The 57,671-nt window shown below is 56.7% G+C and carries 49 protein-coding genes (2 of these 49 only partly in view); 26 read left to right on the plus strand and 23 right to left on the minus strand.

What is annotated here, in order from left to right; genetic code table 11:
• A protein-coding gene (locus tag AOA61_RS25150) for a LysR family transcriptional regulator (protein WP_032887645.1) crosses the window boundary here: on the minus strand, nt 1-824 show its 5' portion. It extends 40 nt beyond the left edge of the window; the window shows 824 of its 864 coding nt (coding positions 1-824); its start codon is at nt 822-824; the stop codon falls past the left edge of the window.
• A 102-nt stretch (nt 825-926) separates the two neighbouring features.
• On the opposite strand from AOA61_RS25150, the gene AOA61_RS25155 reads away from it, so the two are divergent.
• Nucleotides 927-1,859 (plus strand): DMT family transporter, encoded by a 933-nt coding sequence (locus tag AOA61_RS25155; RefSeq protein WP_099602953.1) that lies wholly within the window; start codon nt 927-929, stop codon nt 1,857-1,859.
• A 117-nt stretch (nt 1,860-1,976) separates the two neighbouring features.
• Here AOA61_RS25155 and AOA61_RS25160 read toward each other — a convergent pair whose 3' ends face one another.
• Nucleotides 1,977-2,738 carry an ABC transporter substrate-binding protein gene (locus AOA61_RS25160; RefSeq protein WP_099602954.1) on the minus strand — a complete coding sequence of 254 codons (762 nt, stop codon included), beginning with the start codon at nt 2,736-2,738 and terminating at the stop codon, nt 1,977-1,979.
• Nucleotides 2,739-2,871: 133 nt separating this feature from the next.
• Here AOA61_RS25160 and dnaX point away from each other — a divergent pair, with 133 nt between their 5' ends.
• The 5 genes from dnaX to AOA61_RS25185 all read left to right on the plus strand — a co-directional run bounded on the left by dnaX (nt 2,872) and on the right by AOA61_RS25185 (nt 8,489).
• The gene (gene dnaX / locus AOA61_RS25165) at nt 2,872-4,920 is read left to right on the plus strand and encodes a DNA polymerase III subunit gamma/tau (protein WP_099602955.1); all 2,049 of its coding nucleotides are present in this window, start codon (nt 2,872-2,874) and stop codon (nt 4,918-4,920) included.
• Between the two features lie 43 nt (nt 4,921-4,963).
• The gene (locus tag AOA61_RS25170; protein ID WP_032887653.1) at nt 4,964-5,302 is read left to right on the plus strand and encodes a YbaB/EbfC family nucleoid-associated protein; all 339 of its coding nucleotides are present in this window, start codon (nt 4,964-4,966) and stop codon (nt 5,300-5,302) included.
• A 142-nt stretch (nt 5,303-5,444) separates the two neighbouring features.
• Complete coding sequence (locus AOA61_RS25175; protein WP_032887654.1) at nt 5,445-6,479, plus strand: NADP-dependent oxidoreductase; 1,035 nt, start codon at nt 5,445-5,447, stop codon at nt 6,477-6,479.
• Between the two features lie 66 nt (nt 6,480-6,545).
• Nucleotides 6,546-7,148: a recombination mediator RecR gene (gene recR / locus AOA61_RS25180; RefSeq protein WP_032887656.1), complete on the plus strand. Its 603-nt coding sequence runs from the start codon at nt 6,546-6,548 to the stop codon at nt 7,146-7,148.
• 192 nt (nt 7,149-7,340) lie between these two features.
• On the plus strand, nt 7,341-8,489 hold the full coding sequence (locus tag AOA61_RS25185; RefSeq protein WP_099602956.1) for an acyl-CoA dehydrogenase family protein: 1,149 nt from the start codon (nt 7,341-7,343) through the stop codon (nt 8,487-8,489).
• Nucleotides 8,490-8,596: 107 nt separating this feature from the next.
• On the opposite strand, the gene AOA61_RS25190 is transcribed toward AOA61_RS25185, so the two are convergent.
• Both AOA61_RS25190 and fnr read right to left on the minus strand, forming a co-directional pair.
• Nucleotides 8,597-9,145: an adenine phosphoribosyltransferase gene (locus tag AOA61_RS25190; protein WP_032887660.1), complete on the minus strand. Its 549-nt coding sequence runs from the start codon at nt 9,143-9,145 to the stop codon at nt 8,597-8,599.
• Between the two features lie 79 nt (nt 9,146-9,224).
• Nucleotides 9,225-9,959 (minus strand): fumarate/nitrate reduction transcriptional regulator Fnr, encoded by a 735-nt coding sequence (gene fnr, locus AOA61_RS25195; RefSeq protein WP_032887662.1) that lies wholly within the window; start codon nt 9,957-9,959, stop codon nt 9,225-9,227.
• Nucleotides 9,960-10,112: 153 nt separating this feature from the next.
• Between fnr and AOA61_RS25200 the strand changes: the two genes are divergently transcribed.
• Entirely contained in the window at nt 10,113-10,568 is a 456-nt protein-coding gene (locus AOA61_RS25200) for a hypothetical protein (RefSeq protein ID WP_095185367.1), read from the plus strand.
• 14 nt (nt 10,569-10,582) lie between these two features.
• Here the strand turns inward: AOA61_RS25200 and hemN are convergent, their stop codons facing one another.
• From hemN to ccoN (AOA61_RS25270), 14 genes are all read right to left on the minus strand, one after another.
• A complete protein-coding gene (hemN, locus tag AOA61_RS25205) occupies nt 10,583-11,965 on the minus strand; it encodes an oxygen-independent coproporphyrinogen III oxidase (RefSeq protein ID WP_095185368.1) in 1,383 nt (460 codons plus the stop codon).
• A 102-nt stretch (nt 11,966-12,067) separates the two neighbouring features.
• Nucleotides 12,068-12,751 (minus strand): sulfite exporter TauE/SafE family protein, encoded by a 684-nt coding sequence (locus AOA61_RS25210; protein WP_032887667.1) that lies wholly within the window; start codon nt 12,749-12,751, stop codon nt 12,068-12,070.
• Nucleotides 12,744-12,956, minus strand: coding sequence for a cbb3-type cytochrome oxidase assembly protein CcoS (gene ccoS, locus AOA61_RS25215; protein ID WP_032887669.1), 213 nt, complete (start codon nt 12,954-12,956; stop codon nt 12,744-12,746). Before ccoS ends, AOA61_RS25210 begins: the two co-directional genes overlap by 8 nt.
• A 22-nt stretch (nt 12,957-12,978) precedes the next feature.
• Nucleotides 12,979-15,429 (minus strand): heavy metal translocating P-type ATPase, encoded by a 2,451-nt coding sequence (locus AOA61_RS25220; protein ID WP_099602957.1) that lies wholly within the window; start codon nt 15,427-15,429, stop codon nt 12,979-12,981.
• A 112-nt stretch (nt 15,430-15,541) separates the two neighbouring features.
• Nucleotides 15,542-16,081, minus strand: a complete 540-nt coding sequence (locus AOA61_RS25225; RefSeq protein WP_032887673.1) for a FixH family protein — start codon at nt 16,079-16,081, stop codon at nt 15,542-15,544.
• Nucleotides 16,082-16,096: 15 nt separating this feature from the next.
• A complete protein-coding gene (gene ccoG, locus AOA61_RS25230) occupies nt 16,097-17,512 on the minus strand; it encodes a cytochrome c oxidase accessory protein CcoG (RefSeq protein WP_032887674.1) in 1,416 nt (471 codons plus the stop codon).
• A gap of 351 nt (nt 17,513-17,863) precedes the next feature.
• Nucleotides 17,864-18,841, minus strand: a complete 978-nt coding sequence (gene ccoP / locus AOA61_RS25235) for a cytochrome-c oxidase, cbb3-type subunit III (RefSeq protein WP_095185370.1) — start codon at nt 18,839-18,841, stop codon at nt 17,864-17,866.
• The gene (locus AOA61_RS25240) at nt 18,838-19,023 is read right to left on the minus strand and encodes a CcoQ/FixQ family Cbb3-type cytochrome c oxidase assembly chaperone (protein ID WP_003175465.1); all 186 of its coding nucleotides are present in this window, start codon (nt 19,021-19,023) and stop codon (nt 18,838-18,840) included. Before AOA61_RS25240 ends, ccoP (AOA61_RS25235) begins: the two co-directional genes overlap by 4 nt.
• A gap of 6 nt (nt 19,024-19,029) precedes the next feature.
• Nucleotides 19,030-19,638, minus strand: a complete 609-nt coding sequence (gene ccoO / locus AOA61_RS25245) for a cytochrome-c oxidase, cbb3-type subunit II (RefSeq protein ID WP_099602958.1) — start codon at nt 19,636-19,638, stop codon at nt 19,030-19,032.
• Nucleotides 19,638-21,080 (minus strand): cytochrome-c oxidase, cbb3-type subunit I, encoded by a 1,443-nt coding sequence (ccoN, locus tag AOA61_RS25250; protein ID WP_032887677.1) that lies wholly within the window; start codon nt 21,078-21,080, stop codon nt 19,638-19,640. The genes ccoO (AOA61_RS25245) and ccoN (AOA61_RS25250) overlap by 1 nt, the downstream gene beginning before the upstream one ends.
• Before the next feature lie 350 nt (nt 21,081-21,430).
• Nucleotides 21,431-22,378, minus strand: coding sequence for a cytochrome-c oxidase, cbb3-type subunit III (gene ccoP, locus AOA61_RS25255; RefSeq protein WP_032887679.1), 948 nt, complete (start codon nt 22,376-22,378; stop codon nt 21,431-21,433).
• The gene (locus AOA61_RS25260; RefSeq protein ID WP_032887681.1) at nt 22,375-22,575 is read right to left on the minus strand and encodes a cbb3-type cytochrome c oxidase subunit 3; all 201 of its coding nucleotides are present in this window, start codon (nt 22,573-22,575) and stop codon (nt 22,375-22,377) included. The genes ccoP (AOA61_RS25255) and AOA61_RS25260 overlap by 4 nt, the downstream gene beginning before the upstream one ends.
• 3 nt (nt 22,576-22,578) lie before the next feature.
• A complete protein-coding gene (ccoO, locus tag AOA61_RS25265) occupies nt 22,579-23,187 on the minus strand; it encodes a cytochrome-c oxidase, cbb3-type subunit II (RefSeq protein ID WP_032887682.1) in 609 nt (202 codons plus the stop codon).
• A gap of 10 nt (nt 23,188-23,197) precedes the next feature.
• Nucleotides 23,198-24,622 carry a cytochrome-c oxidase, cbb3-type subunit I gene (gene ccoN / locus AOA61_RS25270; RefSeq protein ID WP_032887684.1) on the minus strand — a complete coding sequence of 475 codons (1,425 nt, stop codon included), beginning with the start codon at nt 24,620-24,622 and terminating at the stop codon, nt 23,198-23,200.
• A gap of 79 nt (nt 24,623-24,701) precedes the next feature.
• On the opposite strand from ccoN (AOA61_RS25270), the gene AOA61_RS25275 reads away from it, so the two are divergent.
• The gene (locus AOA61_RS25275; RefSeq protein ID WP_099602959.1) at nt 24,702-25,394 is read left to right on the plus strand and encodes an alpha/beta family hydrolase; all 693 of its coding nucleotides are present in this window, start codon (nt 24,702-24,704) and stop codon (nt 25,392-25,394) included.
• A 254-nt stretch (nt 25,395-25,648) separates the two neighbouring features.
• Here AOA61_RS25275 and AOA61_RS25280 read toward each other — a convergent pair whose 3' ends face one another.
• Both AOA61_RS25280 and AOA61_RS25285 read right to left on the minus strand, forming a co-directional pair.
• Nucleotides 25,649-27,214, minus strand: a complete 1,566-nt coding sequence (locus tag AOA61_RS25280) for a PAS domain-containing methyl-accepting chemotaxis protein (protein WP_032887688.1) — start codon at nt 27,212-27,214, stop codon at nt 25,649-25,651.
• Nucleotides 27,215-27,357: 143 nt separating this feature from the next.
• Nucleotides 27,358-27,576 carry a hypothetical protein gene (locus AOA61_RS25285; protein ID WP_099602960.1) on the minus strand — a complete coding sequence of 73 codons (219 nt, stop codon included), beginning with the start codon at nt 27,574-27,576 and terminating at the stop codon, nt 27,358-27,360.
• Nucleotides 27,577-29,114: 1,538 nt separating this feature from the next.
• Here AOA61_RS25285 and AOA61_RS25290 point away from each other — a divergent pair.
• The 17 genes from AOA61_RS25290 (at nt 29,115) to AOA61_RS31315 (ending at nt 52,418) form a co-directional block, all read left to right on the plus strand.
• Nucleotides 29,115-30,089 carry a glycosyltransferase family 2 protein gene (locus AOA61_RS25290; RefSeq protein WP_241150110.1) on the plus strand — a complete coding sequence of 325 codons (975 nt, stop codon included), beginning with the start codon at nt 29,115-29,117 and terminating at the stop codon, nt 30,087-30,089.
• A gap of 4 nt (nt 30,090-30,093) precedes the next feature.
• Nucleotides 30,094-31,164 (plus strand): dTDP-glucose 4,6-dehydratase, encoded by a 1,071-nt coding sequence (gene rfbB, locus AOA61_RS25295; protein WP_099602962.1) that lies wholly within the window; start codon nt 30,094-30,096, stop codon nt 31,162-31,164.
• Nucleotides 31,161-32,057: a dTDP-4-dehydrorhamnose reductase gene (gene rfbD, locus AOA61_RS25300; RefSeq protein ID WP_099602963.1), complete on the plus strand. Its 897-nt coding sequence runs from the start codon at nt 31,161-31,163 to the stop codon at nt 32,055-32,057. The genes rfbB and rfbD overlap by 4 nt, the downstream gene beginning before the upstream one ends.
• Nucleotides 32,058-32,059: 2 nt before the next feature.
• A complete protein-coding gene (rfbA, locus tag AOA61_RS25305; protein WP_099602964.1) occupies nt 32,060-32,944 on the plus strand; it encodes a glucose-1-phosphate thymidylyltransferase RfbA in 885 nt (294 codons plus the stop codon).
• 104 nt (nt 32,945-33,048) lie between these two features.
• The gene (gene rfbC, locus AOA61_RS25310) at nt 33,049-33,594 is read left to right on the plus strand and encodes a dTDP-4-dehydrorhamnose 3,5-epimerase (RefSeq protein WP_099602965.1); all 546 of its coding nucleotides are present in this window, start codon (nt 33,049-33,051) and stop codon (nt 33,592-33,594) included.
• On the plus strand, nt 33,594-34,421 hold the full coding sequence (locus AOA61_RS25315; protein ID WP_099602966.1) for an ABC transporter permease: 828 nt from the start codon (nt 33,594-33,596) through the stop codon (nt 34,419-34,421). Before rfbC ends, AOA61_RS25315 begins: the two co-directional genes overlap by 1 nt.
• Nucleotides 34,411-35,778 (plus strand): ABC transporter ATP-binding protein, encoded by a 1,368-nt coding sequence (locus tag AOA61_RS25320; protein ID WP_099602967.1) that lies wholly within the window; start codon nt 34,411-34,413, stop codon nt 35,776-35,778. Before AOA61_RS25315 ends, AOA61_RS25320 begins: the two co-directional genes overlap by 11 nt.
• A complete protein-coding gene (locus tag AOA61_RS25325) occupies nt 35,771-40,468 on the plus strand; it encodes a glycosyltransferase (RefSeq protein ID WP_099602968.1) in 4,698 nt (1,565 codons plus the stop codon). The genes AOA61_RS25320 and AOA61_RS25325 overlap by 8 nt, the downstream gene beginning before the upstream one ends.
• A 497-nt stretch (nt 40,469-40,965) precedes the next feature.
• Nucleotides 40,966-42,336 carry a UbiA family prenyltransferase gene (locus tag AOA61_RS25330; RefSeq protein ID WP_241089483.1) on the plus strand — a complete coding sequence of 457 codons (1,371 nt, stop codon included), beginning with the start codon at nt 40,966-40,968 and terminating at the stop codon, nt 42,334-42,336.
• Complete coding sequence (locus tag AOA61_RS25335; protein WP_099602969.1) at nt 42,333-43,646, plus strand: FAD-binding oxidoreductase; 1,314 nt, start codon at nt 42,333-42,335, stop codon at nt 43,644-43,646. Before AOA61_RS25330 ends, AOA61_RS25335 begins: the two co-directional genes overlap by 4 nt.
• Entirely contained in the window at nt 43,643-44,383 is a 741-nt protein-coding gene (locus AOA61_RS25340) for an SDR family oxidoreductase (protein ID WP_099602970.1), read from the plus strand. Before AOA61_RS25335 ends, AOA61_RS25340 begins: the two co-directional genes overlap by 4 nt.
• A gap of 40 nt (nt 44,384-44,423) precedes the next feature.
• Nucleotides 44,424-46,526, plus strand: coding sequence for a hypothetical protein (locus tag AOA61_RS25345; protein ID WP_122754469.1), 2,103 nt, complete (start codon nt 44,424-44,426; stop codon nt 46,524-46,526).
• A 28-nt stretch (nt 46,527-46,554) separates the two neighbouring features.
• Complete coding sequence (locus AOA61_RS25350) at nt 46,555-47,502, plus strand: NAD(P)-dependent oxidoreductase (RefSeq protein WP_099602972.1); 948 nt, start codon at nt 46,555-46,557, stop codon at nt 47,500-47,502.
• A gap of 2 nt (nt 47,503-47,504) precedes the next feature.
• Nucleotides 47,505-48,791 carry an NAD(P)/FAD-dependent oxidoreductase gene (locus AOA61_RS25355; RefSeq protein WP_099602973.1) on the plus strand — a complete coding sequence of 429 codons (1,287 nt, stop codon included), beginning with the start codon at nt 47,505-47,507 and terminating at the stop codon, nt 48,789-48,791.
• Nucleotides 48,788-49,189, plus strand: coding sequence for a GtrA family protein (locus AOA61_RS25360; protein ID WP_099602974.1), 402 nt, complete (start codon nt 48,788-48,790; stop codon nt 49,187-49,189). Before AOA61_RS25355 ends, AOA61_RS25360 begins: the two co-directional genes overlap by 4 nt.
• Nucleotides 49,190-49,513: 324 nt before the next feature.
• Nucleotides 49,514-51,688 carry a hypothetical protein gene (locus AOA61_RS25365; protein WP_099602975.1) on the plus strand — a complete coding sequence of 725 codons (2,175 nt, stop codon included), beginning with the start codon at nt 49,514-49,516 and terminating at the stop codon, nt 51,686-51,688.
• 580 nt (nt 51,689-52,268) lie between these two features.
• Nucleotides 52,269-52,418 carry a hypothetical protein gene (locus tag AOA61_RS31315; RefSeq protein WP_158234824.1) on the plus strand — a complete coding sequence of 50 codons (150 nt, stop codon included), beginning with the start codon at nt 52,269-52,271 and terminating at the stop codon, nt 52,416-52,418.
• On the opposite strand, the gene AOA61_RS25375 is transcribed toward AOA61_RS31315, so the two are convergent.
• From AOA61_RS25375 to AOA61_RS25385, 3 genes are all read right to left on the minus strand, one after another.
• Nucleotides 52,415-53,881, minus strand: a complete 1,467-nt coding sequence (locus AOA61_RS25375) for a hypothetical protein (RefSeq protein ID WP_099602976.1) — start codon at nt 53,879-53,881, stop codon at nt 52,415-52,417. The genes AOA61_RS31315 and AOA61_RS25375 overlap by 4 nt on opposite strands.
• Nucleotides 53,882-54,126: 245 nt before the next feature.
• Entirely contained in the window at nt 54,127-55,023 is an 897-nt protein-coding gene (locus tag AOA61_RS25380; RefSeq protein WP_099602977.1) for a DMT family transporter, read from the minus strand.
• 64 nt (nt 55,024-55,087) lie between these two features.
• Nucleotides 55,088-56,713 carry a methyl-accepting chemotaxis protein gene (locus AOA61_RS25385; RefSeq protein WP_095185387.1) on the minus strand — a complete coding sequence of 542 codons (1,626 nt, stop codon included), beginning with the start codon at nt 56,711-56,713 and terminating at the stop codon, nt 55,088-55,090.
• A 387-nt stretch (nt 56,714-57,100) separates the two neighbouring features.
• Between AOA61_RS25385 and aceK the strand changes: the two genes are divergently transcribed.
• Nucleotides 57,101-57,671, plus strand: the start of a protein-coding gene (aceK, locus tag AOA61_RS25390; RefSeq protein ID WP_099602978.1) for a bifunctional isocitrate dehydrogenase kinase/phosphatase. The gene runs 1,151 nt beyond the window's last position; only the first 571 of its 1,722 coding nucleotides appear in the window; the start codon lies at nt 57,101-57,103; its stop codon lies off the right edge, out of view.

Below are 57,671 nucleotides of genomic sequence, written 5' to 3' on the forward strand. Positions count from 1 at the left end.
CGTGCCAGGTGGCGTTGGGTGTCCTTGTGCCAGAACAGCAGGTTATCCACGGCCGCCAGCTCTTCAAATCGATAAGACGCCAGCTGATTGGCCTGCTCATAGCGCGCCAGGATGCCTTCCGGCGCCAATGCCACGCCAATCCCGGCGCTGACGCAACCGATGATCGTGCCCCAACTGGCATAGCTGGCAATGGTCGGTTTGAAGTTGTGCGGCTTGACCCAGTTTTCCAGTGCTGCGCGATACGGGCAGCCAGGCGGCCAGACCAGCAGGGTGCGGCCGGCGAGGTCCTCGGCGCCATTGATGGGTGCACTGGATGCGCTGGCGATCAGCACCAGGCGCTCGCTGTACACCACGCTGTGTTCGAGCTTGGAGCGTTTGTTGCCGGCGGCCACGAGCGCCACGTCCAGGCGATGGTGTTGCAGGTCGTCGAGCAACGGGCCCCAGGCGCCTGTCACCAGTTCCAGGCTGACATCCGGGTAGCGCCTGTGATACTCCGCCAGCAGCGGTGGCAAACGTCCGCTGGCGCTGGATTCCACCGCGCCGATACGCAAAGTGCCACGGGGAATGGCGCTGGCGTCCACGGCGCGTTTGGACTCATCCACCAGCGCCAGAATGCGCTCGCAGTACTCCAGGAAAATCTCACCGGCGGCACTGATCGCCAGCCCACGCCCGGCGCGGATGAACAGTGGTGTGCCCAGCTCGCCTTCCAGCTGCTTGATGCGCGTGGTGATGTTGGACGGCACGCAATGCAGCAGCACGGCCGCTTGGGCCACGCTGCCGGTTTGTGCCACGGCTCGCACCATTTTCAGTTGGGCCAGTTCCATTGCTCAGTTCCAGTGATTGCAGAAGTCAGAAACGGTTAATTGTCCTGCGCCTTACGGGGGCCAAGACTGACGGCACACCTTCTCAGTTTCTGGACGCCGTCGATGAATAACCCTTCACCCGCAAAGCTTACGCTAGTCATCGCCAGCGTCATCCTGTGTTGGGCCTATTCGCCGATTGGCGTGCACATGGGGCTGCACAGCTACAGCCCCGGACAATTGGCGTTGTTAAGGTTTTTGATTGCGTCGGTGTTCATGGGCGGTGTGGCACTGGTGATGGGCATCGGTCGGCCGCGCTTGCGGGATTTTCCGTGGTTGCTAGTGCTGGGGTTCTTCGGCGTGTTCCTGCACCACACCAGCCTCAACTACGGGCAGCAATGGGTCACGGCAGCGGCCTCCAGCGTACTGGCGCAGTCGGCGCCGCTGTTCAGTGTGCTGATCGCGTTTTTCTGCCTGAAGGAGCGGGTCAGCGCTTGGCGCTGGGCCTGCGTATTGCTGGTGCTGCTCGGCGTGATGGTGGTGATCTGGGGGGGTCAGGGGCTGGGTGAGATCGACCCGCGTGGCTTGTTGATCCTGCTGGCGGCGGTGTCGTGGAGTGTGTATTTCGCCCTGCAGAAACACTATGCACACCGCTACAGTCCGCTGACTATGGCGTGCTACATGGTGTGGGCGGGCACCCTGATGCTGTGCGTGAACCTGCCGGGCCTGCCTGCTGCGGTGGTGCAGGCGCCGTTGGCGGAGAACGTCGCGGTGCTGGTACTCGGTATTTTTCCCAGCGCCTTGGCGTATCTGGCTTGGGGTTATGTGTTGAAGCATGTGGAAGTCAGTCGCGCGTCGGTGGCGATGTACCTGATCCCGCCGGTGGCGATGGTGATGGCCGCGACGTTGCTGGGTGAACACATTGCCTTGCAGGTAATGATGGGCGGTGTGATCGTGCTGGCCAGCGTGGCGGCGATCAGTCTGGAAGGGCGCTGGCGGTTAGTCGTTCAGACAAAACGCACGCAAACGCTGGCCATCGAAGTCCAGGGCCGGCGGTGACTGGATAAGGACGGCGCCGCGTTCTACCCATTGGTCGTGCAGCAAGAAGCCCACTTCACCGCCGGCTGTAAGCTGGACTGCCGCTCGACCCGAGCCCGAGCCTATAAGGAGCGCCTGTCAGTTTTTGTCAGGGGCGAGCAGGGGCACCGGGTGTTCGCCGGTGTACAGCTTGATGATGTCGTCGATTTCGCCGGACATTTTCATCCGCAACAAGGTGCGCAGGATTTTTTGCGCTGGCACGTCGGGATCGTTACGCACGATGCAACCGAGGTTTTGCTCGTCAATCAACGCGACCTTGTGCAACCGCTGGCTGATCGGCATTTTCTGGTTGAAACGGTCGACGATCCATTCGTTGCTCACCGCATAGTTGAATCGCCCCGCCACCAGTTTGTGCAGCACCAACTCTTCGCTATGGGCGTCGTCACGGGTGAGTTGGCCGTTGGCAAACAGCGGGTCGAGGGCGGCATAGCGATAGTTGAGCACCGTGCCGATCGGCTGAGGTGCCAGCTTGAGCACCTGTACCGGCTGGTTTTGCGCACTGACCAGCACATTGCGCTGCATCATTAAAGGCAAGCTCCAGAGGTAGTCGCCGGACAGGTTGTCGACCCACGCCTGGGTGACGTAACAGCGCACATCAATGTCGCCGCGTCCCATGGCCGCAGAGATGCGTGCCCGGGCCAGCACGTGGAACTGCGCCGGATGGCCAACCTGGGTGGCCAGGCTCAGCATCACGTCATACAAAATGCCCTGGGTCGGCCGACCGTTCTCCAGTTGCACCATGGGCATCGCCCAACTGTCGGAAACCGAGAAGCGCAGCGGTGCAGGCGCCGCCAGGCTAGCCGTGGTCATCATCCATAAAGCGCCCAGGACTACGCGCATACACTCTCCGGGTTCAGGCCTTTTGGAGGCCAGTCAGCAGAGCTTAGTCAGATTAGGCGAGCGTGCCGGATGCAATTTCCCCCTTGCTCCGCTAGCATTACCGGCTTCCGCTTCCCAGTTGCGACGGTTTTCGATGAGTTATCAGGTTCTTGCACGTAAATGGCGTCCGCGCTCGTTCCGCGAAATGGTCGGCCAGACCCATGTGCTCAAGGCTCTGATCAATGCCTTGGACAGCCAACGGCTGCACCACGCCTACCTGTTCACCGGTACCCGGGGCGTGGGCAAGACCACCATTGCGCGCATCATTGCCAAATGCCTGAACTGTGAAACCGGTATCACTTCGACGCCTTGTGGCACTTGCTCGGTGTGCCGCGAGATCGACGAAGGGCGCTTCGTCGACCTGATCGAGATCGACGCCGCGAGCCGCACCAAGGTCGAAGACACCCGCGAGCTGCTCGACAACGTGCAGTACGCGCCGAGCCGCGGCCGCTTCAAGGTCTACCTGATCGACGAAGTGCACATGCTGTCCAGCCATTCCTTCAACGCGCTGTTGAAAACCCTGGAAGAGCCGCCGCCCTACGTCAAATTCATCCTGGCCACCACCGACCCGCAGAAACTTCCTGCAACGATCCTGTCGCGGTGCCTGCAGTTCTCCCTGAAAAACATGACCCCCGAGCGCGTGGTCGAGCATTTGACCCACGTGCTGGGTGTCGAGAACGTACCGTTCGAAGACGACGCGCTATGGCTGCTCGGCCGTGCCGCCGATGGTTCGATGCGTGATGCCATGAGCCTTACCGATCAGGCCATCGCCTTCGGTGAAGGCAAGGTCATGGCCGCCGATGTGCGCGCCATGCTCGGCACCCTCGACCACGGCCAGGTGTTCGATGTGCTGCATGCATTGATCGAAGGTGATGCCAAGGCGTTGCTCGAAGCCGTGCGCCACCTCTCGGAGCAAGGCCCGGACTGGAATGGCGTGCTCTCGGAAATCCTCAATGTCTTGCACCGCGTCGCTATCGCCCAGGCTTTGCCGGAAGGTGTCGACAACGGCCATGGCGACCGCGACCGCGTGTTGGCCCTGGCCCAGGCGTTGCCGGCCGAAGATGTGCAGTTCTACTACCAGATGGGCCTGATCGGTCGTCGGGACTTGCCTTTGGCGCCGGACCCGCGTGGGGGCTTTGAAATGGTCCTGCTGCGCATGCTGGCGTTCCGTCCAGCTGATTCGGCCGATGCGCCGAGACAGCCGCTAAAGCCAGTGGGGATCAGCCAGGCCACAGTTGATTCCGCCAAACCAGTGGCTGGCGCGGCGGTGGTTGCGCCAGTGGTTGCTGCCCCGGTTGCGCCGGCGCCTGAGCCAGCCCCCGTGGTGGCACCTGTGGTTGATCCGGAGCCGGTGGTTGAGCCCGAGCCTGTCGTCGACCTGCCCTGGAATGACCCGGTAGAAGCCGAGGTCGAAGAAGTCGAACAGCAGCCCTATGTTGAGCCCGTGCTCGAAACCGCCAGCGAGCAGCCTGAGCTGACGCCTATGCCTGCGCCGACACCGGACAGCGTGGTGCCGGCCGCTCCTGAGTGGGTTTCAGCACCGGTTCCCGAGCCGACAGTCGCCCAGGTTGAGGCCGCAACCCCAGGCATCGACCTCGACGACGAGCCGCCGCTGGACGAAGACTACATCGAGCCGGACATGGATTCGGCCTACAGTTACCTGGACGATTTGGCCAGTGAACACACCGCCGAACCGGCCCCCGAGCCCGAAGCAGAACCCGCGGCAGCCCCAGCCACCGGCCTGGCGTTGCAATGGCTGGAACTGTTCCCGAAACTGCCGATCTCCGGCATGACCGGCAGTATTGCCGCCAACTGCACCCTGATTTCCGTCGACGGCGACCATTGGCTGTTGCACCTGGACCCGGCCCACAGCGCCCTGTTCAACGCGACCCAGCAACGGCGCCTCAACGATGCCCTGAACCAGTACCATGAGCGCACGCTGACCATCACCATCGAGCTGATCAAGCCCGAGCAGGAAACCCCGGCCCAGGCCGCGACCCGCCGGCGTATCAACCGTCAGCGCGAGGCTGAGGATTCGATCCACGCAGACCCGCTCATCCAGCAAATGATGCAACAGTTTGGTGCGGTCGTTCGTCACGATACTATTGAACCTGTCGAAGCCCCGGTGACCCAAGCGTCATGACACCGGGCTATTAATTGATCCACGTACTTTTGAGGTGATTCCCATGATGAAAGGTGGCATGGCCGGCCTGATGAAGCAGGCGCAGCAGATGCAGGAAAAGATGGCCAAGATGCAGGAAGAACTGGCCAACGCCGAAGTCACCGGTAAAGCCGGTGGCGATATGGTCAGCGTGGTGATGACTGGGCGTCACGACATCAAGCGCGTGAGCATCGACCCAAGCGTGCTGCCAGGCGTGGGCGAAGATGACCTGGAAATGCTCGAAGCGCTGTTCGCCGCGGCCGTCAACGACGCCGTGCGCAAGATCGAAGCCAATAGCCAGGACAAAATGTCCGGCGTGACCGCTGGCATGCAACTGCCACCGGGCATGAAGATGCCGTTCTGATTCTCCAGCGTTAGCTAGACTCCAATGCCAGGCCCAGTGCCTGGCATTTTTGTTTGTGCCTATTCAATCGAATCCCGATCGAACCCTGGCCTGGCACCCATGGTCTGCAACCTATACCGATGAATTCGATAAGGAGCCCCTGATGCCTCAAGAACTGACCCTGAACCAACGTATCGTGCTGGTCTCGCGCCCCCAAGGCGCGCCCACTCCGGAAAACTTTCGCCTGGAGCGCGTGAGCTTGCCGGAGTTGGCGGACGGCCAAGTGCTGCTCAAGACCCTCTACCTGTCCCTTGACCCCTACATGCGCGGGCGCATGAGCGACGCACCGTCCTACGCCGCCCCGGTGGAAATCGATGAGGTGATGACCGGCGGTGCTGTCAGCCGTATCGAGCAATCCCGTAACCCGAAATTCGAAGTGGGTGATCTGGTGGTCGGCGCCACCGGTTGGCAGAGCCACAGCATTTCCGACGGCCGCAACCTGATTCCGGTGCCCAAAGGTCTCGCCAGTCCGTCCATGGCGTTGGGCGTATTGGGGATGCCGGGTATGACGGCCTACATGGGCCTGATGGACATTGGTCAACCCAAGGCTGGGGAAACCCTGGTGGTCGCCGCTGCCTCCGGCGCAGTCGGTTCGGTAGTGGGCCAGGTCGCCAAGCTCAAGGGCCTGCGCGTGGTCGGGATTGCAGGCGGTGCGGACAAGTGCCGCTATGTCGTGGATGAACTGGGTTTTGATGCCTGTATCGACCATAAGAGCGCAGACTTCGCCGATCAACTCGCCCAGGCTTGCTTCAACGGCGTGGACATCTATTTCGAGAACGTCGGTGGCAAGGTGTTCGACGCCGTGGTGCCTTTGCTCAACCCCAAGGCACGCATTCCTTTGTGCGGGCTGATTGCCGGCTACAACGCCCACGAAGCCCCCAGCGGGCCTGATCGCTTGCCGGCGCTGCAACGCACGTTGCTGACCAAGCGGGTGCGCATCCAGGGCTTTATCGTGTTTGATGACTACGGTGATCGTCAGCCAGAGTTCCTCAGTGCCATGGCGCCCTGGGTCCGCGACGGCAAGATCAAGTTCCGCGAGGACGTGGTCGATGGCTTGGAGCAGGCGCCCGAAGCCTTTATCGGCCTGCTTGAAGGGCGCAACTTCGGCAAGTTGGTGGTGCGGGTCGCGCAGGATTGAGGATTTGACGCTAATCCGGGGCGCGGGTATAAACCGCGTCTCGTTGTTTTGTCGGACCATTGCCCCATGAGCTTCAGCCCCCTGATTCGCCAACTGATCGACGCCCTGCGCACGTTGCCGGGTGTCGGCCAGAAAACCGCCCAGCGCATGGCGCTGCAACTGCTGGAGCGTGATCGCAGCGGCGGCACCCGGTTGGCCCAGGCCCTGAGCCAGGCCATGACGGGCGTCGGCCACTGCCGCCAGTGCCGAACCCTCACCGAAGAAGACCTTTGCCCGCAATGCGCCGACCCGCGTCGCGACGACACGTTGCTGTGTGTGGTGGAAGGCCCGATGGACGTCTACGCGGTGGAGCAGACCGGTTATCGCGGGCGTTACTTCGTGCTCAAGGGCCACCTGTCGCCGCTGGACGGCCTGGGTCCGGAGGCCATCGGCATTCCGCAACTGGTGGCACGTATCGAAGAGCAGGGCACCTTTACCGAGGTGATCCTGGCCACCAACCCGACCGTGGAAGGTGAAGCCACCGCCCATTACATCGCCCAACTGCTGAGCAACAAAGGCCTGATCACTTCGCGTATCGCCCATGGCGTGCCGTTGGGTGGGGAGTTAGAGCTGGTGGATGGTGGCACGCTGGCGCATTCGTTCGCCGGTCGCAAGCCGATCGCGCTCTAACAATAAACACCAGCCAAATGTAGGAGGGGGCTTGCTCCCGATGGCAGTGGATCAGCCATGAATCTATTGGCTGACACACTGCTATCGGGAGCAAGCCCCCTCCCACAATGGTTTTGCGGTGTGATTGAGATCTGTGTTGCTAACCAAGCAAGCGCTTGGTAATTTCGCTCCACCTCTCCGTGGAGCTTGCCGATGTCTGCCTATCAGGACTACTTCGACCCCAGCCACCAATTGCTCCGCGACAGCGTGCGCCGTTTTGTCGAGCGGGAGCTGTTACCGGGCATCGAGCAATGGGAGGAGGCGGAGAGCTTTCCCCGAGCGTTGTACCTTAAGGCCGGTGCGGCGGGGATCCTCGGTATCGGTTATCCCGAATCCTTGGGCGGCAGTCACGAGGGCGATCTGTTCGCCAAGGTGGCCGTCAGCGAGGAATTGATGCGCTGCGGCTCCGGCGGCGTGGTCGCGGGATTGGGCTCGCTGGATATCGGCTTGCCTCCCATCATCAAATGGGCGCGGCCCGAAGTGCGCGAACGTGTGGCCCCGCAAGTGCTCTCGGGCGAGAAGATCATCGCCTTGGCCGTCACCGAACCCAGCGGCGGCTCCGATGTAGCCGGCCTGCGCACCCGCGCCGTGCGTGATGGCGACGTTTACCGGGTCAGCGGCAGCAAGACCTTTATCACCAGCGGCAACCGCGCCGATTTCTACACCGTTGCTGTTCGTACCGGAGGGCCAGGCTTTGGCGGCATCAGCCTGTTGCTCATCGAAAAAGACACCCCGGGTTTCACCGTCGGCCAGCCCCTGAAGAAAATGGGTTGGTGGGCGTCGGACACGGCAGAGTTGTTCTTCGATGATTGCCAGGTGCCCGTAGGCAACCTGATCGGCGCCGAGAACATGGGGTTTGCCTGCATCATGGGCAACTTTCAGAGTGAACGGCTGGCGCTGGCGTTGATGGCCAATATGACCGCGCAGCTTGCGCTTGAGGAAAGCCTCAAATGGGCCGCGCAGCGTGAAGCATTTGGCAAGCCCATTGGCAAATTCCAGGTGCTCAAGCATCGCCTGGCGGAAATGGCGACGGCTGTGGAAGTGTCCAGGGAATTCACCTACCGCCAAGCCGCCAAGATGGCCGCTGGCAAGAGTGTGATCAAGGAGATATCCATGGCCAAGAACCTGGCCACCGATACCGCCGATCGGGTGACTTATGACGCCGTGCAGATCCTCGGCGGCCAGGGCTATATGCGCGGCAGCCTGGTGGAGAGGCTGTATCGCGACAACCGTATCCTGTCGATCGGCGGCGGCACTCGTGAAGTGATGAATGAAATCATCAGCAAACAGATGGGGCTTTGAGGCGGCTTACCTGCCTCATCGGGGCAAGCCCTCTGCCACATTTTGATGTGTAAACACCTTCAAGTGTGGGAGGGGGCAGCCCTTGATAGCGTCAGTCCAGCCAAATATTACCGCTCGGACAGCGCAAATTGCGTCAGGCAAAACGTCGGAATCCCCATGTCTTCCAAACGCTGCGAGCCACCCAGCTCCGGCAGATCAATAATTGCCGCGGCTTCAAAAATCTTCGCACCCATGCGCCGCACCAGGTTCGCCGCAGCGATCAAGGTCCCGCCTGTGGCGATCAGGTCATCGAACATCAGCACCGAGTCGCCTTCGCACAGGCTGTCGGCGTGCACTTCCAGGAAGGCTTCGCCGTATTCGGTCTGATAACCCTCGGCCAGGACATCGGCCGGCAGCTTGCCCTGCTTGCGGAACAGGATCAGCGGTTTGTTCAGTTGGTAGGCAATGATCGAACCGATCAGAAACCCGCGGGCATCCATCGCGCCGATGTGGGTGAAATCGGCTTCGACATAGCGATGGGCAAAGGTATCGGCCACCAGGCGCAGGGCCTTGGGCGATTGGAACAGCGGCGTGATGTCACGGAAGATCACCCCAGGCTTGGGGAAGTCGATGACGGGGCGGATCAGGGATTTGATGTCGAACGAATCGAAGGTCATCGTCGAAGAGTCCTGGGAGGAAAACGGACTCGAAGTATACCTGCGGCCTCACCGATTGGCGCGGCCACAAGTGTCTGCATCAACCCTCTAGAGAACCACCCGCCAACGCACACAGCTGGATCGGGTCGAGAATGTGCACTTCCTTGCCTTCGGCGGCAATCAACTCGTTCTGCTGGAAACGGGTGAACACGCGGGACACGGTTTCCACCGCCAGACCCAGGTAGTTGCCGATTTCGTTACGCGACATGCTCAAGCGGAACTGGTTGGCCGAGAAACCGCGTGCCCGGAACCGGGCCGACAGGTTGACCAAGAATGTCGCGATGCGCTCGTCGGCGGTTTTCTTCGATAACAGCAGCATCATCTGCTGGTCGTCACGAATTTCTCGGCTCATCACGCGCATCAACTGGCGGCGCAGTTGAGGTAATTGGATGGCCAGTTCGTCCAGGCGTTCGAAGGGGATTTCGCACACCGACGTGGTCTCCAGCGCCTGGGCCGACACGGGATGCATCTCGGTGTCCATGCCCGACAAACCCACCAGTTCGCTGGGCAGGTGAAAACCGGTGATTTGCTCTTCGCCGTTGTCGCTCAGGCTGAAGGTCTTCAACGCGCCCGAACGTACTGCATAGACGGAGTCGAACTGATCGCCCTGACGAAACAGGAACTCGCCTTTCTTCAGCGGGCGACCACGTTTAACGATGTCGTCCAGCGCATCCATGTCTTCCAGATTCAGCGAAAGTGGCAGGCAGAGGGGGGCCAGGCTGCAATCCTTGCAGTGAGCCTGGCTGTGAGCGCGCAGTTTGACTGGCTCGGACATTTCTTAAATCCTTGTGGGAAAACACACATAAGACGTAAGGGTAACGCACTGGGGGGCAGTGAGGCCAGCGTGTACAAAAAACAGACAGCCGTATAAAGCTTTGTGTATCGGTGCCGATACATATGTGTACGTTCATGAGCAGGAGCTCAGCGCATGTTGATCATCGCCGCCAACAACCCCTCCATCCGTGTGCCAAACCCAGAGCCGGCCCCGCCCGCTGCGGCGGTTGAGACGCAGGATGCCGTGTCAACGCCTGCCACGAGCGAAGGCGTGAAGGTGAGCATTTCTCCGGATGGCTTCAAGGCTGCGGGTGCGGCCAAAAGTGCCAACGCCGATATCGACGACAGCGGTCTGGACGACAACGTTAAGCAAGTTCTTAAAATGATCCGTCAGTTGAAGCAGCAGATCGCCGAAAAATTGGCGGAGCTTCAGGCCATCGCCGCGGACAAAAGCCTGACGCCGGAGGAGGTTCAGGCCAAGGTCGCTAACGTGCAAGGTGCCATCAGTTCCTTGCAGGCCGGCTTGATGACGGCCCAAATCTCCTTGGCCAAGGCCATGAAAACCATGAGTGCCGATCAGGCGCTCAAGGCCGCTTCGTTGTCGATGTAACTAGGTCGATGTAACTAGATCACCCGTGAAAACCGTTGCCGGTTCTGGTGTTCCAGGTACGCGTCGAACACCATGCACACCGAGCGCACCAGCAAGCGCCCTGCGGGCAGCACCCGAATGCCCTGGGCGTCGAGCGCGATCAGGCCGTCCTTGGCCATGGCCTCAAGTTGCAGCCAGATCTCATCGAAGTACCCGCGAAAATCAATATTGAAGGCTTGTTCGATACGCTCGAATACCAGGCTGAAATTGCAGATCAACTGCTGAATCACTTCCCGTCTTAGTCGATCGTCTGTGGTGCAGACCAAGCCACGGCTGGTCGCCAGCTGCGCGCCGGCCAGTGTGTTCTGGTAGCCGTTGAGATCACTGCTGTTCTGGCAATACAAGTCGCCGATCTGGCTGATCGCCGACACACCCAGGCCGATCAGGTCGCAATGGCCGTGGGTGGTGTAGCCCTGGAAATTGCGTTGCAGCGTGCCTTCTTCCTGGGCGATGGCGAGTTCGTCATCCGGCAGAGCGAAGTGGTCCATGCCGATGTAGCGATAACCCGCCTCGGTCAATTGCGTGATGGTGGTTTGCAGCATCAGCAGTTTTTCCGCCGGTGCTGGCAGCTCGTCGCTGTCGATGCGCCGCTGGGGCATGAAGCGCTCCGGCAGGTGCGCATAGTTGAACACCGACAGGCGATCCGGTTGCAGCTTGATCACTTCTTCCACGGTGCGCGCGAAGTTGATCGGCGTTTGCTTGGGCAGGCCGTAGATCAGGTCGATATTGATCGAGCGAAACTGCAAAGTGCGCGCCGCATCGATTACTGCGCGAGTCTCTTCCAGGCTTTGAAGGCGGTTAACGGCCCGCTGCACCTCGGGGTCGAGGTCTTGCAGGCCAATGCTGACGCGGTTGAAACCGAGTTCACGCAGCAGGCCCATGGTGGCCCAGTCGGCTTCGCGCGGGTCGATCTCGATGCCGTAGTCGCCGGAATCATCATCGAGCAAATTGAAGTGCTGGCGCAGGGAGCCCATGACCTGACGCAGTTCGTCGTGGCTGAGAAACGTCGGCGTGCCGCCGCCGAAATGCAACTGCTCCACCGGCTGTTTCGGGTCGAGGTGGCAGGCCACCATTTGGATCTCCTGCTCCAAGCGGTGCAGATATGCCTGGGCGCGGCCGCGGTCCTTGGTGATTACCTTGTTGCAGGCGCAGTAGTAGCAAATGTTCGCGCAGAACGGCACATGCACATACAGCGACAATGGGCGCACAGCCTTGCGACTGTCGCGCAGGGCGTGTAGCAGGTCGAAGGTGCCGACCTGGCTGTCGAATTGTACGGCGGTGGGGTAGGACGTATAGCGCGGTCCCGCCAGGTCGTAGCGATGAATCAGATCGGTGTCCCAACGAATGGCGTCGAGCATGCGGGCGTCCCCCGGATAGGCTAGTGGGCCGAGTCTAGAGGCGTGGAGCAGAGGGCATCTTGATTTGCATCAACGAGCAGCGGCGCTATGCCACATGGCCTTTTAGTGGCCCATCAGCCAGTGCTGGTGCGGCCCTGGCAAGGTCCAAATACCGAACACAATGACCAGCAATCCACCGGCCATGCGCACGCTGCGTTTGCGCAATAACGCGGTGACGCGTTCGGCGGCCAGCCCAGTCGCCAGCAGCACGGGCCAGGTGCCCAACCCGAACGCGAGCATCAGCAAGGCACTGTCCAGCGCATTGCCCTGGCTCGCGGCCCATAGCAGGGTGCTGTAGACCAACCCGCACGGCAACCAGCCCCACAGCGCGCCCAGCAGTAGAGCGCGGGGCAGGCTGGAAACCGGCAGCAAACGGGTGGCAACGGGCTGGATATGCCGCCACAGGCCGCGCCCGAGGCTTTCGATACGGGTGAGGCCGCTCCACCAACCGGCCAGGTACAGGCCCATGCAGATCAGCAGCAGACCGGCGAGTACGCGCATGAACATCGCCGCCGGGCTATTGGCCACGGCCCAGCCGGCCAGGCCGATCAACAGCCCAGCCGTGGCGTAACTGAGGATTCGCCCCAGGTTGTACGCCAGCAGCAGGCGAAACCGGCGACTGCGTTGCTCCTTGGGAATTGCCAAAGTCAGCGCGCCCATCAGCCCGCCGCACATGCCCAGGCAATGACCGCCGCCCAGCAGGCCCAGGATCAGCGCGGAGACCAGCAGCGGCGCCAATTCAAGCATGAGGTGGGTCTTTGGGCGGTTGTTCCGGGCCGTTGGCTTCGTCGATGGCGGCCAGGTGGTTCGGGTCCTGGTCGTCGAACAGCACGCTGTGGGCCGGGCCGTCGAGGTCATCGTACTGGCCGCTGTCCACGGCCCAGAAGAAGATGTAAATAGCGATGGCCACTATCAGCAGCGCCGCCGGAATCATCACGTATAAAGCTGGCATCTGCACTCCATGCCCGCGCGTCTCACGCGGGCAGCGGGCGGGTGATTGAGGGGGCGCTGGCGGCCTGTGCGCTCGGCACGCGAGTCAGGCGCAGGGCGTTGAGTACCACGGTCAACGAACTGATGGACATGCCGACTGCCGCCCAGATTGGCGTGATCGAGCCCAAAGCAGCAAACGGCAACATCAGGCCATTGTATAGGCCCGCCCAGAGCAGGTTTTCAATAATCACTCGTCGGGTGCGCCGCGCCAGGCTGAAGGCCTGCACCAGAGCGTCGAGGCGATTGGAGAGCAACACCGCATCGGCACTGGTCTTGGCCAGGTCGGTGGCCGAGCCCATTGCCACGCTGATATCGGCGGCGGCGAGGACGGGGACATCGTTGACGCCATCGCCGAGCATCAGCACCTTGCGACCTTCCTTGTGCAGCTGTTGCAGCACGTGCAGCTTGTCGTCGGGACGCAGGCCGCCGTGGGCCTCGTCTATGCCCAGCTCAAGGGCGACACTGGCGACCATCGGCGAACTGTCCCCGGACAGCAGCAGTGTGCGCCAACCGCGCGCCTTGCAAACGGCGAGCAGGGCGGGGGCGTCGCTGCGCAGGCGATCATCCAGTACGAACCAGGCGATGGCGCCGCTGCGGTCGCCCAGCAGCAGCCATTGCCCGGCGTCGTCCGGCGGAGCGGGGATCGGGCAGCCACTGAGTTCGCAGACGAAGCCCGGCTGGCCGATGCGCAGCAGACGCTCGCCCACTCGACCTTCCAAACCGAGACCGGGCGTACTGAGCACTTCGTCAGCGGCCAATGGCGCACGGCCAAAGGCGCGGGCAATCGGGTGTTCTGAGCGGTTTTCCAGGGCGGCGGCGAGACCCAGGCAGTCGTCGCTGCCCAATTCGCCCAGCGGCCGGATCGCGCGCAGGGCCAGGCGACCTTCGGTGAGGGTGCCGGTCTTGTCGAAGATCACCGTGTCGATCTGGTTCAGGCCCTCCAGCACATGGCCACGGGTCAGCAGCAGCCCGAGTTTGTGCAGGGTGCCGGTGGCGGCGGTCAGGGCGGTAGGTGTAGCGAGGGACAACGCACATGGGCAGGTCGCCACTAACATCGCCAGCACGATCCAGAACGCTCGTGATGAGTCCAGTTCCCACCACAGCAGGCCGATCAGCGCAGCGGCGATCAGCGAACACAACAGGAACCACTGCGCGGCGCGGTCGGCGATTTGCGCCAGTCGCGGTTTTTCGGCCTGGGCGCGCTCCAGCAGGCGCACGATGGCGGACAGGCGGGTCTCGTGGCCAAGGGCGCGCACTTCGACGGTCAGCGCGCCGTCGACGTTGAGGGTGCCGGCGGTGACGGTGTCGCCGACTTGGCGCGGTTGCGGTAAGTACTCGCCGGTGAGCAGGGACTCATCAATGCTGGACTGGCCATCGAGGATCACGCCGTCTGCTGGCAGCACCGCGCCCGGATGCACCAGCACGCGGTCGCCCAGGGCCAGTTCGCTCAACAGGATGCGTTCGCTCTGGCCGTCGTCTTTCAAGCGCAGGCACGACGCAGGCAACAGGTTGACCAACTGCGCAGTGGCCGCCGCCGTGCGCTCCCGGGCACGGCGTTCCAGGTAGCGACCGGCCAGCAGGAACAGTGCAAACATGCCCACTGCATCGAAATACAGCTCGCCGACGCCGGTGATCGCGGTCCATATTCCCGCCAAATAAGCCCCGCCAATGGCGAGGGATACTGAAACGTCCATGGTCAGGTGGCGCGTGCGCAGGTCGCGCATGGCGCCCTTGAAGAACGGCGCGCAGCTGTAGAACACGATGGGGGTTGTCAGAAACATCGCCACCCAGCGCAGGATTACATGCAGCTCCGGGCTCAGGTCGATATTGAATTCCGGCCAGGTGGCCATGGTTGCCATCATTGCCTGGAACCACAGCAGCCCGGCGACACCGAGTTGGCGCAAAGCCAGGCGGTTTTCGCTGGCCAGTTGCTCGGCGGCGCGGTCGGCCTGATAAGGATGGGCGGCATAGCCGATATGGCGCAGCTCACTGAGCACTTGGCTCAACGGCAATTGCCCGTCGGCCCAGCGCACCTGCAAGCGATGGTTGGACAGGTTCAACCGCGCCTCGGCAACGGCGGGCAAGCTGCGCAGGTGTTTTTCGATCAGCCAGCCACAGGCGGCGCAGCTGATGCCTTCCATCAACAGGGTCGTTTCAGCCAGTTCGCCTTGGTGGTGCACGAAGGGTTTTTGCACGTCGGCGCGGTCGTACAGCGCCAGTTCGTCCACCAGTTGCACCGGCAGCGTTTCGGGGTTGGCCGAGGCTTCGCTGCGGTGCTGGTAATAGCTTTCCAAACCTGCGGCCACGATTGCTTCGGCCACCGCCTGGCAGCCCGGGCAGCAGAGTTCGCGGCGCTCGCCGAGGATATCGGCGGTGAACCGGCTGCCGGGCGGTACGGGCAGGGCGCAGTGGTAGCAGGGAGTGGGGGTGGTCATGGTTCGGGATCTTTGGTGGCTGGGAAGGCCCCATCGCCGGCGAGCCGGCTCCTACGAGAGGGGTGTGGGTCTGTAGGAGCCGGATTGCCGGCGATGCGCGAAGCGCAGGTGTTTATTTTTTCAGGTCTTCGGCACCCTGCAACGGTTCATCACCCAACAGCAAGTCTTTGTCGTGGCTGACTTCTTCTTCCTCGAACAGCCGCCAGGTCTTGTCGCCTTCTACGCCCAGCAGTTCCACGAAGCGGCGGCCTTCGACTTTGTCGGTGACCTGGCCGATGTAGCGGCCGGGTTCGCTGTCGCTGCGGGCCAGGTTGATTTTGCGATCTTTCTCCGGCTGAGTCGGGGAAATCAGGTTCAGCTCCAGGGTGTTCGGGTTGCTGTAGCCGGTGAGCTTCAGCTCGACTTCACCGGTCAGTTCGTCCAAATGCAGCTTGGCGCGCAGTTGCAGGGTCTGCGCCAGGCGTTCGCGGTCCAGTGAGCGGTTGATGCCCTTGCCAGCCTCGTAGTAGTTGTCGTTGACCAGGTTGTCCGGGTTGTTTACCGCGATGGTCACCATGGACAAGGTCAAGGTCACCGAGCAGGCGAGGATCCCGATGATGATCCAGGGCCAGAGGTGCTTGTACCAAGGGCTTGCGGCAGTGGCTAAGGGCATTGTTCCGTTCTCTCTTTATCGAACTTGTGGGCCGATGAATCGGCTCTTGGCTTCAATGTTGACGCTGGCGTCATCGGCATCGGTGAGGGTGAATTTCACCTCGTTGGTGCTTGACGGCAGTTGTTCCGGCGCACTCGACAGTTCCACTGGCATGCTGACGATATCGCCGGCAGCCACCTTGATCTCGCGCCGGCCCTGCAGCTTGAGGTCTGGCAGGCCTGATGCGTCGAGCACGTAGGTGTGGTCGCGCTGGTCCTTGTTCATGATCTTCAGGCTGTAGACGTTTTCGATACGACCTTCGGCGTTTTCGCGGTAGAGCACGCGGTCTTTGCTCACGTCGAAGCCCACCAGCGACCGCATGAAGAACGCCCCGGCCAACAGGCTGATCATCGCCAGCAACACCAGGGCGTACCCGATCAGGCGTGGGCGCAGCTTGTGGGTTTTCTGCCCGGACAGGTTGTGCTCGGTGGTGTAGCTGATCAGGCCGCGCGGGTACTCCATCTTGTCCATGATGTTGTCGCAGGCGTCGATGCACGCGGCGCAGCCGATGCACTCGATTTGCAGACCGTCGCGGATGTCGATGCCGGTGGGGCACACCTGCACGCACATCGTGCAATCGATGCAGTCGCCCAGGCCTTGGGCCTTGTAGTCGATCCCTTTTTTACGCGGGCCACGCAGCTCTCCACGACGTGGGTCGTAAGAGACGATGAGGGTGTCTTTGTCGAACATCACGCTCTGGAAACGCGCGTACGGGCACATGTAGATGCACACCTGTTCGCGCAGCCAGCCGGCGTTGCCGTAGGTGGCGAGGGTGAAGAAACCGACCCAGAAATACGACCAGCCATCGGCCTGGCCGGTGAAGAAATCGAACACCAGTTCGCGGATCGGCGAGAAGTAGCCGACGAAGGTAATCCCGGTGGCAAAACCGATCAGCAGCCACAGGCTGTGCTTGCTGAATTTGCGCAGGAATTTGTTGGCGCCCATCGGCGCTTTATCCAGCTTGATGCGTTGGTTGCGGTCGCCTTCGGTGACTTTTTCGCACCACATGAAGATCCACGTCCACACGCTTTGCGGGCAGGTATAACCGCACCACACGCGGCCGGCGTACACCGTGATGAAGAACAGGCCAAACGCCGCGACGATCAGAATGCCCGAGAGCAGGATGAAGTCCTGGGGCCAGAAGGTCGCACCGAAAATGAAGAACTTGCGCTCCGGCAGGTTCCACCACACGGCCTGGTGGCCACCCCAGTTCAGCCACACCGTGCCGAAGTAGAGCAGGAACAAAGCAGCGCCGCCGAGCATTCGTAAATTGCGGAACAGGCCGGTAAAGGCGCGGGTGTAGATTTTCTCGCGCGGGGCATAGAGGTCGACGGTGGCGGTCGAGTGTTTGGCAGGCGGGGTAACGTCATGTACCGGTATTTGGTCGCTCATCATTGCATCCCACGGCGGTGGAGATTTGCCTCGGCCAGTACGTGCCAACCGGGGTCAAATTAGGGGTCTTGCAGTGGCGTAATGATACGCCCCCGATGCTGCGCAAGGGGTGCGACCTTTGGTCGCGTTGGGGAAAATCAATTGATGGTGTACGTGATCTGGATCAATTGACTTGTGAAGTATGGACGGTTTTTGCGGTCTCAACCTTCAAAAAGCCGAAGATCCAATGTGTGAGGGGGCTTGCTCCCGATAGCGGCGTGTCAGTCAGAGTCACTAATACTGATCCACCGTCATCGGGAGCAAGCCCCCTCTCACAAGGGTTTTTTGGTGTTTCTGGGTAAGGGGGTCGCCTTACTGCTCCTCGGCCTTCTTATCCCCATGGGACAAGCTGTAAACATACGCCGCGAGCAAGTGCACCTTGTCATTGCCTTGCAATTGTTCCTGCGCCGGCATCTGGCCCTGGCGGCCGAAACGGATGGTCTGCTGCAGTTGGGCGAAGCTCGAACCGTAGATGAATGCACCGGGGTGGGTCAGGTCGGGCGCGCCCATTGCTGGGGTGCCTTTACCGGCTGGGCCGTGGCAGGCCACGCAGTTGGCGGCGAAGAGTTTTTCGCCGTTGGCTACGTCGGCCTTGACGCCTTCGGGCAGTTTGCGGCCGTCGAGTTGGGTGACCACGTAGGCCGCCACGTCGCTGACACCCTCTTCTTGCAGCACCGGCAGCCAGCCCGGCATCACGGCATGACGGCCTTTCATGATGGTTTCCTTGATCGTCGCCGGCTCGCCACCCCAGCGCCAGTCGGCGTCAGTCAGGTTGGGGAAGCCGTAGGCACCCTTGGCGTCGGACCCGTGGCACACCGAGCAGTTGGACGCGAACAAGCGGCCACCCATCTTCAGGGCTTGCGGGTCCTTGGCGACTTCCTCAATGGGCATGGAGGCGAATTTGGCGAAGATCGGACCGAACTTGGCGTCCGACCGGGCCATTTCCTTTTCCCATTCGTGTACACCGGTCCAGCCGGTCTGGCCGTTGGCGAAGGGGGTTTGCTTGTCGTTGTCGAGGTAGTTGTAGCCCGGCAGCAGGCCTTTCCAATTGCCCAGGCCTGGGTACAGCACCAGGTAGCCAAGGGCAAAAATGATGGTGCCGACGAACAACATGAACCACCACTTGGGCAATGGGTTGTCGTACTCCTCGATGCCATCGAACGAGTGGCCGACGGTCTCGTCGGTTTGCTCGGCGCGCTGGCCCTTGCGGGTCGACAGCAACAGCCAGGTCAGGGCGAAAATGGTACCCAGACTGAGGACTGTGACGTACAGACTCCAGAACGTAGTCATTCTTTGTTACTCCTAGAAGCTTGCTCGACGTGCTTGATGGCTTCGGGATCATCCGCAAAGGGCAGCAAGGTCGCGTCTTCAAACTCCGACTTGCGCTTGGGGCTGAACACCCACAACGCCAGGCCGATAAAGGCCACCATCACCACAACGGTGCCCAGGCCACGAATCATCCCGATATCCATGAAGAGTCACCGTTTGCTTTTGATGATGGTGCCCAGGCCTTGCAGGTAGGCCACCAATGCGTCCATTTCGGTCTTGCCCTTTACGGCTGCGGCTGCACCGGCAATGTCTTCGTCGGTGTAGGGCACGCCCAGGGTGCGCAAGACTTCCATCTTCTTCGCGGTGTCCTTGCCGTCGAGCTTGTTTTCCACGAGGAACGGATACGCCGGCATTTTCGACTCAGGCACCACGTTGCGCGGGTTGTACAAGTGCGCACGTTGCCAGTCATCGGAGTAACGCCCGCCAACACGGGCCAGGTCAGGGCCGGTGCGCTTGGAACCCCACAGGAACGGGTGGTCCCATACGCTTTCGCCGGCGACCGAGTAGTGGCCGTAGCGTTCGGTTTCGGCGCGGAATGGGCGGATCATCTGCGAGTGACAGCCCACGCAACCGTTGGCGATGTAGACGTCGCGGCCTTCCAGTTCAAGGGCGGTGCGCGGCTTCATGCCTTCCACCGGCTTGTTGGTCACGTCCTGGAAAAACAGCGGAACGATCTGGGTCAGGCCGCCGATACTCACGGCGATGACCATGAAGAAGGCCAGCATGCCGATATTCTTCTCGACTACTTCATGCTTCATCAGTGGGCTCCCACAACGGCGATCTTGGCGGCGGCTTCGGCTTCTGCCGGGTCCGAGGCACGCACGGTGCGCCAGACGTTGTAGGCCATGAACAGCATGCCGGCAGCGAAGAACGCACCGCCCAAGGCACGGACGATGTAGCCCGGATGGCTGGCTTGCAGCGCTTCGACGAACGAGTAGGTGAGGGTGCCGTCATCGTTGATCGCACGCCACATCAGGCCTTGGGTGATGCCGTTGACCCACATCGAAGCGATGTAGAGCACGGTGCCGATGGTGGCCAGCCAGAAGTGCGTGTTGATCAGCCCGACACTGTGCATCTGCGCACGGCCGAACAGTTTGGGGATCATGTGGTACAGCGCACCGATGGAGATCATCGCCACCCAACCGAGGGCACCGGCGTGAACGTGGCCGATGGTCCAGTCGGTGTAGTGGGAGAGCGAGTTGACGGTCTTGATTGCCATCATCGGCCCTTCGAAGGTCGACATGCCGTAGAACGCCAGGGATACCACAAGGAAGCGCAGGATCGGGTCGGTGCGCAATTTATGCCAGGCACCCGAGAGGGTCATCATGCCGTTGATCATGCCGCCCCAGCTCGGGGCCAACAGGATGATCGACATCGCCATGCCCAGGGACTGCGCCCAGTCCGGCAGTGCGGTGTAGTGCAAGTGGTGCGGGCCGGCCCAGATGTAGAGGGTGATCAATGCCCAGAAGTGCACGATGGACAAACGGTACGAGTAAATAGGACGTTCGGCCTGTTTCGGCACGAAGTAGTACATCATCCCCAGAAAACCGGTGGTGAGGAAAAAGCCTACGGCGTTATGCCCGTACCACCACTGGATCATCGCGTCCGTCGCGCCGGCATACGCCGAGTAGGACTTGAACAGGCTGACCGGCAGCGACGCGTGGTTGACGATGTGCAGCATCGCCGTGACCACGATGAAGGCACCGTAGAACCAGTTGCCCACGTAGATGTGCTTGGTTTTGCGCTTGACGATGGTGCCGAAGAACACCGCACCGTAAGTCACCCACACAATCGCCAGCAAAATGGCGATCGGCCATTCCAGCTCGGCGTATTCCTTGGTGGTGGTGTAGCCCAGTGGCAGGCTGACGATGGCGCCGACGATGACCGCCTGCCAACCCCAGAAGGTAAAGGCGGCGAGGCCATCGGAGATCAGTCGCGTCTGGCAGGTTCGCTGCACGACATAGTAGGAGGTGGCAAACAATGCACATCCGCCGAAGGCGAAAATCACCAAGTTGGTGTGCAGCGGGCGTAGGCGACCGAAGGTCGTCCATGGCAAGTCGAAATTCAATTCCGGCCAAACCAGTTGCGAGGCGATGAACACCCCGAGCCCCATGCCAAGGATCCCCCAGACCACCGTCATGATGGCGAACTGGCGGACTACCTTATAGTTATAAGCAGTCGGACTGATTGCTGTGCTCATTCTAAGGTTCCACGGTTTAGGTTTTTTTATAGGTAAAATCGGCCGCAAGTATGTAGAAAGCGAGGGGCCATTGCAACGCAATGGCTGACCTGGATCAATGCGTTCCACGCCAGATTCTGCGCCCTTTCCATGTTTGGCGTAAGGACAAAATCAGAAATCGAAAGCTGATCGAGTGGACAGGAAATTTTGGGGGTCGCAACGACTGTCGTCGCGTACGCCAAGATCGGTCCGCTGTGCAAGCAAGCGTAGACCCGAATGGCAGTAGGGGAAAGTTGTGCTTTGGAGGGGTGTGACACTTGGTCGCGTAGCGCGGTAGAGCTGCCGCCCCAAATTGGGGCGGCAGTCAGGTGTTACTGAGCTGCGCTTTCTGGCATTGCACCATCAGCGTTGTGAGACAGGCTGTACACGTAAGCTGCGAGCAGGTGCACTTTGTCGTTGCCCTGCAACAGTTCCTGCGCCGGCATCTGGCCCTGACGGCCGTGACGAATGGTCTGCTGCAGCTGCGCCAGGCTGGTGCCGTAGATATAGCCGCCTGGCAGCGTCAGGTTCGGCGCCCCCATGACTTCCATACCGTGGCCTTCCGGCCCATGGCAGGCCACGCAGGTGGTGTTGAACGCCGCTTTGCCCGCATCCAGGTCGGCAGTGCTATCGGCCGGCAGTGGCAACTTGGCCAAATCGTGACGTACATAGGCAGCGACGTTTTTCACACCGTCGTCACCCAGCACCGTACCCCAGGCCGGCATCGCCGCGTGGCGACCGTTCAGGATGGTGGTCTTGATGGCCTCAGCCGAGCCGCCCCAGCGCCAGATGTTGTCTGCCAGGTTAGGGAAGCCGAACGCGCCCTTGGCGTCCGAGCCGTGACACACCGCGCAGTTGGACGCGAACAGGCGACCACCCATCTTCAGCGCTTGCGGGTCTTTAGCGACTTCTTCCACGGGCATGGCCGAGAATTTGGCGAAGATCGGCCCGAACTTGGTGTCGGCCTTGGCCATCTCCTTGTCCCACTCCTTGGCCGAGGTCCAACCGTCTTCATAGCCCGGCAGCACACCTTTCCAGTTGCCCAGGCCCGGGTAGAGCACCAGGTAGCCGACCGCAAACACCAGGGTGCCGGCGAACAGCATGAACCACCACTGGGGCAGCGGGTTGTCGTATTCCTCGATACCGTCGAAGGCGTGGCCCATGGTCTGGTCGACACTGCCTTTGGTCTCGCCCTTGCGGGTGGCGATCAATAGCCAGGTCAGCCCGATCAGGCTGCCGAGGGTCAGTACGCAGATCCATGTACTCCAGAATAGGGTCATGGCCGATTGCTCCTTGTTGCAGGCTCTTCTTGAGCGTCGGATGGAGAAGGTTCATCGGCGAAGGGCAGCAGGCGCGCCTGCTCGAATTCCTCATTGCGCCGGTTGTTGAACACCCACAGTGACAGGCCGATAAAGGCGATGGCAACGACCAGCGTGCCAAGGCCGCGGATGGTGCCCGCATCGAATTCAAATCCCATGGCTCACCTCTTGCTCTTGATGGCAGTGCCGAGTACTTGCAGGTACGAAACCAGCGCGTCCATCTCGGTCTTGCCCTTGAGGCTGGCCACGGCGCCGCTGATGTCGTCGTCGGTGTATGGCACGCCGAGGGTGCGCATTACTTTCAACTTGTTCTCGGTGTGGCTGCTGTCGACCTGGGCCGTGACCAACCACGGGTAGGCCGGCATCTTCGACTCGGGCACTACGTTGCGCGGGTTGTACAAGTGCGCGCGGTGCCAGTCGTCCGAGTAGCGGGCGCCAACGCGGGCCAGATCCGGGCCGGTGCGCTTGGAGCCCCACAGGAACGGGTGATCCCACACGCTTTCGCCCGCCACCGAGTAGTGGCCGTAGCGTTCGGTTTCGGCGCGGAACGGACGGATCATCTGCGAGTGGCACTGAACGCAGCCTTCGCGGATGTAGATGTCGCGGCCTTCCAGTTGCAGCGCGGTGTAGGGCTTCATGCCTTCCACCGGCTTGTTGGTCACGTCCTGGAAGAACAGCGGGACGATCTGGGTCAGGCCGCCGATGCTCACGGCGAGCACCATGAGCAGCATCAGCAGGCCGACGTTCTTTTCAATCGTTTCGTGTTTCATCACAGACTCCTCAGGCCAGCTGCGCAGTGGTGGCGGCTTCGACAGGCTGCGGCGAACGCACAGTGCGCCACGTGTTGTAAGCCATCAGGAACATGCCGCTGAGGAACACCGCACCGCCCACCAGCCGCACGATGAAGCCTGGATGGCTGGCCACCAGGGTTTCGACGAAGGAGTAGGTCAAGGTGCCGTCTTCGTTGATCGCACGCCACATCAGGCCCTGGGCGATGCCGTTGACCCACATCGAGGCGATGTAGAGCACGGTGCCGATGGTGGCCAGCCAGAAGTGCGCGTTGATCAGGCCGAGGCTGTACATCTGCTCGCGACCGAAGACTTTCGGGATCATGTGGTACAGCGCGCCGATGGAGATCATCGCCACCCAACCGAGGGCGCCGGCGTGTACGTGGCCGATGGTCCAGTCGGTGTAGTGGGAGAGGGCGTTGACGGTCTTGATCGCCATCATCGGGCCTTCGAAGGTCGACATGCCGTAGAACGCCAGGGACACCACCAAAAAGCGCAGGATCGGGTCGCTGCGCAACTTATGCCAGGCGCCCGAGAGGGTCATCATCCCGTTGATCATGCCGCCCCAGCTCGGAGCCAGCAGTACCAGAGACATCACCATGCCCAGGGACTGCGCCCAGTCCGGCAGCGCGGTGTAGTGCAAGTGGTGCGGACCGGCCCAGATGTACAGGGTGATCAGCGCCCAGAAGTGCACGATGGACAAGCGATAGGAATACACCGGACGTTCGGCCTGCTTGGGCACGAAGTAGTACATCATCCCCAGGAAGCCTGCGGTGAGGAAAAAGCCTACCGCGTTGTGCCCATACCACCACTGCACCATGGCATCCGTCGCACCGCCGTAGAGGCTGTAGGACTTGGTCAGGCTGACCGGGATTTCCAGGTTGTTGACGATATGCAGGATCGCCACGGTGATGATGAACGCACCGAAGAACCAGTTACCGACGTAGATGTGCTTGGTGTTGCGCTTCATCACCGTGCCGAAGAACACGATGGCGTAGGCCACCCAGACAATGGTGATCAGGATGTCGATCGGCCATTCCAGCTCGGCGTATTCCTTGGAACTGGTGTAGCCCAGCGGCAAGGTGATCGCAGCCAGCAGGATGACCAACTGCCAACCCCAGAAGCAAAACGCGGCGATTTTCGGCGCGAACAGCTGCGTTTGGCAGGTGCGCTGCACCGAGTAGAACGAGCTGGCAAACAGTGCGCAGCCGCCGAAAGCGAAGATCACCGCGTTGGTGTGCAGCGGGCGCAAGCGGCCGAAGCTGGTCCAGGGCAAATCGAAGTTGAGTGCGGGCCAAACCAATTGGGCGGCGAGAAAAACCCCGAGCCCCATGCCGACGATGCCCCACACCACCGTCATAATGGCGAATTGGCGGACCACCTTGTAGTTATAGGCGGTACTTAAAGTAGTGTTCATGGTTCCCCATCCACGGTTCAACCCAAGCAAATGCGGCACTTGGGCTGGAGTTATAGGCAGACTAAATAGCGAGGCAAGCATGGGCAAAGAGCACAAGGCCAGTATTGACGGGGATCAATGGGCGCAGTGTGTGCGGGAACACGGCTGGTTGTGGGATGTCGCGAAAGGGTCTATCGCGCATACGCCGGTGACGCTGATCCTGGCCCACGGCGCCGGCGCACCGATGGACTCATCCTTCATGAACGACATGGCTGCACGCCTTGCCGGGCATGGCGTCAACGTGTTGCGCTTCGAGTTTCCCTACATGGCCCAGCGTCGATTGGACGGTGGCAAACGCCCACCCAACCCGGCGCCGAAACTGCTGGAAGCCTGGCGCGAAGTGCATGCCGAGGTGCGACGTCATGTCGCTGGGAAACTCGCCATTGGTGGCAAGTCCATGGGCGGGCGCATGGCGAGTCTGTTGGCCGATGAATTGGCCGCGGACGCGTTGGTGTGCCTGGGCTATCCGTTCTACGCGGTGGGCAAGCCGGAAAAACCGAGGGTCGAGCATTTGGCCGAGCTAAAGACGCCGACGTTGATTGTGCAGGGCGAGCGCGATGCGCTGGGCAATCGGGCGGCGGTGGAGGGGTATGTGTTGTCACCGAGCATCGAGGTGATGTGGCTGGTGGCGGGGGATCATGATTTGAAGCCGTTGAAGGCTTCGGGGTTTAGCCATGAGCAGCATCTGGAGGCTGCGGCGGTGCAGGTCGCCAGGTTTCTCGGCGCCTGTTAGGGACGTATCGGGACGTAGGTATCTACACATCTTCGATGCAAACATACCCTTAGAAAACGAGGCTCTTGTGGGGAGCGGGCTTGCCCCGCGCTGGGCTGCGCAGCAGCCCCAAAACCTGCCAGTCGGGTGTTGCTGAAAAAATGCGGTGTCTGGGTTAGGGCTGCTTCGCAGCCCAGCGCGGGCAAGCCCGCTCACCACAGAGTTATGTGTCTGCCTTTAGGCGTTGTGTAGATAACCCTGCCCCCGATAGCGGTCTAGCGGTTAAAACGCTCCACCAGCGAGTACTGGGTATTGGCGGTATGCGTCAATTCCTCACTCAACTGCGCCGAGTTCATCGCCTGCTCCGAGGTCTGATCTGCCAACAGCGCAATGGTGCTGATGTTACGGCTGATCTCTTCGGCTACCGAGCTTTGCTCTTCAGTCGCCGCTGCAATTTGCGTGGTCATGTCAGTGATATGCGCTACCGCCTCACTAATGCCCACCAACGCCTGATCCGCTTCCATCACCCGCGCCACACCTTCTTCGGCCTGGCGATGCCCGGCGTCCATGGTTTGCACAGCGGCGGCGGCGGTGTGTTGCAGCTTGGCGATCAGAGCATGGATCTGCCCGGTCGACTCGGCCGTACGCTGCGCCAGCTGCCGTACTTCGTCGGCTACCACGGCAAAGCCTCGGCCCATCTCGCCGGCACGAGCGGCTTCGATAGCGGCGTTCAATGCCAACAGGTTGGTCTGGTCGGCAATGCCCTTGATCACATCAACAACACCGCCGATCTCATCGCTGTCCTTGGCCAGTTGAGTGACGGTCACGCCCGTCTCACCCACGGCAACCGACAGACGCTGAATGGCCTCGCGGGTTTCCCCGGCGATATCGCGGCCGCGACCGGTCAAGCGATTGGCTTCCTGGGTGGCGTCCGCCGTGCGCTGCACATGGCTGGCGACTTCCTGGGTGGTCGCCGCCATCTGGTTGACCGCCGTGGCCACCTGTTCGGTTTCCACGCGCTGGCGTTCCAGGCCGCTGGAGCTGTTGTGGGCCAGGGTGTTGGACTGCGCCGCTTGCTCGTTGAGATGCTCAGCAGTGTCCTGCAAGCGTGTAAGGCATGTCTTCAGACGCGCTTCCTGGCTGAGGATCGACATCTCCAGGCGCGCCTGAGCGCCACGGCTGTCGGTGTACATCTGCGCGATCAACGGGTCGGAGGTGGTCTGCTCGGCCAAACGCAGCAGGCGCTTGAGACCGCGCTGTTGCCAGCTCAGGCCCAGCAGGCCCAACGGCACCGACAAACCCGCCGCCAGGGCAAAGCCCCAGTGGGAGTTGAGCGACACGCCAATCATGAAGCTCAGCTGGCTGATCAGGATAAACGGCAGCCAGTCCTGCAACACCGGCAGCCACTTGTCCCGCTGGGGAACGGCCGACTTGCCCTGGTTGATACGTTGGTAGAGCGCTTCGGCCCGGCGGATCTGCTCGGCGGTGGGCTTGATGCGCACCGATTCGTAGCCGACCACCTGATTGCCTTCGAAGACCGGCGTCACATAGGCGTTAACCCAGTAGTGATCGCCCGTCTTGCAGCGGTTCTTAACGATGCCCATCCATGGCAAGCCTTGTTTGAGCGTGGCCCACATATGCCCGAACACCGCCGCCGGCACATCCGGGTGACGAACCAGGTTGTGCGGGGCGCGTACCAGTTCTTCGCGACTAAACCCACTGATCTCGACGAAAGCATCGTTGCAGTAGGTGATCACGCCTTTGGCATCTGTGGTTGAGATCAACCGTTGCTGAGCGGGGAAGGTACGTTCGCGCTGGGTAACGGGTTGGTTATTACGCATGGTTGTTCAATCCGCAAGGCTTTCAGGGGGTATCGACCGGAACGGGGGTTTATTTAACTTATTTTTGCAACAATCCCTCGGTCGGACGCCACCTCACTGTTCTATTTGAGTTTTCCGGTATTGAGAATGTCGATCGCTATAGGCTATTGAACGTTGCTGCCGTAGTACTCCTGGATAAATGCAGCACGGTCAGTAGTGCCCAGGGTCACCTTGGCGAGTGCGGCAGCCACGGCATCAGGGTTTGCGAGGGCAAATACAGAAGCATTGGGGATGATGTAAATGGTGAACCTTTTTGAATAACCGCCCAGGCCCGCCAGGATTGGTTTGCCGGTGGCTGCGTATTCGAGCAGTTTGGAGGGCACGATTTTTCAAGAGCCATTGAAGCTATTCAGGTGCAAGAACGGCGCATTTGCGTGCTGATAATAGTGAATCAATTTGTCACGAGATATCGGGGGAATGAGTTCGACATTCGTGACGGCCTTTTGATGAGTGCTTCGCTCAACTTCTTCATCGTAATGCCGTCGCCGATCACATAAAAACGCGCTGTATGCCAGCTATTCAGCCAGTGGAGGCAAAGTTTTTTCCAAGCCTTGGCTCCTGCCGATATTGCCTGCTCAGACAATCTTCAGTGGGGTGAGGATGGGTTGGGCGTACTTGGATCGAAGGGCGTTTCAAGAAACATATCGTCGACACCGTGGATGTGCGTTGAAAAGGTTTTGCCAAGATATCGAGCTGAGAAGTAATCCAAAAAGCCAGGTGATACCTGGTTGGCCTGCATCGCGTGCTGGGGGGCTTTCCAAACGGGAGAACAGTCGCACGAGGCGTTTGCCGAGGGATATCGACAAAGACATCTCGGATATCCAGATGAAGTGGCGTGTGTTTATTACGTGGCAACTGCCTTCAGCGCAGCGTCAGGCATTTAACGGGTAGCAATCGGGGTTTATGCGTTGCTTCAGGCACGAAAGGGCTGTGGACGATTCAGCCCAACGGGCAAGCGGGCGAGTACTGACCGTTCGGATAGGTAAGGCATTTTGCAAGGGCAGGTAAATACAAAACCGCCTTCAGGGTGGCTTGGACTCAGGTGAAATCGGGCGGAATCAGTAAATCGGTTTAGCCACTTGTTGATAGGTGTAATTAGTCTGGAGGAGCTGATTGTCTTGGCACTATTTCGACAAGGGGAGTCGCTCGATAGCTATCAAAGATTTTATTGAAATAGCTGAATATATTTTTGAACTTTTTGAGCTTTTAGATGTATGGCTGGCTAGTTAAAACATGACCCGTGGATCACTGCTAAATACACTCTTGGAGTTTAGGGGGGAGGAATTAGCTATTTCGTATTTTTCAGATTTTTGGAATGTATAGCAGCGACTATTGTGCCCGTTTGATCGTCTTTGCGACGCGTTTTGGTGATGCGGCCGATTTGCCTTGTTGGCCTAGGCGCGATCATCGCCTTCTGAAATGCCGCGTTGCTGCGTGGAAGAGGTTGTGGGGCGATCTGTGGGGTATAAGCGGCGTTGTTGCTCCCTGTAACCGCTTCAATTTGAAGCATTCTTCTGGCCCCATGCCCCAAAAATACCCATCAATGAATAGGCGGTCTCGTTTTTGAATTTCACGTGGCTCAGTAAAAAGTGCAGCGACGGTTGCGGCTGTTTAAGCGAGTCGGGAGGGGGAGGGATGTGGCACTTTAATATTAATCCTCGGCTGTTTGTCCGGTTGCCCAGTCGCTGACTCAGTGATGCATGGCTGTGTCGGTACTTGGAGTGCGCGGAGCTTCAAACGGAGGAGGGTGGCCATTGATCAAGAGTTGGATTGTGCCTACAGAAGATAACTGTATACTTCATCATTTCCTACGACACATGTCCGCATTTCCTACAGAAATGTTCGCTACGAAGGGAGTTTCGTGTCTATTTTTGCTTCCAGTAGTGCCTCTCTTCTTGATGTGCACGATTTTTGCCATGCAAAAGTCGCCGTATTGATGTGCACGTACAACGGCGAATCCTTTCTGGCCGAGCAGCTTGATTCCTTTGAGCGCCAAACTCATGGTAATTGGATCCTGGTTGTATCAGACGACGATTCCCAAGACGGAACCCTGGCGCTATTGGATGGCTACCGAAATAGCTGGGGGGATGAGCGCCTTAGAGTGGTACGTGGACCCAAGAGAGGCTTTGCGGCCAACTTTTTATCGCTGACTACTCGAGATGACATCGACGCTGATTTTTTTGCGTGGTCTGATCAGGACGATATCTGGGATCAAGACAAAATCGAGGTGGCGCTCGCTTGGCTGCAAACCATTCCTCAGCATATTCCTGCTCTCTATTGCGGCCGTACCCAACTGATCAGTGAATCAGGGGTGCCGTTAGGGGTATCGCCCCTGTTCCGTTTGCCGTCAGGTTTTGCCAATGCACTAGTTCAAAGTATCGCTGGTGGCAACACCATGGTCTTTAACCAGGCAGCCCGTGATCTTATCCGGGAAGCGGGTGCCGATATCAGCGTTCCTGCTCACGATTGGTGGGCGTATCAGTTGGTCTCGGGTGCGGGAGGGGTCGTCAACTATGACCCTGAACCCAAAGTGCGTTATCGCCAGCACAGTGAAAACTTGATAGGCAGCAATTCAGGCTGGTCTGCTCGGCGGGTGCGTTTGCGCATGGTTTTTCAAGGACGGTTTTACGAGTGGAATGAGCAGAATATTCATGCGCTCGAATCCATGCAGCATCGTCTTTGTGATGGGCACCGCGCGACGCTTGCCCGCTTCAAACATGCAAGAAACCAAACATTATTTCGAAGATTATTGGGAATGCGGCTAGCCGGCCTGTATCGACAGACCCTGCTCGGCAACCTCGGCCTAATCCTCGCAACACTACTGAAAAAGATCTGAATAAATGACTATCTTGGTAACTGGCGGCGCAGGCTTTATCGGTGCGAATTTTGTATTGGACTGGTTGGCGCAAGCGGACGAGCCTGTCATTAACCTGGACAAACTGACGTATGCGGGCAATCTGGAGAACCTCAGCTCTCTTGAGGGTGATAAGCGTCACGTGTTCGTACATGGCGATATCGGCGATACACAATTAGTCGAAAGCTTGCTCGTTAAGCATTCGCCACGCGCCATTCTGAACTTCGCTGCCGAGTCGCACGTGGATCGGTCCATTCACGGCCCGGAAGACTTTATCGAGACCAATGTTGTCGGCACATTCCGCTTACTGGAAACGGTGCGCGCCTATTGGAAAGGCTTGCCGACAGATGCTCAGCAGGCTTTTCGTTTCCTGCATGTTTCGACAGACGAGGTCTATGGCTCCTTGTCCAAGGACGATCCCGCCTTCACCGAAACTCACCAGTACGAGCCCAACAGCCCCTATTCAGCTAGCAAGGCCGCTAGCGACCACCTTGTGCGTGCCTACCACCACACGTATGGTTTGCCGGTCCTGACCACCAATTGCTCGAACAACTATGGCCCCTATCACTTCCCGGAAAAACTGATTCCGTTGATGATCGTCAATGCGCTGGCGGGCAAGGCACTGCCGGTGTACGGCGACGGCCAGCAGATTCGCGACTGGCTGTACGTCAAGGACCATTGCAGTGCCATCCGCCGTGTACTGGAGGCCGGTACGGTGGGTGAGGTCTATAACGTAGGGGGATGGAACGAAAAGCCCAACCTGGACATCGTTCATACCATCTGCGCCTTGCTTGATGGGCTGCGTCCTCGCCAGGACGGCAAGCCTTACAACGAACAGATTGCATACGTAACAGACCGCCCAGGGCATGATCGTCGCTATGCCATTGACGCGCGTAAGCTTGAGAGCGAGTTAGGCTGGAAACCGGCAGAAACCTTCGAGACTGGAATTCGCAAAACCGTGGAGTGGTACCTGGATAATCAGGAGTGGGTCAGTAATATCCAATCCGGCTCTTACCGCGAGTGGGTGGAAAAAAACTATTCCGGACGCTCTGTATGAAGATCCTTCTGCTTGGCAAGAATGGCCAAGTAGGATGGGAGTTACAACGCAGTTTGGCCCCGCTGGGCCAAGTGCTCGCGTTGGATTCCAAAAGCCTCGACTACTGCGGTGACCTTAGCGACCTAGAGGGGCTTGCTGCGACCGTGCAGCGGTTTGCTCCAGATGTCATCGTCAACGCTGCTGCATATACCGCCGTGGACAAGGCCGAAAGCGAGCCTGGCGTGGCGCGGCGCGTTAACGCAGAGGCACCGGCTGTATTGGCCGCAGAGGCCCTGAAGCTCAATGCCTTATTGGTGCACTATTCAACTGACTATGTCTTCGCAGGCGATGGCGAAACGCCTTGGCAGGAAAGCGATCCGGTCGGCCCTCTTAGTGTCTATGGCGCGACCAAGCTTGCCGGTGAGCAGGCGATTCAGTCGTCGGGTTGTTCGCACCTGATATTTCGCACCAGTTGGGTGTATGCCGCACGGGGCAACAACTTCGCCAAGACCATGTTGCGCCTTGCGCAGGAACGCGACAGCCTGAACGTCATTAACGATCAGTTCGGCACGCCGACTGGCGCCGATTTACTCGCGGATGTCACTGCGCACGCCATTCGCGCGGTAAGGCAGCAGTCACACCTGGGCGGGCTCTACCACCTCGCGTCAGCCGGTGAGACCACCTGGTATCGCTATGCGCGATTCGTACTTGAGCAAGCGCAAGCGGCAGGGGTAGAGCTTCAGGTTGGCCCAGCTTCAGTCGGCGCCATCGCGACAGCGGCCTATCCAACGCCGGCTAAACGCCCCGGCAATTCGCGACTTAATACCCAAAAACTGCAGAACGCCTTCTCATTGTTCTTGCCGGATTGGCAAGACGGTGTGGCACGGATGCTTATTGAAACACTAGAGAAATGAACATGCTCAAACGTAAAGGAATCATTCTGGCTGGCGGCTCGGGCACGCGCCTGCACCCGGCGACCTTGGCCATTTCCAAGCAATTGTTGCCTGTTTACGATAAACCGATGATCTATTACCCGCTGACAACACTGATGTTGGCCGGTATTCGCGACATCCTGATCATCTCCACCCCCCAGGACACGCCGCGTTTTGAGCAATTGTTGGGTGATGGCAGTAATTGGGGACTGAATATTTCCTACGCGGTGCAGGCCTCCCCGGATGGCCTGGCTCAGGCATTCATTATTGGTGAAGACTTCATCGGTAACGACCTGTCGGCGTTGGTGCTGGGTGACAACATCTACCACGGTCACCACTTTAATGAGCTGTTGAGAAACGCAATGGCTCGGGAAGAGGGCGCCAGTGTCTTCGCATACCACGTTAACGATCCTGAGCGGTACGGGGTCGTAGAGTTCGATAGCCAAGGCAGGGCGATGAGCCTGGAAGAGAAGCCGCTCCAGCCAAAATCAAGCTATGCCGTAACAGGTCTGTATTTCTATGACCAGGAAGTGGTTGATATTGCTAAAAGCATTCAACCCTCACCTAGAGGTGAGCTGGAGATTACCGACCTCAATCGTATCTATATGGAACGAGGCAAGCTGTCTGTAGAAATCATGGGCCGAGGGTATGCCTGGCTGGATACCGGTACTCACGATTCTCTCCTTGAGGCGAGTCACTTCATTGCCACGCTGGAGCGTCGCCAAGGGCTCAAAGTTGCTTGTCCGGAAGAAATTGCATTCAGGCAAAAGTGGATCGATGCGCAGCAGTTGGAGAAGCTGGCTGCACCGCTTTCCAAGAACGGTTATGGCCAATATCTCAAACGTTTACTGCATGAGAAGATCTTTTGAAGCACGTTGCTGCAATCTGCCTTCCAAGGCGCTTGCCCTAAGATCTTTTTTTGACCTGCAGCGTCGCCCTGTCGGCCTGGATACATTTTGGAGATATTGTAAAGATGAGAGTTACCCCACTCGTTCTCCCGGAAGTTCTTCTAATCGAACCGAAAGTGTTCGGGGACGAGCGCGGTTTTTTCTACGAAAGTTTCAATCAAAAAATTTTTGAAGAAGCACTGGGAAGGCCAGCTCATTTCGTTCAGGACAACCACTCCCGATCAGTCAAAGGTGTACTTCGCGGCCTGCACTATCAAATCCAACAGGCCCAGGGAAAGCTTGTGCGTGTCACCCACGGTGAGGTGTTTGATGTTGCTGTTGATTTGCGTAAAAGCTCGGCGACTTTCGGCAAGTGGGCGGGCGCCTTCCTGAGTGCAAGCAACAGATCCCAGCTTTGGATACCGGAGGGATTTGCGCATGGTTTCGTTGTTCTCTCCGATAGCGCAGAATTTCTCTACAAAACCACGGATTACTGGGCGCCGGAGCACGAGCGGAGTGTTGCCTGGGACGACCCTGATCTGGCAATTGCCTGGCCGATCTGCGAAGCCCCGACGCTTTCCGCAAAAGATGCCAGTGCACCTCGCTTGATTGATGCTGAGGTGTTTGCCTAGTGAACCCTCATCGCGCACCTTCCGCGGGGCCATTCAGTCTGGCTGCGAGCCTGTGGAAAAATCGTTCGTTGATTTCGCAAATGACTACTCGCGAGGTCATTGGTCGTTATCGTGGCTCGGTGATGGGCCTGACATGGTCGTTCTTCAATCCGATCCTCATGCTTGCGGTTTATACCTTCGTGTTCTCCGAGATTTTCAAAGCTCGATGGGTGGGAGTGGATACAGGCAAAGGTGGGTTCGCGGTTCTGCTGTTTGTAGGCATGATTGTTCACGGATTGTTTGCAGAATGTGCTAATCGTGCGCCTTCGCTCGTGATGACCAATAGCAACTACGTGAAAAAAGTAGTTTTTCCCCTGGAAATTCTGCCGGTGATTACACTGGGGTCCGCGTTGTTTCATAGCTGCATCAGCCTGATCGTTTTGCTGGCCGCTCAGTTTCTGATCATGGGCCAGATCCATTGGACTGCGCTGTTATTCCCGCTGGTCCTGGTGCCCTTGATATTGGCGACGCTCGGCGTCAGTTGGTTCCTGGCGTCGCTGGGGGTTTACCTGAGGGATGTGGGGCATGTAATAACGGTACTCACGACCGTACTTCTTTTTCTTTCCCCTGTGTTGTACCCGGCTGCTGCGCTGCCTGAGGCCTACAAACCGTGGCTAAAGCTCAATCCTTTGACTTACATCATTGAGGAGAGTCGAAGCGTGCTGCTTTTTGGAAACCTGCCTGATTGGGGGAGCTTGGGGGTCGCGGTCATCATTGGAGCAGTGATGGCTTGCGTTGGATTCTGGTTCTTCCAAAAAACACGTAAAGGGTTCGCTGATGTCATCTGATCATTCGGTAATCAGCGTTCGGAATGTCTCCAAATGTTTTTACACATACGACAAGCCACGCGATCGCCTGAAGCAAGCGATTGTGCCGCGTCTGCAGCGTTGGGTGGGCGATCCGTTGACCACGTACGGCAACGAATTTTGGGCATTGCGTGACATCAGTTTTGAGGTCAGCAAAGGCGAAACAGTCGGCATCGTCGGTCGAAATGGATCGGGCAAGTCGACCTTGCTGCAGATAATCTGCGGCACACTTGCGCCGACGATTGGCGAGATTGAAACCCGCGGACGTGTCGCCGCGCTTCTCGAGTTGGGTTCAGGCTTCAATCCGGAGTTCACCGGGCGTGAGAATGTCTATCTGAACGGTGCTGTACTGGGTCTTACCCGTGAGGAAGTGGATGATCGCTTCGATGCTATCGCGGGTTTTGCGGATATCGGAGAGTTTCTCGATCAGCCGGTCAAAGCTTATTCCAGTGGCATGGCGGTCAGACTCGCTTTCGCCGTTCAGGCACAAGTGGACCCTGAGATTCTAGTGGTGGACGAGGCTCTTTCGGTAGGTGATGCTCGGTTTCAAGCCAAATGCTTTGAGCGCCTGCGCCAGCTCAAAGAGAATGGAACAAGCATTCTGTTAGTGACGCACTCCAGCGAGCAGGTGGTCACGCACTGCTCGCGTGCAATTCTGTTGGAGCAAAGTCGGGTCGAAATGATCGGTGCGTCACGCCCGGTTATAAACCGCTACACCGATATCCTCTTTGGTCGTAATGCCAGTGATGGCCCCGAAGATGGCCATTCATGCGCACCTGCGAGTACCCCTCAAGAGTCTGTAGCGCCAGTAACTCCCCATGCATTGCTTAACCTGGATAACGATGTCTATGCATCGCGCGTTGGGTACAACCCGCATGAGTATCGCTGGGGCGACGGTGCCGCCACTCTGCTTGATTTCCATTTAAGAGCCAGTGCTCGGGAGTTTCCCACCAGTGCGGAAACCGGTGAAGAGATCGTACTGAGTGTTGCATTCAGATTTAACCGCCCGGTGATCAATCCGATTCTGGGTTTCACCATTAAAACCAAGGAAGGGGTCACGGTTTACGGCACTAACTCTTATTTATTGGAGTGTGTGGAAACACGCTCCATGGGAGAATCCGGTAGCGCCGCGACTGCCAGTGTCAGATTTATAAATAGACTAGCGACGGGTGATTATTTTATATCCCTAGGGATCGCCTCCCGAGAGGGCGAAGACATCATTGCTCATGACCGACGTTATGACTCTATTCACTTGATTGTCGAGCCTACCCCTAAACTGTTGGGGCTGATTGACCTTGCAGCTGCCATGACAATCGATCCGGTAGATCCAAATGTTTAAACTCGATGATTATGGCTATACCAAGGATGATGCGACGAATGTATGGGTTCGCGCTGATTTTCAGGGCATCGCCTACAGTGATGGTGATAGTGCCGAAACTGAATTGGCGAGCATCATCCATAACGCAAATGACGTTTCTGTATTGTCGGATGAACTCCCGCAGTACTGCACCGATTGGGCAAAGCTTTATCATTTGAGTGCGACGCGGGCTAATATCCTGCGTCCGTTTGAACACTTATTAAAGTCTCGCGTGCTAGAGATCGGTGCCGGTTGTGGCGCCATCAGCCGTTACCTTGGTGAATGCGGAGCGGACGTGTTGTGCCTCGAAGGAAGCCCGCGTCGAGCGGCCATTGCAGCGAGTCGCACGCGGGATCTGGATAACGTCACGGTACTGGCCGAGCGGTTCGATGACTTTAAAGTCGAAGAGCAATTCGACGTGGTCACTCTGATTGGCGTGCTTGAATACGCCAGCATGTTCAGTAATGCCGATGATCCGGCCTTAGCAATGCTTAAGCGAGTTCGCAAACTATTGAAGCCCGATGGGCATCTATTTATCGCCATCGAAAATCAGTTGGGGTTGAAGTATTTTGCGGGGGCTCCCGAAGATCATGTCGGTATCACCATGTATGGAATTGAAGGCCGTTACGAACATGGCCAACCCAAAACCTACGGCAGGAAAGAGCTCAAAGATCTAATCACGAGCGCGGGGTTTAGCTCTTCCAGCTTCCTGGCCCCCAGCCCGGATTACAAACTGCCCAATTCGATCATCACGGAGGGTGGCTTCGAGAGTGACGAGTTCGACGCTGCGGCCTTGGCATGGCAAAACGTTAAGAAGGATCCGCAGCTTCCAGAGCAGACCACCTTTAACTTGGAAAAAGCTTGGTCGGTCGTCATTGACAACCGTCTAGGCATGGATCTGGCGAACTCCTTTCTGATTGTGGCGTCCTGCGGGAAAAATGAACCGCTTGACGTTGACGTGCTTGCCTACCACTACAGCACTGGCAGGAGGACCCGTTACTGCAAGGAATCAGTGTTCGTCAAAACACCGCAAGGTATTCAGGTCCGTTACAGAAAGCTGGGAACTCTTGCTAGCGATGTGACGGAAGCGAGCCTTGAGGATGGCTTCAAATATGTGCTTCCAAGTGTGGACGCCTATGCCAAGGGCAGCGTGCTCAGTCTTGAATTTCTTGATCTCGCGGCACGTCGCGACTGGAGCGTGGAAGGTTTTACGCCATTTTTACAAAAGTATCTCGCGTGCCTGAGGACGCTCCTCAAAAAGGAGGGGGCCGACTTCGAATTACTCTCGGCCAAGTCTCTGCTTCCGGGTCGTTTTATCGATGCGGTCCCTCAAAACATAGTTGTCGGAGCGGGCGACGTTCCACAATTCATAGATGTTGAGTGGGAAAGTTCTGAGGGCGTTGAGCTCGGCTACTTGATGATGCGGGCGCTTCTGCTGCTCATGGCAGCAGCAAGTCCTTTCTATCCGAGTACTTCTTCGGTCAGTCGGCAGGAGTTCGTCACCCAGCTGTTGGCAAGTGCTGGTATGGACATTAGCCCTGAAGACCTTGCGCGCTACATCGGTACCGAGGCGGCTTTTCAGGAGCGGGTAACCGGTGCTGACGCGAATCGCTTCCTGAATTGGTCTCCCGATGCGATGGTCCATAAGCTCGGCGTGACGCATATGCCGTCCAAGCACGCCAAGCTCTATATAAGTGACGAGGCAGGGAATCTTTCAGAGGAGTCCGCCCTGCTCCGAGTGGTAGATGATGGACCTCAACTAATCAGGTTTACCCTTCCTCGCGCGCTGCCCAAAGGGGGATTGCTGCGGTTTGACCCCATCAATAGACGTCAAAGCTTTTCGATTCACTCGATCAGGGTGTACTCTAGCGCCGAAAAGATTTTGGAGTGGCAAGATGACATCAGTCAGCCGCTTGTCATTGCGTCCGCGATGCGGATTTCCGAAGTCGGGCGCGACACGCTTTATCTAGCGCTGAGTGACGATCCGAGCGTGATGATTCCTCTGCAAGCAGAAACGCTTAGTGGTACCGATCAACTAGAGCTAGAAGTAAGCTTCACCTTATTCACGGAAGAGCAACTGGCTCAAGAGATCGAAGTGCTGAATCAATCTGGACTCACACGCAATAATGCTGAATTGCAAAATAAACTCGAACAGTTTTTAGACTCAAGTAGCAAGCTGGATTTGATTGCTGACTCAAACAGTAAGCTTGACGTTATCCTGGGTTCAAATAACAAACTTGACCTGCTAGTTGACTCAAATAAAGAAATTACAAATATTCTGGAGTTGGTAAAGGCTTCGATAGCATCCAACAATGCGGATGTGATTTCCCGAATCATTCGCGAAAAAGATGAAGAGGTTCAAGTCGTCGTCGAACAAATTCGACAGCAGGCTGAGGAACACGAGGCATTCGTTCAACTTTTGAGCGAGCAGAAAAAATTAGAACTGGACGAGAAAGACTCCCAGATTGAAGAGTTCATCGCAGCGACTGCACTTGAACACGCGCATTCAGAGGCCGAGCGGCTTCAGATCCTTGCGACATTGCATCAACAGGCGTCTCTAAAAGACGAGGCACTGCAACACACGCTGGCCAAGTGGCAAGAGTCGTTGCTGGAGAAGGATGTTCATATCGCCAGTCTTGAAGAACGACTGCGTGTACAGCAGGTACAGAAAGACACTCATATCCATAACTTGAACCTGCAGATCATCGCGATGCAGTCATCGTCAAGTTGGAAGGTTACTTCACCCCTGCGAAAACTCGTTAAGAGCGTTAGACAAGCTAAGAGTTTATGGCGCCTGTTGCCCGCGGTTATCCGTCGAGGCGGTGGATTGCGCAGGACCATGCGCAAGGCTATTGCAGTTTGGCGTCAACAAGGCATTGCTGGCTTGAAGGCACGGGTGGTGTGGGTTGCTGGTGCGAGCAACTTTGCATTTGTAGGCCAGGAAACTCGTGAGGTTCCAGATCGCCACGATTATTCCAGATGGGTTCAGTACTACGACACCCTTGATGAAAATGGTCGCTGGAAAATCAGCGAAGAAATTCGTAAGTGGAAAACCAAGCCACTCATTTCGATCATTATGCCCGTCTACAACCCGCCTTTGGGCTTGTTGCGTGAGGCGGTCGAGAGCGTTAAGTCCCAGCTCTACAAAAACTGGGAGCTGTGTATCGCGGACGACGCTTCCAATGATCCTGAGGTCATCGCCTATCTCAAGTCGCTGAAGCAGCAGGATCAGCGTATTAAAGTGGTGTTCCGCCAGCAAAATGGTCATATCTCCAATGCCAGTAATTCGGCGCTGGAATTGGCGTCGGGGCAGTACATCGCTCTGATGGACAATGACGACTTGCTCGCCGAACACGCATTGTATTGGGTGACCCGTGCTGTTCATGATTGTCCGGATGTTGGCGTTATCTATTCAGATGAAGACAAAATCGACACTGCCGGTAAACGAAGCTCGCCTTATTTCAAATCGGGTTGGAATGAGTTCTTGTTCCGCTCCCAGAATATGGTTTGCCATTTGGGCGTATACCGTTCGGATCTGGTGAAAACTGTCGGTGGGTTCCGCACAGGGTTTGAAGGCTCCCAAGACTACGATCTGGCTTTGCGATGCATCGAGAAACTCGACCGCAATCAAATCGTACACATCCCTCGCATTCTCTATCACTGGCGTATGCACGCCGGCAGTACCGCCATGGCTGGCGACGAGAAGCCTTATGCCGCGCTCGCTGGTGTTAAAGCCCTAGATGAACATCTCCAGCGCAAAGGTGATATCGGTACTACAGAGCTTTTACCGATGGGCATGTATCGCGTTCACTACACGCCTCCCGTGACGCCGCCATTGGTTACTCTGATTATTCCCACGCGCAACGCCCACTCGTTGGTCAAGCAATGCATCGACAGTATTCAGGCTCTGACTACCTACAGTCATTATGAAATTATCTTGATCGATAATGGATCGGACGATCCGGTTTCTATCGAATATTTTGCAGCGCTCGACCAACAGGACAACGTTCGCGTGTTGCGTGACGATGGGCCGTTCAATTATTCCGCATTGAACAATGGCGCCGTCAGAATGGCGCGCGGTGAGCTGATTGGCCTTGTTAACAACGACATTGAAGTCATCACGCCGCAATGGCTGGATGAGATGGTGTCAATCGCACTACAGCCGAACGTTGGAGCAGTAGGGGCGCGGCTGTGGTATCCCGATGATCGTCTGCAACACGGTGGCGTCGTGGTGGGTGTGGGGGGAGTTGCAGGTCACTCGCACAAATACTTGCCAAAAGGTGACTACGGCTACTTTTGCCGGGCGGCGCTGATTCAAGAGTTTTCTGCTGTGACCGCGGCTTGCCTAATCATCAAGAAAAGCATTTTTGAACAGGTAGGCGGTTTGGATGAAGAAAACCTTAAGATTGCCTTCAACGATGTCGACTTCTGCTTGAGGGTGCAGGAGGCGGGCTACATCAATGTGTGGACCCCTTTTGCAGAGCTCTATCACCACGAGTCCGCGACGCGTGGCTTGGAAGATACGCCTGAGAAAAAGGAAAGATTTTCTAATGAGGTTGTTTATATTCAAAGCCGCTGGCCGAATATTTTGGAAGACTACGCCTACAGCCCGAACCTGACATTGGACCATGAGGATTTTGGCTTGGCCTGGCCACCTAGGGTAAAACTTTAATCCACCGGGATCGCTGTCTGATCTGAAATAGGGCTCTGTTGGCGAGTAAAAGACTCTTGAAGTTGGCCTGTGCAGCGGCAGTGACCTGTCAATCACTATCGCCGCTGCCCTAACGGGGTGACGGAATCTGCGCGTACTCGATCAGGATCGTAAGGCCATGATTTACGCGCGGAAGCGGCTCGCCTTCGGAGGGCATTGGGAAGGTAGTCAGGGTGATCGGGCCAGCAGAGCATGCGCTATGTTGCGTGACCACCGTTTTTCCTGACGCTATCTTCGTGGTCCCTTTTATGAAGAAATGTTTCGTCTGTGGTAACGTTGCCCGCGAATAAAAGGCACTGTGTTTGAGTATGCCTTAGCGTTTGCTTCCCGTTATTTTCATAAGTTTATTTTGTAGTAGGTTACCCAATGTTCAGGGAAGAGTTCTCGTGACTGTCCATATTGCATCTCCCGGCTTTCCGCTAGTTGTCGATCTCGACGGTACGCTGCTGCGCTCCGACATGCTGCTGGAAACAGGTATGGCTTTTGTCCGCCATAAGCCCTTGAGTCTATTCAAGGTTTTTGGATGGCTGACCAAGGGAAAGGCTGTCCTGAAAGAGGAGCTCGCCCTCGCCAACCCTATTGATGTCAGTGTCTTACCTTTCGATCCGGTAGTGATTGAGCTGATCGAGGATGAGCGACGCAAAGGTCGTACCATTGTTTTGGCTACGGCCAGTCATCACAGCCTTGCCGAAAGTATTGCAGAGCACCTCCAATTATTTGACTTGGTGCTGGCGTCGGATGCCAACCGCAACCTGTCCGCTCATCGCAAGAGAGACCTTCTGGTCGAGCAGTACGGCGAGGGTGGCTTCGATTACGTGGGCAACTCCCATGATGACATCCTCGTGTGGGCTTCAGCCCGCAAGGCCTATGTCGTCAACCCGGAGTCAGGCGTTGAGCGTCGAGCTCAGTCCCACGGTAATGTGCAACAAGTCATTCATTCCAATACATCTGGTCTAAAAGACTGGCTGAAGGCTTTTCGGCTTCACCAGTGGATGAAGAATGCGCTGATTTTTGTTCCTCTGATCGCGGCTCACCAACTGACCAGCCCATTGCTCCTATGGCAGGGCATTCTGGCCTTTTTGTTTTTTGGGCTCTGCGCGTCAAGTGTCTATGTGCTCAATGACTTATTAGATCTAGCAGATGATCGACATCATCACTCCAAAAGAAACCGACCATTTGCGTCGGGACGATTGTCGATCAAATACGGAGTGCTCGTCTTTCCGCTACTGTTGCTTGGCGCTTTTGCCGGCGCCATATGGCTATTGCCTTGGGCGTTTTCTGGCGCGCTCGTCGTTTATTACATATTGACGCTGGCCTATTCGCTTTTATTGAAGCGACAAATGGCTATCGACGTGATCGCACTGGCCGCTCTCTATACCTTGCGCATAATTGCAGGGGCGGCAGCATTTGGATTGGCGCTGACCTTCTGGATTCTGGCGTTTTCAATGTTCATTTTCTTGAGCCTCGCGCTGGTTAAGCGTTACGCAGAGCTACGCGAAGCGAAGCGAAAGGGCGATACCGGGAAGACTCGTGGTCGAGGCTATTACCCGGCGGATCTGGAAATGATCTCCTCGTTGGGAGCCTCTTCCGGCTATCTGGCGGTCATGGTGTTGGCGTTGTACATCCACGACCAGGCCACCACTGGCCTTTACGCCCATCCGCAAGTCATTTGGTTGGCCTGCCCGTTGCTGCTGTTCTGGATAACCCGAGTGTGGATGCTCACGCATCGCGGACAAATGCATGACGATCCCGTGGTGTTCGCGATCCGCGACCGTATCAGCTTGATTGTCGGCGCATTGTTTGGGCTGGTGTTCTGGGTGGCTGCATGAGCCGTGCGCTTTATTCCTGGGGCTGCTATCCGCGTACGCCTCAAACTGCACACGCGTTTAGCTGGCTTAGCGACGTCGCCGCTCTACGGGATGCAGTGGTCGCGGCGCAGGGCAGCACGCTGCCCTATGGTAACGGACGCAGTTATGGCGACAGTTGCATGGCCGATAGCAATCATGTTTTGCATATGCGAAGCCTTGATCGCTTCATCCAGGCCGACTGGCAGCAAGGCATTGTTACCGCCGAAGCAGGTGTAACCCTCGCCGAGATACTGGCAATCGCTATACCACAAGGCTGGTTCTTGTCCGTCACGCCAGGCACGCAGTTCGCAACACTAGGCGGTGCGATTGCGAACGATGTCCACGGAAAAAACCATCACCTGCGCGGCACTTTCGGCAACCACGTACGTTCCTTCGGTTTGTTGCGACACAACGAAGAACATCTGAGCTGTTCCCCAACTGAAAATACAGAGCTTTACGCTGCGACCATTGGCGGCCTGGGCCTGACGGGGATTATTACCTGGGCGCAAATTCAGTTGATCCCGATTCGCGCGAGCCAGATAGATAGCAAAGTGGTTCGATTCGAGAACCTGGCGGAGTTTTTCAATTTGTCCGCTGAACTGGATCATCAGCATGAATACAGTGTTGCCTGGATCGATTGCCTGGCGAAGGGCCCCCAGACTGGGCGCGGTGTATTCATCGTGGGTGACCATGCCCGTTATGGCTCACTGGAAGTGGACGCGCGGACAAAGTTGAGTGTTCCGCTGACACCGCCGATTTCCCTGATAAACAATCTGTCCTTGCGTGCCTTCAATGATTTGTATTGGCGGGTACATCCTGCGCAGAGCACACGCAAACGTAGCAGCTACGAACCGTTTTTTTATCCATTGGACCGCATCCTGCATTGGAACCGTATTTATGGCCGCCGTGGGTTCCAGCAGTACCAGTGTGTGATTCCTGACGCAGTCGCTGACGTGGTCATGCGCGACCTGCTGGGCGCTATTGCCGAGTCAGGGCAGGGCTCGTTTCTAGCCGTGCTCAAACGCTGTGGAGACATCGCTTCTCCGGGCCTGCTTTCGTTTCCGCTGCCTGGAACTTCCCTGGCCCTCGACTTTCCCCACAAGGCGGATCTGGCGCGTCTGTTCACCCGGTTGGATGCCATCGTTCGCGAAGGAGGAGGGCGTCTGTACCCGGCCAAGGATGCTCACATGAGCGGCGCCGATTTTCGCCAGGCCTATCCTGGCTGGGAGCGACTGGAAGCGTTGCGTGATCCCTCGCTGAATTCCCACTTTTGGAAACGAGTTACTCAATGAAACGAATTTTGATTATTGGCGCTACATCGGCCATCGCCACTGCTTGCGCTCGCCTTTGGGCAGAACAAGGCAGCGAGTTCTTTCTCGTCGCTCGCAGTGCCGACAAGCTCGCACAAGTCTCGGCGGATCTCACCGCGCGCGGTGCAAAAACAGTGACTGTTCACTGCATGGATGCCACCGATTTTGCTGCCCATGGCCCGATGCTCGAAAGCTGTGCCGCTACGCTGCAACAAATTGATGTTGCGCTCATAGCACACGGTACTTTGCCAGATCAAAAAGCGTGTGAGCGGGATGTCTCTGTTGCATTGGCAGAGTTCAGCAACAACGGAACGTCGGTGATTGGTCTGCTCTCGCTTCTTGCCAATCAATTTGAGACCCAGCGCTGTGGCACGTTAGCGGTGATCTCATCTGTGGCAGGCGACCGCGGCAGGCCTTCGAACTACCTTTATGGTACGGCGAAAGCGGCGGTGTCGACCTTCTGTGAGGGGTTACGCGCGAGGATGTTCAAGGTCGGCGTGCATGTGATGACAATCAAGCCGGGGTTCGTTGACACGCCTATGACTCGTGGTCTGGCCTTGCCGGCTGCGCTGCTGGCGACGCCAGAACAAGTGGCGGCTCTTATCATCAAAGGCGTTGAAAAGCAAAAAGACACACTGTATGTGCCGGGGTTTTGGCGCCTAATCATGCTGATTATAAAAAGTGTACCAAGTGTAATTTTTAAAAGGCTCAACCTTTAATTTTATCTTGTTGCGTTGGGCTTTATTGGGGAGGGATATTTTGAAATCTAATAGTATTCGTAATTTTACGGTCGCCGCGTTGCTTCTATGCATTGCCATCGTAATAACTTCACTCATAGGCGGTGTAATTTCATTTTCCCCCGTGCCCTATTGGGATATGTGGGACGGCTATATCGATTTCTACACAAAAGTGTCTGAGGGTAATTATGCCGCTTGGTGGGCGTCGCATAACGAGCATCGAATTGTACTATCCAGACTTTTCTTCTGGAATGACATCCGCTGGTTTGGTGGGTTAAGTTACTCACTTATCCTTATAAACTACCTGCTTGCAGCGGCGGGCTGCCTGGTGTTTGTCAAGTTTCTAAGTGAGGCGTTTAAACACCTTCCGAACAAAGCCACTCGCCCTTTCTTCATGTGTGTACTGGTAAGTTGGTTGTTTTGCTGGAGCCAATACGAGAACTTCACGGTCGGCTTTCAAAGCCAATTTTTTATGGCGCAGTTGTTGCCGCTGTGTGCTTTCTATTTTATTTATAAAATGTCCAGCGTTCCGCAAAAATCCACGCGTTACTTTGTCTGTGCTGTGCTGTTTGGGGTGCTCGCGGTCGGTACCATGGCGAATGGTGTTATAACCATGCCTCTTTTGTTGCTGTATGGCGTGTTCTGCAGGATCGGCTGGCGTAGAAATGCGATTGTAGGTGTCCTTGCGGTCGTTTGCATAAGCTTTTACTTTTATAAGGCACCGGTGAAAGAAGGTTCTTTGCTGCGTACCTTGTTGAACGATCCATTGGGGATTGCACACTACATATTTGTCTACGTAGGCAGCCCGTTTTATTATATTGCACCTTTTTCAGAAAATTCGCTGAAGGTTGCTGTTGCGGCTGTTGCTGGCTTTTTACTTATTGTTGTCATCGCTGCCCAGGCTTATTTGACTATTCGCTCCAGCCAGAAAAACTACCTTCATCTCAGTCTGCTGTTATTTGTTCTTTATATCGGTGGGACGGCGCTGGGGACTGCGAGCGGACGCCTGGAGCTGGGCGTCGAGCAAGCGTCGAGTAGTCGATATACTACTCCGGCGCTCATGTTATGGGCCGCCCTGTTTGTCATGATGATGCCGATTTTGTCTCGTTGGGCCGAAAAATATCGCGTTATACTCCCAATTTTCTTAATGCTCTCAATTGCTTTGTTGCTGGGACAGTCACGCGCGCTTGGGGCGAAGAGCGATGAGCATTTCGAGCGGCTCGTTGCGGCTTTGGCACTCGAACTCAATGTCAGTGATAAAGCCCAGATCAATTATGTTTATCCGAGAGTTGATCGGGCTCTTCATGTTGCCCAAAGCGCATCTGAACATAATATCTCTATCTTTGGTATTAAACCTATTCTTGGTGCTCAGCGAAAAATCGGTACCTTGAGTAATCGCACTGATGGAAAACAGTGTTTGGGAAGTGTCGAGCAAATCACCCCTATTGTGGGGGAGGAACGTTGGGCCGCGATCAGTGGTTGGATCTATGATGAAGCCTCTGAAACGGTTCCGCGCTCAGTTGTTATCCTCGATCAAAAAAATATTGTTGTGGGTTACGCGGTGACTGGTGGTAGCCGAAGTGATATAGCCGAAATTGAGGGGGCCAGCGCTGCTAACGCTAAGCTCAAGGGCTATGTACTCAAAGGTAGCCTTGGTGGTCAGTTGAAGATCATCTCCAGCGGTTCATGTTACTTCAATGTATTGTCTACCCCCATTCTGTACAGCTTCAGTCTGGTCAACCCAGGTGTGAATGCCACTGCTGTGACAACTTCGGATGTCGTACAGGGAACAGAATGGAGTGGCACTGACTCGTGGCACTCCAAGATTGATGGGCTGACGGTGATGGGGAGCTGGCGGCAATCAGATGCTGATACAGGGTCGATTGTGCTACGCCTCAAGCGAGGCGATAAGTTGCTGTATAGATCAGGTCCCACAAGCGGTCGCCAGACACTTCAGGTGAACGACGAGCCGAATAGCTTCTCTGTTCTTCCAATTGCCACTGAATGGGCAGCATTGGATTTTTCCGATAAGCGATTCCCTGAAAGTTTCACCATAAAGATTTCAGATAACGGCGATGCTTGGGGCGAGTGGTCTGCGATAGCGCTTAAGACTGATCACAACTAAATTTTCGCCCACGAGTGAGGCAGATTCAATGCAAGCAACACTGAACAAAAAAATTATTCTTCCCGGCGGTGCCGGCCTCGTGGGCCAAAATCTGGTTGCCCGGTTCAAGGCAAAGGGCTACACCGATATTGTGGTGCTGGATAAGCACCGCGCGAACCTTAAGGTGCTGAAGCAGGTTCAACCCGATGTAACTGTTGAGTATGCCGACCTTGCTGAGCCAGGCGAATGGCAGCGCCACTTCGTAGGTGCCGACGTCGTCGTGATGCTTCAGGCGCAGATTGGTGGTCTCGATTATCAGGATTTTGTGCGCAATAACGTCGATGCCACTGCGTTGATTCTTGAAGCCATCAAGTTGAACGATGTTCCTTGCCTGGTGCACATCAGTTCGTCTGTTGTGGAGTCCCTGGCAGATGACTTTTATACGAGGACTAAAAAAGATCAGGAAAAGATGGTGCTCGACAGCGGTATCCCATGCCCTATCCTGCGTCCGACCCTGATGTTTGGCTGGTTTGACCGTAAGCATTTGGGTTGGCTGTCGCGCTTCATGAAGAAAGTCCCGGTTTTTCCGATTCCAGGACATGGCCGCTATATGCGTCAACCCCTGTATGTGGGTGACTTCAGTAATGTAATCATCAGTTGCATAGAAAATAATATTAAAGACGGCATCTACAATATTTCAGGGCATGAAAAAATCGATTATATCGATATGATTTGTGTCATCAAAACGGCCATAAAAGCCAAAACCCCGATTGTGCGAATTCCGTACACATTGTTCTACGGCTTGATCTGGATGTGGGGGTTGTTTGATAAAAACCCGCCCTTCACGACTCAGCAGTTAGCAGCGTTGAGTACCAAAGACGAGTTCGAAGTAATCGATTGGCCGGGTATTTTCGGAGTTCCGTACACACCCTTTGCCGAAGCGGTGGAAGAAACATTTAACGATCCAACTTACGGCAAAGTGGTTCTGGAGTTTTGAGTATGGGGCAGCGAATTGCGGTATTGGGTGCGGGTCCTATGGGGCTTGCCGTAGCGTACCAATTGGCACGTGACGGGCACACGCCAGTTATTTTTGAGGCGGATGATCGTGTCGGTGGAATGACGGCAGCGTTTGATTTTTCCGGTTTGACCATTGAACGTTATTACCACTTTCATTGCATTTCCGACCATGCGTTCCTCACCATGCTGGATGAGTTGAGCCTAGCGGATCAGATGCGCTGGGTGGAAACCAAGATGGGTTATTGGTATCAAAACCGCCTTCAGCCATGGGGTAATCCCATAGCGCTGCTCAAGTTCAAGGGGTTGAGTCTGGTTGCCAAGGTTCGCTACGGCCTGCACGCTTTTCTTTGCACAAAGCGTAATGACTGGAAGCCACTGGACGATGTTGAGGCCACAGGCTGGATCCGTCGCTGGGTAGGTGAAGAGGCCTGGGAAGTCTTGTGGCGTCGGTTGTTCGATTACAAGTTCTATGGCTACGCCAGCAACCTTTCTGCCGCCTGGATCTGGAGCCGTATTCGCCGCATAGGTCGTTCCAGATACAGTCTGTTCCGCGAGAAACTCGGTTATCTGGAAGGCGGCTCAGAGACACTGTTGCAGGCCATTAAGCGGGACATCGAAGCCCATGGCGGCGAGATCCGTTTGAAGGCGCCTGTCACCAAAGTGCTGATGGAAGGTGGGAAGGTTCATGGGGTCGAGGTAAATGGCGTAATTGAACACTTCGACAAAGTGATCAGTACCATTCCATTGCCTTATGTCCCAAAGGTGATGCCGGATCTGCCCGATGACATTCTCGAGCGCTTCAAGGCACTGAAGAATGTGGCCGTGGTTTGCGTGATTGCAAAGTTGCGTAAACCACTGACCGAAAATTTTTGGCTGAACACCAACGATCCGGATATGGATATTCCGGGCCTAGTCGAGTACAGCAATCTGCGACCTCTGGATCAGCACATTGTCTATGTGCCGTTCTATGTACCCGGCGAGCATCCGAAATTCGCTGAGCCGGATGAGGTTTTTCTCGACAAGGTTCGCCGGTATTTCAAAAAGATCAATCCAGCGCTGACGGACGATGACTTTATCGACCTGCGTGCCAGTCGTTATCGGTACGCACAGCCGATTTGTGATCCTAGTTATCTGGACCGGCTGCCTCCCGTATCGCTGCCGGTGGTTGGGCTATGGGTGGCGGATACGTCGTATTACTATCCTGAGGATCGCGGTATCTCTGAGAGTATTGATTTTGGTCGGAAGATGGCACGGGATGCAGTCAAGTGATTCAGCAATTCATGTCCCGGCAGTTCTTGACGTTTCTGTTCACCGGTGGAACCGCAGCAGTTGTGAACTTCGGCTCACGAATCATTTATAGCCATTGGGTTGGTTTTTCGACTGCGGTTATCCTGGCTTATATCACCGGCATGATTACCGCGTTCGTGCTGGCGAAACTTTTTGTTTTCAAAGAAAGCGAACAGTCGGTGCAACGATCAGCCGTAATTTTCGTTCTTGTCAATATCGTTGCTGCGCTGCAAACATGGTTGATTAGTATGGGGCTGGCGTTTTATATCTTGCCAGCGTTGGGCGTACAGGCGTTTATAGATGAGATTGCTCACGCGGTCGGTGTTGCTGTGCCAGTATTCACCAGCTATTTGGGGCATAAACGCTGGTCATTTCGTTGAAGTACTGAAGTGTTGCCACTCATCGCTACTGCCAGCGTTACTTAAAACCTGGCAGTTATTAGCGATATGTGTGAGACGGCGCTGTTCAAATGGCGTGATATACCTATGCCCGGTTGTTTGGAAAGTAAGACGGTTCGATTGCCGCATGCAATCTAAGATTTGGAGAGATAGTCAATGAGCAGTGCCGGGACAGCCCCCATAATGTCATCACGGAAAATATGGATAGCGTCATGCGTACTTTTGCTTATTTCTGTGCTGATAACCTTCGTTTCGTTCGCCCCGCATATGCCTGAAAATGCTCTCGACCCTTCATGGATGTGGGGTATGAGCTATGCAGTTGATAACGGTATCAGCCTCGGTAATGATATGGTTTTCACATATGGTCCGCTGGCTAATGTGTACACTTGGGTATATTCCTTAAAGTACGGGAATTTTTATTTTATATTGTCTCTGTATCTCGCTGTTGCTATGTATTTTGGTGTTTGGTCAATCTTTGTTGATCGACGTCGCGTTATTCCAGTCATCATGTTGGTTTTGGTTTTTGCGTGGTTCGGAGATCGCAAGGACGCTTTTTTCATGGTGATGCCCATTATCGTACTGTTCAATGTAATTGGATCGAACTTAGAAGGGGAGAGGTGGAAGGGGCGTCGTCTATATGTGTTTATAGCTTTACTTCCTGTCTTTGGGATACTGCCTCTGATCAAGCTCAGTTTTTCGGTGATTTGTGGCTTCAGTGCATTAATCGCAATTTTGCTTTTTGTGCTTCAGCGTGAGTACAAGGCGATAGCTGCAGTCTTACTGATTCCTGTGATCACACTTATTAGCTTGTGGGTAGTAGTTGGGCAGAAGCTAAGTGATCTTCCCATGTATGTTTTTAATGCTCTTCCAATTATTTCAGGATACACCGAGGCTATGGCTATCTACGGGAGCCTGGTAATTCCTGCTGTCGCATTAGTTGGGTCCGTGGTTGTTCTATTCGGTATCTTGAACTCTGCGCGATTGTCCAAGTTGCTCGTAGCTACTGTGGCAGTACTGGGCGGCACTTACCTATTCCTGTTATTCAAGGCTGGCTTCGTTCGGCAGGACACGCACCCTGCGATGATGGGTATTGGGATTATGACTCTCGCCTTACTGGCTTGGCCCCTGATTCACTCATTACGCACTCTCGGTACAACGGTTATCGCGATTGTCTTGGGCTCTGCAGTGGCTTTCGTGAGTCTGTCCACCCATCCTGTTGGAGTCACCAATTACTTTTTATCGCGCGCTGAATCGAGCTTGAACGGCGCTTTGATTCGAGTATTGGACCCGGATGTGTTAGCTGCAAATTTCAAGGCCGCCAAGCAGGAAATTGCGGTAAGTGATCCCATTCCTAAATTGAATGGCTCTACCGACGTCTACTCTTACGGACAGGCTGCTTTACTCGCGTCTGATAACGAGTGGTCCCCCAGGCCGATTTTCCAAAGCTACTCGGCGTATACGCCTGCACTACTTGAAAAAAATGCCAATTTTCTTCAAAGCAACCGAGCGCCGAAAAATATAATTTTCAATATAGAGCCCATCGACGGGCGCCTCGCTTCTCTAGAGGATGGCGCAAGTTGGCCTGCACTGTTTCAGCAGTATGAGCCCCAAGCGTTGGCTGGTAAAAGAATCATCCTCTCTCGCAATAACAATCCTGCGCCAACGCTCGTTGATCTTGGGCAGGCTGATACTCGAATGGGGCAACCGGTCAAGATTCCTGACTTTGACGGGCAGGTGTACATGACGGTTAAAGTCAGGCCGAGTATGCTGGGTAAACTCAAATCCTTACTGTTCAAGCCCAGCTATCTTTTAGGTCGGGTGACATTGAAAAGCGGCCAAATTCTGGAGTACCGTGTTATTTCAGGAATGATGCAAACACCGTTCCTGGTATCACCACTGGTCGAGAGTTCGAAAGAGTTTTTGTCCATGTATGTGAGTGCTGAGTTTATTGATATCAAGAAGGTCGACAGTATCGCGATATACAGTACAAAAGATAATGACCGTGGTTGGCTGGATGCGGTAGGTGTGAAGTTCTATGGCATGAAAAACCCGCACAGTAGACGCGCCAGTGAGTTGTTGAATATTGCTAAGCTCAAAGCGGCTACCCAACCAGTATTAGCGGAGTGTGTTGGCTCATTGGACGCTATCAATGGTAGTCCGGTGGTGAAGGGAGCTGCCAAGGTCAATAATTTCATTTCCGTCCGAGGTTGGAACGCCGAGAAAGCCGATTCGAACATGGACAATGTTCAGCGTGTTGTCTTTTTAAGTGGGGATAAGGGCTTGCTCATGGCGAATATTAACAGTGAGGCGCGCGTGGACGTGGCCGATCACTTCAAAGCACCGCAAATGCTGATGGCGGGGTATTCCGGCTATGTTGATGTGACCGACCTGCAAGGCCGTTATGAGCTGACCACTGGGATTGAGCGCAATGGACAGGTCATCCGCTGTCCCCAGCCGCCGGTTGAGATCTTCGTCAAGTAAAGCTCACCGTAACCGGGTCGCGATCGAGGACAAGTATGACGGGAAGGCCTATCTTGGGCTCCAGCTTTATACTCCCCGAACTAATACACTGTAGGGGGGAACGCCCTACAGTGCCGTGACTGAGTAAACGATCCATCACCCACGCATTCAAAACCTCAACTTGAAATCTGATGCTCTGCTCCGATCCTTTTCTGGAGCCAGCCCCTCATGAGGCGACCCGACGCCAAAGTCAAAAAGTGTACCTCTATCCCTAGCCCGTCGACGTCCAAAAGTCTATCGATGGCCTCGCTGCTTTGGTCGTGCTGTTATCAAAGTAGCGGTGTTCGGCCCTGTGCTTTTCGTCTTTCTCAACAAGCCATGCAACTGGTCGAAGATATTGTATTAGGAGCGCAACTGCTTCTGCCTTTGGCTCAAGCGCCTCGAATCCGAACGTTTTAAAACATCGCCTAGGCCTGCGAAGAGGTGATCGTCCTGGCTGTTCTGGAACTTAACTGGTTACTCGACGGTTTTTACCTTTGGCGTAATCGCCCTCATCAGGTTTTGAACACACGCTAAGTAGGCTGACGGTGCAGTCCGGGCCATGATTTCGCTGCCCGACGACATTCCGGATAATCCTGTTTTGCCCAAGCAACTGTTGCTTGAGGCGCTCAGCCGTCAGGAAGAAGTGCCCGGGCTTATCAAACCCACATCGTCGTTGGCTCCTCGCAACTCGAATGCCCGTGCGCTTTAGAAGCACGCTATCACTGGTTTGTCTAATGATATTGTGGAGCTGCTGCCGGTTGTTTCAATGTAGAGGTCGATCGGCCTTTTACTTTTTTTGAATGCAATTTGCACGCGCGCCTCACCAGCATTGTAATACCGGCTGATGCTTTCAAACTTGGAGCGTCCCTCACGCCGCCACTTTAACGTAACATACTCCCCCTTAGGGAGCGTAAGGCTTACGGCGTAACCTACGTTACGGCTGTTCTCGCAAATGTGTTCGACCAATTTTGTTATTCCGGCTGCAATAGCTGGGCCATCAGCTGATATACCCGGTATTTGGCCAGATTTAGTAATTTGTATTGAGTACCCTACGTCATCCGCTCCGAGTGGAGCGGTGGGGATTTTCAAGTCTTTTTCGAATTTAGAGAACTTCGCATAACCTCGATAATTGGTGTCGGTCTGCTTGATAGTATGCAGGGAGAATATAAGTACATATCCCAAGGCTATAAAGGTAGTTCCATTTAAAACGGTAATAGTCCTAATGTTGTTAAACGTGGCGATTATGATTAGGGCGTAAGGTACTACAAAATATCGACCGCCATTCAACAGCGGACTCAATGCCTGAGGCATGCCCTTCAGTGAGTAGAGTGCTGCGATAAAGGTAGCGAGGCCGCAAGCAACTAACGGCCATGAACCTCGGGCGGGGCGAATCATGGTTGTTAAAAATCCAACCCAAAATACTGAGGATGCTATGCGAGTTAAGAGGTTGTCCGATCCAAACGTTAAGAACGTGATCAGACTCGAAACCCAATGATCGATGATGGGATCAAGCTCTTGCGCGTTCCTAGGGTTGTTAAAAAGGACTACTGTTTGTAATGCTGCACCGATTGTGATGGTGGCCAGGAGCGCATATCGCTTATGGCGCACGCATTGAATGGCGGCGATGGGTAAAAAAAGTATTGAAAAAGGCCCGGTTAACGAAAGAACGGCGACGACTGGGATGGATCGATTTCCGAACGCCCAAGGCATTGATGCGATGACAGCCAGGACACAGCCAAGCCACCACTGAGAATTGGTAAGATTTAGAAAGGTTTCTCCTGAGTGAGGTTGTAGCAACGCAGCAAGCGGGACCATAAAGCTGATTAGTGCAAAATGTGGCCGGTCAGCCATTACTCTTCTTACTGACCAATACAACATAAGGGTGGAGAGCAGCCATCCACTGAAAAATATTATTGGTATCAGTGGAGCATTCACGACTGTTGCTAGAAACGCAAAAAGCCGTGGAAATAGGTGCAAGTACCCTGAGTAAGGATGAAACAGAGAGTAGAGCCCTAAGTGAACGGCCTTTGGATAAAATTCGGCACCATCCTCCGCCCAGAGCGAGTTGCTGGCAAAATCAAGCATCCCGTAGCGTAACGACATCAGGGCCAGCACAGCCACGGCGAATAGGAGGAACTGCGTGCTGGCAGGGTGTTTTTTGAAGATTTCCATATCAGTTATCCATTAACTTATAAGCCTGCCTATCGGTTATTGATGTTGCTGTGGGGGCCGGCCGTTGATCATCGGTGATTGCCACTGCGCCATCTTCCTGCGCCGTTGAAGTTTGGCCTGTGCCGGCGGGCTCGGCACCATACCTTCTGCGATACGGGGAAGCAACGGTCATTGAGCATGTAGGTTCGAGCACCGCAGATTGACTGGAAACCCAGTAAATTTGTCATTAAAAGTCGTGGCAAAAATTACCGGGCCTTAGCCACCTTCCCCACCCGCAACACCAACCACAACGCCCCCCCAATCAACGCCCCGCCGTATAGATGCGCCATCGATAACGGTTCGTCGAGCAACAACGCCCCCCACAGCACCCCAAACGGCGGGATCAGGAAGGTAGTGGTCATCGACCTCACCGGTCCAATAGCCGTCAGCAACCGGAAGTACAAAACGTACGCCAACGCCGTACACCCCAACCCCAACCCGAGCAACGATGCCCACACCTCCCAGCCACCCCAACTCGCGGGCGGATGTAGGGCGGCGCTGTAGGCGAAGAGCGGCAACAGAAACAACGTCGCGCCGAGCATGCTGCCCAAGGCGGACAGGCGACTGTCCAACCCGCCACGCTGGTCCAGCCAACGCCGCGCGAGGAAGCCGGCGAAGCCGTAACAGGTGGTCGCCATCAGGCAGGCCACCGCACCCATCAGCAGCTCAAGATCAAAGGCCACCGGCCCGGCGCGCGTGAGTACGCCTACACCAAGCAGGCCAAGGCTCACCCCGGCGATTTTTGAAGCGGTGAGCCGTTCGCTGAAGAACAGCCCGCCGATCAATACGCCCATCAGCGGCGTGGTGGCATTAAAGATCGCCGAGTAACCGGCCGGCAGCACTTGGGCGGCCACGGAGTACATGGTCGCCGGGATCCCGGAGTTGATCACGCCGAGCAACAGGACTGTCTTGAACTTGCCCTGGAAATCCCAGCGCACTCGCATTACTGCCAGCATCACCAGCAGGCCTGCAGCGGCAATCGATACGCGGAAAAACGCGGTCGGCACGGGGCCGATTTCCGGGGCGATGATGCGCATGAACAAAAAGCTCGCGCCCCAAATGGCGGCCAGCCCCAACAGGTACAGGGTGTCGACAGGTCTCACGGAATATTCCTACATCAATAAGGCCGCGAGTGTTGCCCAGTCACCTGTCCGACACAATCACTGTTTACACGACAAACCGCGTCACCAAACCGTTGAGGTCCACTGCCAGGCGCGACAATTCCTGGCTGGCGGCCGAGGTCTGGGTAGCGCCGGCGGCGGTCTGGGTGGACAGGTCGCGGATATTCACCAGGCTGCGGTCCACTTCGCGGGCCACCAGCGCCTGTTGCTCGGCGGCGCTGGCGATCACCAGGTTGCGCTGGCTGATCTGCGAGATGGCGGCGGTGATTTTCTCAAGGGCGCTGCCGGCGCTGTTGGCCCGTTGCAGGGTCTGGCCAGCGTGCTCTGCGCTGCTGTTCAACGCTTCGACGGTGTCCTGCGTGCCTTGCTGGATACCGCTGATCATCTGCTCGATTTCTTCGGTGGAATCCTGTGTGCGCTGCGCGAGGGAACGCACCTCGTCGGCAACCACCGCAAAACCGCGCCCGGCTTCACCTGCGCGCGCCGCTTCAATCGCAGCGTTGAGGGCCAGCAGGTTGGTTTGCCCGGCAATGCCACGGATGACTTCCAGCACCTTGCTGATGTCCTGGGCCTGTACCGCCAGGCCTTCGGCTTTGTTCGAGGCGCCGAGTACTTCATCCACCAGGTTCTGGATCGAGCTGATGGTTTCGCTGATCTGGTAGTGGCCGTGCTTGCTGTCTTCATCCGAGGCCTGGGACGCTTCGGCGCTGGAAACCGCATTGCCCGCCACTTCGTCCACGGCCGCGCTCATCTGGGTAACGGCGGTGGCGGCCTGTTCGATTTCATCGTTTTGCGCTTGCAGGCCGCGCGTGCTCTGTTCCATCACCGAGCTCATTTCTTCGGCGGCCGAGGCCAGTTGTTGCGCCGATTCGCTGATCCCACGGATGGTGGTCTGCAACTGCGTCTGCATGGTGACCAGGGCGCCAAGCAGTTGGGCCGGCTCATCATTGCCGCTGACGTTGATCGGTTGGCTCAAGTCGCCGGCGGCGATGGTGCGCGCCACGGACAGCGCCTGGCTGAGCGGCGCGGTGATGCTGCGGGTCAGCAGCCACGCCAGCAGCAAAGTGGCGATCAGTGCAATCACGATGATCAGGCCGACCACCCATTGCGCGCTCGAATACATCTGTGCGGCGGAGTCCGCAGCGGCTTCGACACCGTTCTGATTGAAGACGATCAGCTTTTCCAAACTCTGGGTGAGGAGGGTGCCTTGAGGCGCAAGGCGGTTGTTGAGCAGGTCAATAGCGTCTTGTTGCTGATCCTTATCGATCAAATCAACCATTTGGCCGACGATCGCCAGGTAGCCGGCCACGTCGGTTTTGACCTGCTTGAGCATCTCGCGCTCTTCGTCATTGGTCAGCAGGGTTTCATGGCGGGCCAGCAGGGTTTGCAGTTCGTTGCGCTGCAGGGTGATCAGGTTTCTGCTGTTGTCACGCACCCGGGACTCATCGGTGGTCACCAGGCGCAAAGCCTCCAGGCGGATACTGGCCGCGAAGGCCGCGCTGTCGTGGATATTCTCGATGCTCGGCATCCACGACTGCTCGATGACCAGCGCGCTTTCGCGCAGCTTGGCCATCTGCCCCAGGCCGAACAGGCCAACAATCACCAGCAAGCTGGCCAACACCCCAAAACTCAGACTGGCACGCAGACCGATCCTCATGTTCCTCAATGACATCTCAATGCTCCTTGGGCAATTAGAACCTGCTCCCGGATCGGTCTTTTGACCTTGTTAGGGTGGGAGAGGGCGCGCTGTATATCAAAGTGCCATCAAGGTGGTAATCGGGGTTTCCCTTAGTTGGATCCAACGCTTGAGGCGGGATCAAAATTGGAATTGGCACCGCTATTTCTGGCACCAAGTGCCAAGCCCCGCCGTTAGCGGCTATTGGTCAAACGGATGACGACTAATAGGTGTTTTTATTGACCGTATGGTCGAATTAAAAAATTGAAAACAAATGTACGATGTGAACGAAGTTGTACAACGCAGCGCAAAAAATCAGCCTTCTCCTGCTTACATACACTGGCTAAGCTCAGGGCTTCCCGATGCTCGTTCGAGGTTTTCCGCATGTCGCAACCCACGCCCGCCCTCGCTATCGCCCGCACGATCCTCGACGGCTTCGACGATTACCGTGAGCACTTTCGCCAGATCACCGATGGCGCCCGCGAGCGTTTCGAAAAGGCCCAGTGGCAGCAGGGCCAGGCGGCGTCCGCGGCGCGGATCAACCTGTACGAAGAGAAGGTCTCTGAGGTGATCGCTGGCCTGCGCGCCCGTTTCGAAGACGCGGACTTACTGGATGTCGACCTGTGGCCCTTGGTCAAAAGCGCCTACATCGACTTGATCGACCTGCGTTTCGACGATGAGCTGTCCGAGACTTGGTACAACTCGATCTTCTGCGGCCTGTTCAGCCACGACCTGATCAGCGACGGCTGCATGTTTATCCACACCACTCGGCCCAGCCTGCGCCGGGCGCGGGCAGCGCAGACCCGCACCTATACGCCCGCCGGTAAAATCGGCGAGATGCTTGCGCAGATCTTTGCGGACTACCGTTTCAGCGAGCCCTACGCCGATCTGAACGCAGACCTGCAGCGCCTCGAAGCGCAATTACGGGAAAACTTGCCCGATTGGGTGTGCAAGG

The organism is Pseudomonas sp. 2995-1, from assembly GCF_002742505.1.
In the GTDB taxonomy this organism is placed as follows: domain Bacteria; phylum Pseudomonadota; class Gammaproteobacteria; order Pseudomonadales; family Pseudomonadaceae; genus Aquipseudomonas; species Aquipseudomonas sivasensis.

Coding starts and splice junctions, on each gene's coding strand:
- AOA61_RS25155 (WP_099602953.1), top strand. CDS start 927: ATGAATAACCCTTCACCCGCAAAGCTTACGCTAGTCATCGCCAGCGTC.
- AOA61_RS25160 (WP_099602954.1), bottom strand. CDS start 2,738: ATGCGCGTAGTCCTGGGCGCTTTATGGATGATGACCACGGCTAGCCTG.
- dnaX (WP_099602955.1), top strand. CDS start 2,872: ATGAGTTATCAGGTTCTTGCACGTAAATGGCGTCCGCGCTCGTTCCGC.
- AOA61_RS25170 (WP_032887653.1), top strand. CDS start 4,964: ATGATGAAAGGTGGCATGGCCGGCCTGATGAAGCAGGCGCAGCAGATG.
- AOA61_RS25175 (WP_032887654.1), top strand. CDS start 5,445: ATGCCTCAAGAACTGACCCTGAACCAACGTATCGTGCTGGTCTCGCGC.
- recR (WP_032887656.1), top strand. CDS start 6,546: ATGAGCTTCAGCCCCCTGATTCGCCAACTGATCGACGCCCTGCGCACG.
- AOA61_RS25185 (WP_099602956.1), top strand. CDS start 7,341: ATGTCTGCCTATCAGGACTACTTCGACCCCAGCCACCAATTGCTCCGC.
- AOA61_RS25190 (WP_032887660.1), bottom strand. CDS start 9,145: ATGACCTTCGATTCGTTCGACATCAAATCCCTGATCCGCCCCGTCATC.
- fnr (WP_032887662.1), bottom strand. CDS start 9,959: ATGTCCGAGCCAGTCAAACTGCGCGCTCACAGCCAGGCTCACTGCAAG.
- AOA61_RS25200 (WP_095185367.1), top strand. CDS start 10,113: ATGTTGATCATCGCCGCCAACAACCCCTCCATCCGTGTGCCAAACCCA.
- hemN (WP_095185368.1), bottom strand. CDS start 11,965: ATGCTCGACGCCATTCGTTGGGACACCGATCTGATTCATCGCTACGAC.
- AOA61_RS25210 (WP_032887667.1), bottom strand. CDS start 12,751: ATGCTTGAATTGGCGCCGCTGCTGGTCTCCGCGCTGATCCTGGGCCTG.
- ccoS (WP_032887669.1), bottom strand. CDS start 12,956: ATGCCAGCTTTATACGTGATGATTCCGGCGGCGCTGCTGATAGTGGCC.
- AOA61_RS25220 (WP_099602957.1), bottom strand. CDS start 15,429: ATGACCACCCCCACTCCCTGCTACCACTGCGCCCTGCCCGTACCGCCC.
- AOA61_RS25225 (WP_032887673.1), bottom strand. CDS start 16,081: ATGCCCTTAGCCACTGCCGCAAGCCCTTGGTACAAGCACCTCTGGCCC.
- ccoG (WP_032887674.1), bottom strand. CDS start 17,512: ATGAGCGACCAAATACCGGTACATGACGTTACCCCGCCTGCCAAACAC.
- ccoP (WP_095185370.1), bottom strand. CDS start 18,841: ATGACTACGTTCTGGAGTCTGTACGTCACAGTCCTCAGTCTGGGTACC.
- AOA61_RS25240 (WP_003175465.1), bottom strand. CDS start 19,023: ATGGATATCGGGATGATTCGTGGCCTGGGCACCGTTGTGGTGATGGTG.
- ccoO (WP_099602958.1), bottom strand. CDS start 19,638: ATGAAGCATGAAGTAGTCGAGAAGAATATCGGCATGCTGGCCTTCTTC.
- ccoN (WP_032887677.1), bottom strand. CDS start 21,080: ATGAGCACAGCAATCAGTCCGACTGCTTATAACTATAAGGTAGTCCGC.
- ccoP (WP_032887679.1), bottom strand. CDS start 22,378: ATGACCCTATTCTGGAGTACATGGATCTGCGTACTGACCCTCGGCAGC.
- AOA61_RS25260 (WP_032887681.1), bottom strand. CDS start 22,575: ATGGGATTTGAATTCGATGCGGGCACCATCCGCGGCCTTGGCACGCTG.
- ccoO (WP_032887682.1), bottom strand. CDS start 23,187: ATGAAACACGAAACGATTGAAAAGAACGTCGGCCTGCTGATGCTGCTC.
- ccoN (WP_032887684.1), bottom strand. CDS start 24,622: ATGAACACTACTTTAAGTACCGCCTATAACTACAAGGTGGTCCGCCAA.
- AOA61_RS25275 (WP_099602959.1), top strand. CDS start 24,702: ATGGGCAAAGAGCACAAGGCCAGTATTGACGGGGATCAATGGGCGCAG.
- AOA61_RS25280 (WP_032887688.1), bottom strand. CDS start 27,214: ATGCGTAATAACCAACCCGTTACCCAGCGCGAACGTACCTTCCCCGCT.
- rfbB (WP_099602962.1), top strand. CDS start 30,094: ATGACTATCTTGGTAACTGGCGGCGCAGGCTTTATCGGTGCGAATTTT.
- rfbD (WP_099602963.1), top strand. CDS start 31,161: ATGAAGATCCTTCTGCTTGGCAAGAATGGCCAAGTAGGATGGGAGTTA.
- rfbA (WP_099602964.1), top strand. CDS start 32,060: ATGCTCAAACGTAAAGGAATCATTCTGGCTGGCGGCTCGGGCACGCGC.
- rfbC (WP_099602965.1), top strand. CDS start 33,049: ATGAGAGTTACCCCACTCGTTCTCCCGGAAGTTCTTCTAATCGAACCG.
- AOA61_RS25320 (WP_099602967.1), top strand. CDS start 34,411: ATGTCATCTGATCATTCGGTAATCAGCGTTCGGAATGTCTCCAAATGT.
- AOA61_RS25325 (WP_099602968.1), top strand. CDS start 35,771: ATGTTTAAACTCGATGATTATGGCTATACCAAGGATGATGCGACGAAT.
- AOA61_RS25330 (WP_241089483.1), top strand. CDS start 40,966: ATGCTGCTGGAAACAGGTATGGCTTTTGTCCGCCATAAGCCCTTGAGT.
- AOA61_RS25335 (WP_099602969.1), top strand. CDS start 42,333: ATGAGCCGTGCGCTTTATTCCTGGGGCTGCTATCCGCGTACGCCTCAA.
- AOA61_RS25340 (WP_099602970.1), top strand. CDS start 43,643: ATGAAACGAATTTTGATTATTGGCGCTACATCGGCCATCGCCACTGCT.
- AOA61_RS25350 (WP_099602972.1), top strand. CDS start 46,555: ATGCAAGCAACACTGAACAAAAAAATTATTCTTCCCGGCGGTGCCGGC.
- AOA61_RS25355 (WP_099602973.1), top strand. CDS start 47,505: ATGGGGCAGCGAATTGCGGTATTGGGTGCGGGTCCTATGGGGCTTGCC.
- AOA61_RS25365 (WP_099602975.1), top strand. CDS start 49,514: ATGAGCTATGCAGTTGATAACGGTATCAGCCTCGGTAATGATATGGTT.
- AOA61_RS31315 (WP_158234824.1), top strand. CDS start 52,269: ATGATTTCGCTGCCCGACGACATTCCGGATAATCCTGTTTTGCCCAAG.
- AOA61_RS25375 (WP_099602976.1), bottom strand. CDS start 53,881: ATGGAAATCTTCAAAAAACACCCTGCCAGCACGCAGTTCCTCCTATTC.
- AOA61_RS25385 (WP_095185387.1), bottom strand. CDS start 56,713: ATGTCATTGAGGAACATGAGGATCGGTCTGCGTGCCAGTCTGAGTTTT.